General features: G+C 37.1%; 63 protein-coding genes, 1 pseudogene and 1 riboswitch (1 of these 65 running past the window's edge). Of the genes and pseudogenes, 25 read left to right on the forward strand and 39 right to left on the reverse strand.

Annotation, left to right across the window (positions count from 1 at the left end):
• The first annotated feature begins 55 nt into the window (after positions 1–55).
• Positions 56–1,393, forward strand: coding sequence for a PLP-dependent aminotransferase family protein (locus MHI04_RS20960; protein ID WP_342535160.1), 1,338 nt, complete (start codon positions 56–58; stop codon positions 1,391–1,393).
• A 73-nt stretch (positions 1,394–1,466) separates the two neighbouring features.
• On the forward strand, positions 1,467–1,712 hold the full coding sequence (locus MHI04_RS20965) for a hypothetical protein (protein ID WP_036128699.1): 246 nt from the start codon (positions 1,467–1,469) through the stop codon (positions 1,710–1,712).
• Positions 1,713–1,760: 48 nt separating this feature from the next.
• Here the strand turns inward: MHI04_RS20965 and MHI04_RS20970 are convergent, their stop codons facing one another.
• The 9 genes from MHI04_RS20970 to MHI04_RS21010 form a co-directional block, all read right to left on the reverse strand.
• Positions 1,761–1,919: a DUF1540 domain-containing protein gene (locus MHI04_RS20970; protein ID WP_004231699.1), complete on the reverse strand. Its 159-nt coding sequence runs from the start codon at positions 1,917–1,919 to the stop codon at positions 1,761–1,763.
• A 90-nt stretch (positions 1,920–2,009) separates the two neighbouring features.
• Positions 2,010–2,894, reverse strand: coding sequence for an AraC family transcriptional regulator (locus MHI04_RS20975; protein WP_342535161.1), 885 nt, complete (start codon positions 2,892–2,894; stop codon positions 2,010–2,012).
• 69 nt (positions 2,895–2,963) lie between these two features.
• The gene (locus MHI04_RS20980; protein ID WP_231745009.1) at positions 2,964–4,226 is read right to left on the reverse strand and encodes an erythromycin esterase family protein; all 1,263 of its coding nucleotides are present in this window, start codon (positions 4,224–4,226) and stop codon (positions 2,964–2,966) included.
• Positions 4,227–4,246: 20 nt separating this feature from the next.
• Complete coding sequence (locus MHI04_RS20985) at positions 4,247–4,984, reverse strand: ABC transporter permease (RefSeq protein ID WP_342535162.1); 738 nt, start codon at positions 4,982–4,984, stop codon at positions 4,247–4,249.
• The gene (locus MHI04_RS20990) at positions 4,984–5,694 is read right to left on the reverse strand and encodes an ABC transporter permease (protein ID WP_036128706.1); all 711 of its coding nucleotides are present in this window, start codon (positions 5,692–5,694) and stop codon (positions 4,984–4,986) included. Before MHI04_RS20990 ends, MHI04_RS20985 begins: the two co-directional genes overlap by 1 nt.
• Entirely contained in the window at positions 5,691–6,602 is a 912-nt protein-coding gene (locus MHI04_RS20995) for an ABC transporter ATP-binding protein (RefSeq protein ID WP_141904205.1), read from the reverse strand. Before MHI04_RS20995 ends, MHI04_RS20990 begins: the two co-directional genes overlap by 4 nt.
• A 170-nt stretch (positions 6,603–6,772) precedes the next feature.
• The gene (locus MHI04_RS21000; protein WP_342535164.1) at positions 6,773–8,155 is read right to left on the reverse strand and encodes a HAMP domain-containing sensor histidine kinase; all 1,383 of its coding nucleotides are present in this window, start codon (positions 8,153–8,155) and stop codon (positions 6,773–6,775) included.
• On the reverse strand, positions 8,152–8,820 hold the full coding sequence (locus MHI04_RS21005) for a response regulator transcription factor (protein ID WP_036128711.1): 669 nt from the start codon (positions 8,818–8,820) through the stop codon (positions 8,152–8,154). Before MHI04_RS21005 ends, MHI04_RS21000 begins: the two co-directional genes overlap by 4 nt.
• 279 nt (positions 8,821–9,099) lie before the next feature.
• Positions 9,100–9,540, reverse strand: a complete 441-nt coding sequence (locus MHI04_RS21010) for a VOC family protein (protein WP_058843868.1) — start codon at positions 9,538–9,540, stop codon at positions 9,100–9,102.
• Between the two features lie 350 nt (positions 9,541–9,890).
• Between MHI04_RS21010 and MHI04_RS21015 the strand changes: the two genes are divergently transcribed.
• Positions 9,891–10,736: an aldo/keto reductase gene (locus tag MHI04_RS21015; protein WP_058843867.1), complete on the forward strand. Its 846-nt coding sequence runs from the start codon at positions 9,891–9,893 to the stop codon at positions 10,734–10,736.
• 55 nt (positions 10,737–10,791) lie between these two features.
• Here MHI04_RS21015 and MHI04_RS21020 read toward each other — a convergent pair whose 3' ends face one another.
• Positions 10,792–11,175, reverse strand: coding sequence for a helix-turn-helix domain-containing protein (locus MHI04_RS21020; RefSeq protein ID WP_036128717.1), 384 nt, complete (start codon positions 11,173–11,175; stop codon positions 10,792–10,794).
• A gap of 109 nt (positions 11,176–11,284) precedes the next feature.
• Here MHI04_RS21020 and MHI04_RS21025 point away from each other — a divergent pair, with 109 nt between their 5' ends.
• Both MHI04_RS21025 and MHI04_RS21030 read left to right on the forward strand, forming a co-directional pair.
• Complete coding sequence (locus tag MHI04_RS21025) at positions 11,285–12,469, forward strand: MFS transporter (protein ID WP_342535165.1); 1,185 nt, start codon at positions 11,285–11,287, stop codon at positions 12,467–12,469.
• Between the two features lie 159 nt (positions 12,470–12,628).
• Positions 12,629–13,579 carry an ABC transporter substrate-binding protein gene (locus tag MHI04_RS21030; protein ID WP_330493685.1) on the forward strand — a complete coding sequence of 317 codons (951 nt, stop codon included), beginning with the start codon at positions 12,629–12,631 and terminating at the stop codon, positions 13,577–13,579.
• Between the two features lie 464 nt (positions 13,580–14,043).
• Here the strand turns inward: MHI04_RS21030 and MHI04_RS21035 are convergent, their stop codons facing one another.
• Entirely contained in the window at positions 14,044–14,898 is an 855-nt protein-coding gene (locus MHI04_RS21035) for an IS3 family transposase (protein WP_145991300.1), read from the reverse strand.
• Positions 14,883–15,389, reverse strand: coding sequence for a helix-turn-helix domain-containing protein (locus MHI04_RS21040; protein ID WP_180957783.1), 507 nt, complete (start codon positions 15,387–15,389; stop codon positions 14,883–14,885). Before MHI04_RS21040 ends, MHI04_RS21035 begins: the two co-directional genes overlap by 16 nt.
• 275 nt (positions 15,390–15,664) lie before the next feature.
• On the opposite strand from MHI04_RS21040, the gene MHI04_RS21045 reads away from it, so the two are divergent.
• The 3 genes from MHI04_RS21045 (at position 15,665) to MHI04_RS21055 (ending at position 18,786) form a co-directional block, all read left to right on the forward strand.
• Positions 15,665–17,236 carry a helix-turn-helix domain-containing protein gene (locus MHI04_RS21045; protein ID WP_330493684.1) on the forward strand — a complete coding sequence of 524 codons (1,572 nt, stop codon included), beginning with the start codon at positions 15,665–15,667 and terminating at the stop codon, positions 17,234–17,236.
• A 123-nt stretch (positions 17,237–17,359) separates the two neighbouring features.
• A complete protein-coding gene (locus MHI04_RS21050; protein WP_036128728.1) occupies positions 17,360–17,758 on the forward strand; it encodes a hypothetical protein in 399 nt (132 codons plus the stop codon).
• 95 nt (positions 17,759–17,853) lie between these two features.
• Positions 17,854–17,960: riboswitch (SAM riboswitch) on the forward strand.
• 88 nt (positions 17,961–18,048) lie between these two features.
• Complete coding sequence (locus tag MHI04_RS21055) at positions 18,049–18,786, forward strand: cyclase family protein (RefSeq protein ID WP_036128730.1); 738 nt, start codon at positions 18,049–18,051, stop codon at positions 18,784–18,786.
• 42 nt (positions 18,787–18,828) lie between these two features.
• On the opposite strand, the gene MHI04_RS21060 is transcribed toward MHI04_RS21055, so the two are convergent.
• Together MHI04_RS21060 and MHI04_RS21065 are read right to left on the reverse strand one after the other, a co-directional pair.
• Entirely contained in the window at positions 18,829–19,425 is a 597-nt protein-coding gene (locus tag MHI04_RS21060; RefSeq protein WP_036128732.1) for a DedA family protein, read from the reverse strand.
• 100 nt (positions 19,426–19,525) lie between these two features.
• Complete coding sequence (locus tag MHI04_RS21065; protein WP_340809592.1) at positions 19,526–20,299, reverse strand: Cof-type HAD-IIB family hydrolase; 774 nt, start codon at positions 20,297–20,299, stop codon at positions 19,526–19,528.
• 336 nt (positions 20,300–20,635) lie between these two features.
• Between MHI04_RS21065 and MHI04_RS21070 the strand changes: the two genes are divergently transcribed.
• The 3 genes from MHI04_RS21070 to MHI04_RS21080 all read left to right on the forward strand — a co-directional run bounded on the left by MHI04_RS21070 (position 20,636) and on the right by MHI04_RS21080 (position 23,361).
• Positions 20,636–21,319 (forward strand): DUF2225 domain-containing protein, encoded by a 684-nt coding sequence (locus MHI04_RS21070; protein WP_036128736.1) that lies wholly within the window; start codon positions 20,636–20,638, stop codon positions 21,317–21,319.
• Positions 21,320–21,341: 22 nt separating this feature from the next.
• Positions 21,342–21,695 (forward strand): hypothetical protein, encoded by a 354-nt coding sequence (locus tag MHI04_RS21075; RefSeq protein ID WP_036128737.1) that lies wholly within the window; start codon positions 21,342–21,344, stop codon positions 21,693–21,695.
• Positions 21,696–21,942: 247 nt separating this feature from the next.
• On the forward strand, positions 21,943–23,361 hold the full coding sequence (locus MHI04_RS21080; protein ID WP_058845252.1) for an erythromycin esterase family protein: 1,419 nt from the start codon (positions 21,943–21,945) through the stop codon (positions 23,359–23,361).
• A 49-nt stretch (positions 23,362–23,410) separates the two neighbouring features.
• On the opposite strand, the gene MHI04_RS21085 is transcribed toward MHI04_RS21080, so the two are convergent.
• The 3 genes from MHI04_RS21085 to MHI04_RS21095 form a co-directional block, all read right to left on the reverse strand.
• The gene (locus tag MHI04_RS21085) at positions 23,411–24,586 is read right to left on the reverse strand and encodes a DUF4272 domain-containing protein (protein WP_141904199.1); all 1,176 of its coding nucleotides are present in this window, start codon (positions 24,584–24,586) and stop codon (positions 23,411–23,413) included.
• Position 24,587: 1 nt separating this feature from the next.
• Positions 24,588–25,889: an SMI1/KNR4 family protein gene (locus tag MHI04_RS21090; protein ID WP_271911331.1), complete on the reverse strand. Its 1,302-nt coding sequence runs from the start codon at positions 25,887–25,889 to the stop codon at positions 24,588–24,590.
• A gap of 184 nt (positions 25,890–26,073) precedes the next feature.
• Complete coding sequence (locus MHI04_RS21095) at positions 26,074–26,904, reverse strand: MerR family transcriptional regulator (protein ID WP_036128745.1); 831 nt, start codon at positions 26,902–26,904, stop codon at positions 26,074–26,076.
• A gap of 86 nt (positions 26,905–26,990) precedes the next feature.
• On the opposite strand from MHI04_RS21095, the gene MHI04_RS21100 reads away from it, so the two are divergent.
• Positions 26,991–27,458 (forward strand): GNAT family N-acetyltransferase, encoded by a 468-nt coding sequence (locus MHI04_RS21100; RefSeq protein WP_342535166.1) that lies wholly within the window; start codon positions 26,991–26,993, stop codon positions 27,456–27,458.
• On the forward strand, positions 27,445–28,788 hold the full coding sequence (locus MHI04_RS21105; RefSeq protein WP_342535167.1) for an MATE family efflux transporter: 1,344 nt from the start codon (positions 27,445–27,447) through the stop codon (positions 28,786–28,788). Before MHI04_RS21100 ends, MHI04_RS21105 begins: the two co-directional genes overlap by 14 nt.
• Positions 28,789–28,840: 52 nt before the next feature.
• Here the strand turns inward: MHI04_RS21105 and MHI04_RS21110 are convergent, their stop codons facing one another.
• From MHI04_RS21110 to MHI04_RS21120, 3 genes are all read right to left on the reverse strand, one after another.
• Positions 28,841–29,104 (reverse strand): GNAT family protein, encoded by a 264-nt coding sequence (locus MHI04_RS21110; protein ID WP_329808708.1) that lies wholly within the window; start codon positions 29,102–29,104, stop codon positions 28,841–28,843.
• The gene (locus MHI04_RS21115) at positions 29,104–29,343 is read right to left on the reverse strand and encodes a GNAT family N-acetyltransferase (protein ID WP_268987996.1); all 240 of its coding nucleotides are present in this window, start codon (positions 29,341–29,343) and stop codon (positions 29,104–29,106) included. Before MHI04_RS21115 ends, MHI04_RS21110 begins: the two co-directional genes overlap by 1 nt.
• 73 nt (positions 29,344–29,416) lie before the next feature.
• Positions 29,417–30,460: an AI-2E family transporter gene (locus MHI04_RS21120; protein ID WP_058845249.1), complete on the reverse strand. Its 1,044-nt coding sequence runs from the start codon at positions 30,458–30,460 to the stop codon at positions 29,417–29,419.
• Between the two features lie 442 nt (positions 30,461–30,902).
• Here MHI04_RS21120 and MHI04_RS21125 point away from each other — a divergent pair.
• Positions 30,903–31,291, forward strand: a pseudogene (locus tag MHI04_RS21125) (RidA family protein).
• Positions 31,292–31,405: 114 nt separating this feature from the next.
• Here MHI04_RS21125 and MHI04_RS21130 read toward each other — a convergent pair.
• Positions 31,406–31,987 (reverse strand): TetR/AcrR family transcriptional regulator, encoded by a 582-nt coding sequence (locus tag MHI04_RS21130; RefSeq protein ID WP_036128759.1) that lies wholly within the window; start codon positions 31,985–31,987, stop codon positions 31,406–31,408.
• Positions 31,988–32,207: 220 nt separating this feature from the next.
• On the opposite strand from MHI04_RS21130, the gene MHI04_RS21135 reads away from it, so the two are divergent.
• The 4 genes from MHI04_RS21135 (at position 32,208) to MHI04_RS21150 (ending at position 36,817) form a co-directional block, all read left to right on the forward strand.
• Positions 32,208–33,443 carry an MFS transporter gene (locus MHI04_RS21135; RefSeq protein WP_342535168.1) on the forward strand — a complete coding sequence of 412 codons (1,236 nt, stop codon included), beginning with the start codon at positions 32,208–32,210 and terminating at the stop codon, positions 33,441–33,443.
• Positions 33,444–33,465: 22 nt separating this feature from the next.
• Complete coding sequence (locus MHI04_RS21140) at positions 33,466–34,539, forward strand: LLM class flavin-dependent oxidoreductase (RefSeq protein WP_342535169.1); 1,074 nt, start codon at positions 33,466–33,468, stop codon at positions 34,537–34,539.
• A gap of 29 nt (positions 34,540–34,568) precedes the next feature.
• A complete protein-coding gene (locus MHI04_RS21145) occupies positions 34,569–35,510 on the forward strand; it encodes an alpha/beta hydrolase (protein WP_342535170.1) in 942 nt (313 codons plus the stop codon).
• 344 nt (positions 35,511–35,854) lie between these two features.
• Entirely contained in the window at positions 35,855–36,817 is a 963-nt protein-coding gene (locus MHI04_RS21150) for a MerR family transcriptional regulator (RefSeq protein ID WP_271911344.1), read from the forward strand.
• Positions 36,818–36,855: 38 nt separating this feature from the next.
• Here the strand turns inward: MHI04_RS21150 and MHI04_RS21155 are convergent, their stop codons facing one another.
• Positions 36,856–38,289: an acetylhydrolase gene (locus tag MHI04_RS21155; protein ID WP_342535171.1), complete on the reverse strand. Its 1,434-nt coding sequence runs from the start codon at positions 38,287–38,289 to the stop codon at positions 36,856–36,858.
• A gap of 257 nt (positions 38,290–38,546) precedes the next feature.
• Between MHI04_RS21155 and MHI04_RS21160 the strand changes: the two genes are divergently transcribed.
• A complete protein-coding gene (locus tag MHI04_RS21160) occupies positions 38,547–39,299 on the forward strand; it encodes an IclR family transcriptional regulator (RefSeq protein WP_058845241.1) in 753 nt (250 codons plus the stop codon).
• Positions 39,300–39,441: 142 nt separating this feature from the next.
• Entirely contained in the window at positions 39,442–40,374 is a 933-nt protein-coding gene (locus MHI04_RS21165) for an aldo/keto reductase (RefSeq protein WP_036128769.1), read from the forward strand.
• Positions 40,375–40,536: 162 nt separating this feature from the next.
• Here MHI04_RS21165 and MHI04_RS21170 read toward each other — a convergent pair whose 3' ends face one another.
• The 6 genes from MHI04_RS21170 to MHI04_RS21195 form a co-directional block, all read right to left on the reverse strand.
• Positions 40,537–41,475 (reverse strand): ring-cleaving dioxygenase, encoded by a 939-nt coding sequence (locus MHI04_RS21170; RefSeq protein ID WP_342535172.1) that lies wholly within the window; start codon positions 41,473–41,475, stop codon positions 40,537–40,539.
• 73 nt (positions 41,476–41,548) lie between these two features.
• Positions 41,549–42,142, reverse strand: a complete 594-nt coding sequence (locus MHI04_RS21175) for an NADPH-dependent FMN reductase (protein ID WP_036128773.1) — start codon at positions 42,140–42,142, stop codon at positions 41,549–41,551.
• Between the two features lie 138 nt (positions 42,143–42,280).
• A complete protein-coding gene (locus tag MHI04_RS21180; protein ID WP_342535173.1) occupies positions 42,281–42,625 on the reverse strand; it encodes a hypothetical protein in 345 nt (114 codons plus the stop codon).
• A 22-nt stretch (positions 42,626–42,647) separates the two neighbouring features.
• Positions 42,648–42,899, reverse strand: coding sequence for a GNAT family protein (locus MHI04_RS21185; RefSeq protein WP_230593984.1), 252 nt, complete (start codon positions 42,897–42,899; stop codon positions 42,648–42,650).
• Positions 42,890–43,111 (reverse strand): hypothetical protein, encoded by a 222-nt coding sequence (locus MHI04_RS21190; protein WP_230593986.1) that lies wholly within the window; start codon positions 43,109–43,111, stop codon positions 42,890–42,892. Before MHI04_RS21190 ends, MHI04_RS21185 begins: the two co-directional genes overlap by 10 nt.
• A 14-nt stretch (positions 43,112–43,125) precedes the next feature.
• Entirely contained in the window at positions 43,126–43,545 is a 420-nt protein-coding gene (locus MHI04_RS21195) for an Lrp/AsnC family transcriptional regulator (RefSeq protein WP_036128778.1), read from the reverse strand.
• 106 nt (positions 43,546–43,651) lie between these two features.
• Here MHI04_RS21195 and MHI04_RS21200 point away from each other — a divergent pair, with 106 nt between their 5' ends.
• Entirely contained in the window at positions 43,652–44,056 is a 405-nt protein-coding gene (locus tag MHI04_RS21200; RefSeq protein ID WP_036128779.1) for a carboxymuconolactone decarboxylase family protein, read from the forward strand.
• An 88-nt stretch (positions 44,057–44,144) separates the two neighbouring features.
• Here MHI04_RS21200 and MHI04_RS21205 read toward each other — a convergent pair whose 3' ends face one another.
• Positions 44,145–44,564: an Rrf2 family transcriptional regulator gene (locus MHI04_RS21205; RefSeq protein ID WP_036128781.1), complete on the reverse strand. Its 420-nt coding sequence runs from the start codon at positions 44,562–44,564 to the stop codon at positions 44,145–44,147.
• Between the two features lie 102 nt (positions 44,565–44,666).
• Positions 44,667–45,212, reverse strand: a complete 546-nt coding sequence (locus MHI04_RS21210) for a cupin domain-containing protein (protein ID WP_170829871.1) — start codon at positions 45,210–45,212, stop codon at positions 44,667–44,669.
• A 103-nt stretch (positions 45,213–45,315) separates the two neighbouring features.
• Here MHI04_RS21210 and MHI04_RS21215 point away from each other — a divergent pair, with 103 nt between their 5' ends.
• A complete protein-coding gene (locus MHI04_RS21215; RefSeq protein WP_036128784.1) occupies positions 45,316–45,774 on the forward strand; it encodes an SMI1/KNR4 family protein in 459 nt (152 codons plus the stop codon).
• A gap of 31 nt (positions 45,775–45,805) precedes the next feature.
• Here MHI04_RS21215 and MHI04_RS21220 read toward each other — a convergent pair whose 3' ends face one another.
• The 7 genes from MHI04_RS21220 to MHI04_RS21250 all read right to left on the reverse strand — a co-directional run bounded on the left by MHI04_RS21220 (position 45,806) and on the right by MHI04_RS21250 (position 52,630).
• Positions 45,806–46,927: a serine hydrolase gene (locus MHI04_RS21220; protein WP_036128786.1), complete on the reverse strand. Its 1,122-nt coding sequence runs from the start codon at positions 46,925–46,927 to the stop codon at positions 45,806–45,808.
• Positions 46,928–46,940: 13 nt separating this feature from the next.
• Entirely contained in the window at positions 46,941–47,459 is a 519-nt protein-coding gene (locus tag MHI04_RS21225; protein WP_271913643.1) for a DUF4303 domain-containing protein, read from the reverse strand.
• 538 nt (positions 47,460–47,997) lie between these two features.
• Complete coding sequence (locus tag MHI04_RS21230; protein ID WP_080717176.1) at positions 47,998–48,441, reverse strand: SRPBCC family protein; 444 nt, start codon at positions 48,439–48,441, stop codon at positions 47,998–48,000.
• A gap of 120 nt (positions 48,442–48,561) precedes the next feature.
• Positions 48,562–49,710, reverse strand: coding sequence for an ATP-binding protein (locus tag MHI04_RS21235; protein WP_342535174.1), 1,149 nt, complete (start codon positions 49,708–49,710; stop codon positions 48,562–48,564).
• On the reverse strand, positions 49,703–50,395 hold the full coding sequence (locus tag MHI04_RS21240) for a response regulator transcription factor (RefSeq protein ID WP_342535175.1): 693 nt from the start codon (positions 50,393–50,395) through the stop codon (positions 49,703–49,705). The genes MHI04_RS21235 and MHI04_RS21240 overlap by 8 nt, the downstream gene beginning before the upstream one ends.
• Positions 50,396–50,599: 204 nt before the next feature.
• A complete protein-coding gene (locus MHI04_RS21245) occupies positions 50,600–50,917 on the reverse strand; it encodes a hypothetical protein (protein WP_089933690.1) in 318 nt (105 codons plus the stop codon).
• A 264-nt stretch (positions 50,918–51,181) separates the two neighbouring features.
• Positions 51,182–52,630, reverse strand: coding sequence for an Msr family ABC-F type ribosomal protection protein (locus MHI04_RS21250; RefSeq protein WP_058845236.1), 1,449 nt, complete (start codon positions 52,628–52,630; stop codon positions 51,182–51,184).
• A 537-nt stretch (positions 52,631–53,167) separates the two neighbouring features.
• On the opposite strand from MHI04_RS21250, the gene MHI04_RS21255 reads away from it, so the two are divergent.
• Positions 53,168–54,007: a YitT family protein gene (locus tag MHI04_RS21255; protein ID WP_036128798.1), complete on the forward strand. Its 840-nt coding sequence runs from the start codon at positions 53,168–53,170 to the stop codon at positions 54,005–54,007.
• 50 nt (positions 54,008–54,057) lie between these two features.
• Here the strand turns inward: MHI04_RS21255 and MHI04_RS21260 are convergent, their stop codons facing one another.
• Together MHI04_RS21260 and MHI04_RS21265 are read right to left on the reverse strand one after the other, a co-directional pair.
• Positions 54,058–54,966, reverse strand: coding sequence for a D-alanine--D-alanine ligase (locus MHI04_RS21260; protein WP_089933688.1), 909 nt, complete (start codon positions 54,964–54,966; stop codon positions 54,058–54,060).
• Between the two features lie 4 nt (positions 54,967–54,970).
• Positions 54,971–56,419, reverse strand: a complete 1,449-nt coding sequence (locus MHI04_RS21265) for a PLP-dependent aminotransferase family protein (RefSeq protein WP_342535176.1) — start codon at positions 56,417–56,419, stop codon at positions 54,971–54,973.
• Between the two features lie 298 nt (positions 56,420–56,717).
• Between MHI04_RS21265 and MHI04_RS21270 the strand changes: the two genes are divergently transcribed.
• Both MHI04_RS21270 and MHI04_RS21275 read left to right on the forward strand, forming a co-directional pair.
• Complete coding sequence (locus MHI04_RS21270; RefSeq protein WP_036128805.1) at positions 56,718–57,500, forward strand: ABC transporter ATP-binding protein; 783 nt, start codon at positions 56,718–56,720, stop codon at positions 57,498–57,500.
• Positions 57,497–57,671 carry the 5' portion of a hypothetical protein gene (locus MHI04_RS21275; protein ID WP_089933685.1) on the forward strand. 1,448 nt of this gene lie beyond the right edge of the window, so only the first 175 of its 1,623 coding nucleotides appear in the window; the start codon lies at positions 57,497–57,499; the stop codon falls past the right edge of the window. Before MHI04_RS21270 ends, MHI04_RS21275 begins: the two co-directional genes overlap by 4 nt.

The following is a 57,671-nucleotide window of genomic DNA, read 5'->3' on the forward strand; positions in this document are numbered from 1 at the left end:
TAGACGATATGAAAAAAACACATCTGTACCGATACAGATGTGCTGGAGGCTGTCTATGCTTAAATATGAATGGATTTATTCTCAGCTGCTGACTCAAATACAAGCAGGTACTCTTCAATCAGGGGCAAAACTACCTTCTATCCGCCAGTTATCACAGCAATTTTCCTGTAGTAAAAGTACTATTTTAACTGCTTTAAAAAAACTTGAGGATCAGCATCTTATCTATGTATTACCGAAAAGCGGCTACTATGTTGTTGACCATCAGTTACCCTTACAACCACAGGAAAGAGATCACATAGATTTTGCTACATCTTCACCCAGTTGGAATGCTTTCCCATATCAGGATTTTCAACATTGTATAAACAAAGCTATTGATACATACCAAACAGATCTATTTAGATATGGAACACCAAAAGGCTTACCATCTTTAATAACAGAAGCGAAAAAATTATTAGCAAACTATCAAGTATTCGCAAAAGAAGAAAATATTTTTATTACTTCTGGCGTCCAGCAATCCCTGACTTTGCTAAGTATTATGCCATTTCCAAATGGTCGTTCAACCATTTTAGTGGAACAACCTAGTTACCATTTATATATGGATTATTTAAAAACCTATGGAGTTTCGGCAATCGGCATCAAAAGAACAACGGATGGCATTGATTTACATGAATTAGAAAGCATTTTTAGTAAACATGACATAAAGTTTTTTTACACGATGCCACGTCTGCACAATCCTCTAGGTACTTCTTATAGTAAAAAGACAAAAGATCTAATCCGTAAACTTGCTTATCAATATAATGTTTACATTGTTGAAGATGATTATTTGGCAGATTTCGAGCAAAATTCGAAAATAGATCCCATTTATACAGATGATACACAGCAATATGTTATCTATTTAAAAAGCTTTTCTAAAATCATGTTTCCTGGCTTACGTATTGGACTTGCCGTTTTACCAGATGTCTTTACTGACACATTTCAGCAGTACAAAAATACCACTGATATTGATAGCTCCATGATTTCACAGGCTGCCTTAGAGCTTTACTTGAAAAGTGGTATGTTTGAACGTTATCAAAAGAAAGTCACCGAAGCTTATGCAAGCCGAGCGAATAGCCTTCAGCAATCCATAGCAACGCATTTAGCCCAATATCAGGCATCAATAGAAGTCTGTATGCATAGCCATATCGTTCTACCAAGACAGGTCAATACTCAAAAGCTTATTCAGCATTTGATGCAACACAAAATTTATCTAGATACGATTAACCGCAATTATTTAGATGCATTTGATCATGAGCGAATATTAAAGCTAAATGTGTCCAATGTGGAGGAATCTAAAATCAACGTTGGCATAAGGGAAATTGCATCAGCCCTTCAAAGTCCTAGCAATTACTTCTAAAGAAAAAAATTCATGAAACCTTATTGTAGCTCATATAATGAGACATCTTAAATTGCTTAATAAGGAGGATTCAATGCAATCTGAAAAATTGCGATTAAGGAAAATTCAGCGTCTTGCATATGAAATCATGGATGAGATGCACAAAGACAAAGACCGTACTGAATTACACAAACTCATTCCAATTATCGATAATTTATCTCGGGCCATTGGTGATTTAACAGATTCCGTTGGTAAATACTCGTTAGATTATGTGGAAGAAAAAGTGAGCAATGCACATGCACTTTTATTTAGTAAAGAAAAGGTGGATATTTTTTATTAATAAAGACAGGGAAAAAGGGTAACCATATACATGGCTACCCTTTTGGCATTAATGCGTTTCAGGTTCGAATGTTTTACAGTCTGTTTCCTCGCTGTTGGAAGCATGTTGTCCCTTTTGGCTGACAACATAAATTTTTTCGGCTGTACATTTGTTACCAGAATCCCAAAATGTGCAGTTATTGACTTCACAAAGAATTTCTTGTGCCATTGTCTCACACCTCCTCTTTGTTAGTTTTAACAAATTAGAGGTAAACAATACGTTGTTAAACAAAGTCAATCGATGATTACATTGCCTCCATTAAGCCATACTAAAGTCTAGATTAGCTGGATGGGTTGGTAAATGCTCCTGTGAAAGCATATTCGTTGTTGGAACTTTGTCATCTACCTCTTCAAATCGGAAACCATCTGCCCATACTTTCCCAGAACCAATTAATAACACACCAAAATAAATGGAGTCACCTTCTTCAGGTACGTCTAAGACAATAGAATAATGATTCCATTCAGTAGAACCTGTCACAGAACGCTGATCCATATTATCAAATTGAATAGTATCACCCGTACCATTGTCAATACGCATCCATGCACCACACTTTGTGGCATCTGCCGTCTTTAAATAGCAAGACATTTTCAAGCGCTTTCCTTTATAGTCAGTAGCCTGAAAGCCCTGCATCATCGTAGCAAATTGTCCCTGATTTGCTGATGCAGCTGTGGAATACAATACGCCTGAACGCTTCCCTGAATGAAATACCTTGTCATCTGTATGAAATTTATATAATTCTGGATTCGCTCCACTCAACATCCAACCTTTAACCTGTTCAACTGTTTCCATGTAATTTTCCTCCTCCAACATATTAAGTGATTGCATCAATTTTCGATACTTCCCTGGTGGTAATGCATAAACTTCTTTAAAGGCTCTTGTAAAAGCTTCTTGTGATTGAAACTGAAGTGTAAATGCAATGGTTAATATCGATACATTAGAGTACATCAAATAACTCGCAGCCATGGCTAGTCGACGTATACGAATATATTCACCAATCGTAATCCCCGTTTCCTGCTTAAAAATACGACTTAGATGGAACTTCGAGTAGCCAGCATTATTAGGAAGACGTTCAAGTGAAATTTCTTCCATCAATTGCTCCTCGATATAGGCAATCGTTTTTTGTGTTGCCTGACTATACTCCATGTTACTCACCTCATCTTTATTATATTGAAGAAGGAAAGAGATTTTTTGATGGAAGTTGCTAAATTTAACTTAATCAATTATTTTTGTTGGTGTTGCTTCTTGCACAACAATGAGACCATCATAAGCCTCTTCAGGTGTCATTTTAATGGTATACAGCATTTGTGTTAGCTTATACCACGGACGGAAATCATCACCGATATTGCCCATTCTTTGCTTTTGGGAAAGGATATCTGCCAGCTCCTTCGATTGTTTGGCAGTTTCAAAATCCACATAAAAGATGTTGCTATCGATGTCACTAAAAGCATCCACTAACACATTATGATGTTCAATTGAATATTCCTTTCGTTCACCAGAGCCGTTTTGTGCTTGAAATGTATTATTGACAAAGTCTGTGCCAATCGCAAAATAGTGTTCTTTATATTGCTCATTTAAGTATTGTCCCATTGATTGATAGCCTGCCATCGAAGCAGAGGTTTTCTCAATATGACCGTTATGAGCAGACATTAACACTTTATCATGCCCTTGCGTTGCTTCGTACTCCACAATCCATTGTAAATTTTCAGCCAAATATTCATCCCGTAAATTCATATAGTTCCCATCATTTACAAATAATTGCGTACGTTGCTTCATAATTTGTGCATATTGAGCAGCAAAGGAGAAGGCATCCTTTGATGATTTTTTCTCATATATCGCCTTGTTTGATTGTAAATCGTTGATGATTGTATCAATCGTTTTATCAAGCTCTATTAGCTGATTATTCGATAAATCTCTCATCGTTTTGTTGGAAACATGCTCTAGCTCAGTCGTAAATTTCTTAGCATTGTCAGCATGTACCTGTGCATAATAATCAAGCAATCCCTTTTTGCTATAATCATAGCGTTGCATATCATTTCCGTAAAAATAAATTTTATCTTGTTCATCGACTGTTAAGTTATAATCATGCATCCATTGAACAAGTTCAATCATTTGTTCTGTTTTATAAATGCCATAATCAAGAGCCTTTATAGCTTCCTCCGCCGTTCCAACACCGTTTAAAATAAATTGATTAATCTGCTGGGCTCCACCAAAATCTCCTTCTAAGACAAAAACATGGACATTTTCATTCTTAATCATCGCTTTAAATAGGTCTTTTTTTAATGTTTGAAATTCGATATTGCCATGTGTTGCTTCTCCAAACCCAATAATTTTTACATCATCAGGGATATTGATATCTTTTATTTCACTAGTATACTGCGAGACATCTTTTATAGACTCCCCCTGCCCACATCCAGCTAAAGCTACTAATAGCATAGAGGCAGTTAAAAATCGGAAGCTTCGTTTCATTATTCTCATGTCAATTCTCCTTTAAGGTGTTAAATGGCTTTTCGTTGGAAATAGTAATATCCTCCGAGGAAAAATAGGATGAACCCACCACCTACTACTGTTAACAATTGCTCCCATGGCACAAAGAATATATCGTCTGTATTGCCACCTATGTACATCATTGAAAAAGGCTGTGCCCAGGGATAATATGGACCAATTCGTTCAGAGTTCACCGCTAAAATTGATGGCAGCGTAAATATGACATTGACAGCAAATGGAGCAGCAAAGCTTTTAAACATTATGGATAACCATAATTGAAGGGCCACTAAAGGCAATGTTGCTACCCATCCTCCAACAATACTTTTCCATACGATTCCCATTGGAAAAGGATCTGTATAGCCCTTCAGCATACCTACAGCAAAGATGGAGCCTAAATACAAGAGCTGCATCGCTAGAACAAGCAGCATAATTAACACATATTTTGCTACAAATACTTTCCCTCTCGTTACCGGTAATGCTAAAAGCTGCTTCCATCCGCCAGACTGATGTTCATATCTACAGATGAGACTCGCAAAAACGCCCGTAATAAGAGGTAAAAATAATAATGCGTATGTTAAATTCATTGAAAATAAGGCAATATACCATTCATTTATTTCCAGTCCCTGCATATTGTCCTCTAAATTTGCTGATAGTCCAATGAAAAGCCCAATCATGGGCCCCGCCAAAATAATAGGTACCATTTTTGATTTACGCAATTTAAACCATTCAGCTTGCAGTAAAGCGTTCATTATTTCACGTCCCTTCTTGCAAAATCGACCATGCCAGCAATATAGAGTAAAATACCAATCCCTACACCTAGCATGACATTGATTATCGGCTCATCCCAGTGGTTCATCAATGATGGCCATTTCCATATCATCCAGTCAGGTAGAACATAGGAGGAATAAGCAAATATCACCCCAAAAATGCCTACTGTAATAGGAATTCCTTGATTATGGCTTACACTCGCAATCCACAATTGAAGTGCCAAAATAGGCAATGCTGCAAGCGCAGGGAAGTAACTAAATTTAACTAACTCCATATAAGGAATAGATTCACCTAGATTTAAAAACAGCCCATAACTCAGCGTAAAAATCATGAGTAGTGTTGAAGACAAAAATAGTAGAATAGCTAACACAGTATATTTAGATAAATACACGGTTAATTTGGATACAGGTAATGCGATAAGCTGCTTCCAAGCGTTAGTCTCGTTTTCAATACTCGCCATGAAGGACGTTAAAATGGCAATGCCCAACACAATGGCAAGCGGTGTAAATGAATGAACATTTAGTAAATAATAGCCCCAATCATCTTCACTTTGCTGTAAGAGGTAATCCTTTCTTACTCCATAATTGACCATTTGTAGAGCGACAACACCTAAGGGACCTAAGAGCGTTAAAAACCATAATCCTTTGCGTTTGATTTTTAAAAAATCAGCAGTTAACAGCTTGCCCATCATATCGCCTGCTCTCCCATCGTCATTTGCAGGAATATATCCTCCAATGAGCGTTTCTCTTCCTCCACTCGGAATACTGAAATACCCTCCTGAACAAGAACATGGACAATATGAGCAATTTTTTCATCTGAGCAATCCTCTAAGAAAATAACCCCATCTTGATAATCTGCTTTAATGCCATGGGCTAATAGAGAGCGCCATCCTTTTTCACCATTGTTCACTTTAAATAGAATCTTTGGTTGAGCAAATCTACGCATCGCCTCAATAGAATCTTGGAAAATCAATTTCCCCTTAGAAACAATCCCTACTTGAGTCGCCATTTGATCGATCTCTGATAATAAATGGCTGGAAATAATAATAGTCATGCCGTATTCCTTTGGTAGCCTTTTAATTAAATTACGAATTTCAATAATTCCTGAAGGATCCAGACCATTCGTTGGTTCATCTAAAATAAGTAATTCAGGATTATGCAGTAGAGAAGCAGCAATACCTAGACGTTGCTTCATCCCTAACGAAAAGCCCTTTACCTTTTTATTAGCAGCTTCCTTCAAACGGACAATTTCGAGAACTTCATCGATTCGAGATTTCGGTACACCTACTATTTTTCTTAGTGCCTCCAAATTCTCATATGCTGTTAAATGTGGGTAGTAGGAAGGATTCTCTACTAATGAACCTACATTGGCTAAGATTTGAATACGCTCCTTCGTAATGTCTTTTTGAAAAATTTTAATGGTACCTGTGGAAGGCTTCATTAAACCAAGAAGCATACGAATCGTAGTCGTTTTCCCTGCTCCATTTGGCCCTAAAAATCCGTATATTTCACCTTTTTGTATTTGTAAATTCATATTTGATACAGCTTGCTCTTTCCCAAAGTGTTTTGATAAGTTTTGTGTTTGTACGATATATTCCAATGTTCTCACCTCATTTACTATCATAAGAAGAAAAGGTTAAAAACAGGTATGGACCAAGTTTAAATTTTGTTTAAAAAACTTCTACTCTTTTTATAAGAGCCTTTCTTTTTCTGCTGCTATGCTTTCGATACAAAAAATTGTTGCATCAACATAAAAAAATCTGCGAGCTTTTACTTCCCAAGCTTCGCAGATTGAATCACATTTTTTATACTAATTTTTGTGCCCGAGTGATTGGAGTTTATGTCCCATTCTAAACCCATACCCTTTACCATTACATCAACAATGGATAAACCAATTCCTGCCCCCTTAGCATTCGATTCATTTTTCATCCCTTGACCATGGTCCTCAATCAGAAATGCTCTGTAGCTCTCCGTTGATTCCGTTGTCACCTTTATATATTTCCCACTGTTAGCGTGACGCAATACATTTTGGAATATATTATCAAATATTCGTCCTAACCATAATGGATCAACACGCCATTCATTAGGTTCAAATGCTTGCAGTTCAATGTCGATCGTAAAACCTTCTCGCTCAAAAACTGGATACCAGGTTGTTAGATGTTCCCGCACAAACCGAATAACATTGATGTTTTTCGGTTCGAAATTATATTTACTTGCCATTAACAATGTATAGGACATTAGATTTTCGATTAAAGCATCAATATTCACTATCGATGTTTCCATTGCCTTCAAAGCTTGTTTGCCTTCCTCTGACAAGGTTTCTTTGCTAATCGTATAGGACTGGGCTCTTACTTTTGTTAACGGTGTCCGTAAATCATGTGATAAATTGGCAATCAGTTCCCGTCTTAGCTGTTCTTCCTTCTGTTGACGCTGTTTACTATCTCTCAGCTCGCAAACCATTCTGTTAAAGCTATGCTCTAATTGCCCAATTTCATCCCGCTTTTTCACATGAATCTCAATAGGTAGACCGTCTACATCACGTATCTCCATGGCCTCTTGGAGATGTAATAATCTTTTTCGGATTCCTTTGAAAAATAAAAGCGAAACGACAATAAAAAATAAAATAACGGCAATTACACCAAAAAGTAAGAAGCTACCATAGTTATCATAGACCTTAATAAGCGGTGGATTAAAGGCTTCCCTTGAAATCTCTAATACAATAAAGCCATTTGATACATCACCGCCTACGAAAGCCATAACAGTAAATGGATTACCTCCATAGCGTTCCTTTATAAATTGAGTTGTATAGGCTGGTGTCCATTTTGTTGGTAACTGCTCCTTCACATTGACAGAAGTCAGGAGATTGCCCTCTTCACTTACCCAAAACATAGAGGCTGTAGGATATTGCTCTTGCCATTTTTGAAAAAACTCGGCAACAGTATGATCTGAAGCTTGTTTTATGCTGTTGGCCTCTGTATGCCATTGCTCCTCGATTTCACTTTCCAGAAGAACATCACTTGAAAATTCTCCAGACGCTGTTTTTGTAATGCCTAACACGAAAATCGCAACACCCAGATAGGATATTTGCACAATTGATATGGCTAATAAAATAATTAGCATATATTTTGCTAATAGTGATCGGAAAAATTTCATAGTTTCACCCTATAGCCTATACCTCGAATTGTTTCGATAATCAGAGGCTTTGCAGGATTTACTTCAATCTTTTCTCTTAAGTAACGGATATGTACCATCAATGTTTTATCACCTTCTATATAACTCTCACCCCAAACACCCTCATAGAGTTGTTCCTTCGTTAAAATTTGATTGAGGTGACGTATAAAATACTGCAATAAATAAAATTGTTTACCAGTCAAAAGAATTTCTTCTTCATCCAATGTATTGATAATTCGCATATCTTTCGTATAAATTTTTAGGTGCTTCAATGCTAGGACATCATCATTTTTTTGATATCTTCTCAGTAATACTTCAAGCCTTGCTACTAGTTCATCGGGGTGGAATGGCTTTGTTACATAATCATCAGCGAAGTGGAGCCCTTCAATTTTATCCTCAATAGCCGTTCGAGCTGATAACATTAATATTGGTAAGTCCTTATTTTCTCGTTTAATTCTTTTGCCAATGGAGAAACCATCTAAGCCAGGTAGCATCACATCCAATATAGCAATATCCTTTGAGGCAATATGTTGCTCAAGATCTTCTCCAGACTCTAACCAGGTTACTTCATAGCCTCTTTCAGTTAATTCCTTACTGACCCATTGCCCTATTTCTTTTTCATCTTCTATGTACAATATACGAATCAATGGTCACCCTCCTTATTACTAATTAAAAATTATATTAAAATACCATATTTTGCATTATACATTTAATTAGAAATTAAAAACAATATAAATCCCATACATGGTTATTATAGGGTAAAATCTTATTAATTGTGGGAATAGGCAGGTATACATACAAAATCCTACTGCCCTGTGGATGAAAAGATTCTTTACTTGTCTAAAGCTGCTCAAAACTTAGGATATTTAACAGTTCATGCAAAAGAGAGCAAACTAATGTTTCTAGTTTGCTCTCTTTTTGGATTATTATTGAATAATCAGCATATCATTTTCATCAAACTGCCACATGTCACCATAGGCTACTTCCCAGTAGTAGCCATTTGGATCTTGGAAATAGCCACTATAGCCTCCCCAAAACACAGTTTCTGGCTCTTTCACAATTGTCGCTCCAGCCTCTTTTGCTAATGCAAATACACGATCCACTTCTTCTTTTGTTTTACCATTATAGGCAAGTGTAATTCCGCCAAAGCCACGGCCAATTTCTGGTGGGTTGGCTTCATTGATGTCTTTGACTAAGCGTTCAATTGGAAAAAGCGATATTTTCGTTCCTCCATTATTAAAGAACATCACATCTGGATTCGTTTCATCCCCGTACACGACTATCTCAAAGCCAAGCCCCTCTCGATAAAATGCTAGTGATTCCACCATATCTATAACACCTAATGTGATTAAATTTAACCGATTCATCTTCCAATTCCCCTTTATAAAGTTTTACTATTTTTAATTTAAATTCGCTATCCAACAAAAATTCCCTTTATTACAGAAAAAAGTCATTCGTTTACTTCAGTCCAAATACTCTTTATACAGGCAATTGTCATTCCATAGCGCCCCATATTTTTCTGATTAGAAGATGCGTGACCAATTAGGGGCTTACCATTTTGTTTAATAGCAAAATTTTTTATTCCTCTAACCATTGTCAGCTCACAAAAGTTACCTCGACGTTTCTATGAAACAAAAATGTGCGTACTTTTTTTCACCTTATCGAAACATCATAATGAAAAAGCAATCAAGCAAACTCACATATTGGAGGAATAAAAATGATTACTCATTTACAAGATACAATCACATTAAATAATGGCTTACAAATGCCTGGTATGGGTTTAGGTGTTTTCCAAGTAGCGAATGGCGCTACTGCAGAAATGGTCAAAAACGCCATCGAGGTCGGCTATCGAAGCATCGATACAGCTGCTATTTATGGCAATGAAGAAGGTGTAGGAGAAGGTATTAAACAGGCACTAACATCCACTAGTTTACAACGTGAAGACCTGTTTATTACATCAAAAGTGTGGAACGATGGATTAAGCTATGAGGAAACTATTACAGCCTATGAAAAGAGTTTAGAAAAACTGGGTTTAGATTATCTAGATCTTTATCTTATTCATTGGCCAGGTAAAGATAAATATACTGACTCTTGGAAGGCTCTAGAAGACTTATATGATCAAGGTAAGATAAAAGCAATTGGCGTATGTAATTTCACAGCCTCACACTTGCAAAACTTACTATCATTTGCTCGCATTAAGCCTGTTATCAATCAAGTGGAATTTCATCCACGCTTACAGCAAGCTGAGCTTCATTCATTCTGTAATAACCACCAAATTCAACTGGAGGCTTGGGCACCTTTAATGCAAGGTGGGCTTCTTGAAGATGAAACGATTTCGAAAATCGCAATAAAATATGGAAAATCTAATGCTCAAGTTATTTTGCGCTGGGATGTACAAAACGGCATTATTGCGATTCCAAAATCTGTGCGTCGAGAACGCATGCTACAAAATGCTGATATCTTCGACTTCCTTCTAACAGACGAAGAAATGGCTACAATCAATGCGATGAATCTTGAACAGCGTGTCGGACCGAATCCAAATGAATTCGACTTTGCTCTATAAGCATAAAAAGAGGAAAAGAGACTGTCTTACATGTGACAGTCTCTTTCTCCCCTCATTACGATGTTTGCTGCATTGCGATATCTTCATCACGTTGTTTTAACAGTACATCTTCACCTTTATCCTGTAATAATTCAACATGCTTTTCGCCCCAAGTGCAAAGCATGTTCAGAATAGGTTCCATCCCTTGTCCATAGGTCGTTAATGAATATTCGACTTTTGGTGGTACTTGATTGAAGACCTTTCGATGAATTAATCCAGCCTGCTCTAACTCTCTTAATTGACTTGTAAGCATTTTTTGAGAAATACCCGGAATTAATCGGCGAAACTCATTTGTTCGAATTTTACCATGGTGGTTTAAATGACAAAGAATGACTGGTTTCCATTTACCGCCGATAACTTCAAGCGTAGCTTCAACACCAATATTATAAACTTTTTGCATTGTGACCCCCTGTAATATTCAAAAGTAACTAAAAGTACCGTACATATCTTTTAGGTATGTATGAATAGTACTACACACAATAAAAAAAATCAAAGGAGATTTTAATAGTATGTCAAAATCAAAAGAGTCAAGTGCTAAATTAACCTTACTAGCTCTTGCAATCAGTGCATTCGGTATAGGTTCCACTGAATTTATCAGCGTTGGACTTCTACCATTAATTACAGATGACTTTGGTATCTCTCTAAGCACAGCTGGCTTAACCGTTTCTATATATGCACTAGGGGTAACTGTTGGAGCTCCATTATTAACAGCCTTAACATCACGCCTTAGTCGAAAAACCGTATTATTGCTTGTCATGACCATCTTTATAGTAGGTAACTTAGCAGTCGCTTTAGCACCTAATTTCTCTTTATTATTAATCGGACGTATTATTTCAGCATTAGCACACGGTGTGTTTATGTCCATCGCTTCCGTTATAGCGGCTGATGTAGTGGAACCAAATAAACGAGCCAGTGCTATTGCCTTTATGTTTACAGGCTTAACTTTGGCTACTGTAACAGGTGTTCCACTTGGTACATTTATTGGTCAAGTAACAGACTGGCGGATGTCGTTCATCTTTATCGTCGTCATTGGGATTATCGGTTTAATTAGTAATGCGATCTTAGTACCTAACCAATTGTCGAAAGGCAATCCTATCTCTATTCGTGATATTGGCAAAGTATTAGGCAATATTCGCATGATTTTAATATTGTTCATTACCGCAATTGGATACGGTGGTGCCTTTGTTGTCTACACATATATTTCACCTATTTTAGAGAAATATATGGGGTATTCTCCTCATGCAGTAGTCATTATTTTAGTGGTCTATGGTATTTGCGTTGCGATCGGTAATACATTAGGTGGTCATTTTGCTAATCATAATCCGCTACGTTCTATCTTTATTATTTTTGTAGGACTTGCCTTGGCGTTGCTCGGCATTGGCTTCATGCTCGAATCACCTATTATCGGATTAATCATGGTATTAGTAATGGGCTTATTTATGTTTATGAATGTCCCAGGATTGCAGCTATATGCTGTTCTACTGTCTGAAAAATATGTACCATCAGCTATTTCTATGGCCTCAGCATTAAATATTTCTGCCTTCAACATTGGTATATTTTTAGGGTCCTATATTGGGGGCTTTATTATTCACCATCAATCATTAGCGCATACTCCCTTGTATGGATTTTTAATGGTTATGCTGGCAGCAATTGTTACATTAGTCTGGTACATTTTCGATAATAAAAAACAATAGGAAGTCAAATTTCATTTTGTATAAAAAAGAAGTAGAGAATGTGTATTGTTTGTTGATATGTTGTGTCCTATAATTTACTTGAATCAAACGAGAATGATTATCATTCTAGGTTAAGATGACATTCTTACTGTTTTAGTAAATTAATAGGAGTGAATAGCAATGCGTAGAGGTCGATATTTTTCATTTGTCCTTTTACTTGCACTAATGTTCGTGTTAGGTGCCTGTGGCTCAAATGAAGTAAAAGAGGATACAGCGAAAGAAGATCAATCAACTAAAGATACAAGAATTGTAGAAGATGAGTTTGGAAAAGTAGAAATTCCTACAAACCCACAGCGTGTAGCTGCTATCTATATGGAAGATTATTTAACTGCCTTGGATGTAAAACCTGTTGTGCAATGGTATCACCCATCATGGGGTAAACAGGACTATTTAGGATTAGATGTTCCTGAGTTCGACATTACTGGTAGTATGGAAACATTACTACAAGCTAAGCCTGATTTAATCATTGTGGATGGCGCCGCGGATAAGGCAAAATATGAAGAATACTCAAAGATTGCACCTACTTACCGCTTAAAAGAAGATATTCTACAAAATCCACGTGAAATTGTAAAAACAATAGCTGATGTTTTAAATATTCCTGATAAAGCAAAGGAAATCGTTGACAAATATGAGCAACGTGTATCCGATTTAAAAGCAAAATTAGATGAATCAATTGGAGACGAAACAGTTGCTGTTGTACGTCTAAATGTCGCAGATAATACATTAGCTTTATTTGGCATTCAAAATCGCTACACTGGCTATATTTACACAGAAACGGGCTTGACACCACATCCGTTAGCACGTGATATGACAGAGTTTCATGAAGTCTTATCTGAAGAGGCTATTCCAGAGCTAGATGCAGATCATATCATCCTTTTCCCTTCAAATGGCACTTGGGATTCGAAAGAAAATCAAGAAGCGATTAAATGGTTAGATAGTACACTATGGAAAACAGTACCTGCTGTTAAAAATGGGCATGTCTATATTGCGGATCGAACATATTGGCAGTCTGGAGCTATCACAGCTAACCTGCTGAAATATGATGATCTTGAAAAATGGTTCGTGAAATAATTTTCAAAAGAAAGCTCTTTATGAGGGCTTTCTTTGCATAGCGTTGAAAAACAAAACCATCCATAAAATTTTTGTGAAAGATGAAAATGGATTTCCGTTGCAGGCTACTTGCTTTCCTGTGGGCGAGCGCTGAGCCGCTTCCTCCGTGCAGGGGCTCGCCTGTCTCGCTATCCCATGGGAGTCAAGTAGCCTTCCACTCCAACCCACAAAAATGGTACCTTTTTAGCAAAGGTTTTCAAATAAAGTGAAGGTGTTTGCTACTTATTTTATGGAGGATGATTGTCATTCATCACTTCTCCATATTGAAAATAAGAGCCTATCCCCTCTAAGAATACAGATAATGGGCTATTTGATCGCTATACTACTATGAAAAAAAGTAAAGACACTTTGCAGAATGGTTGATTGGAGTGGAGCCAGCGTCACTCCTAGGGGATTTAGTGAACTGACCCCAAAAATTTGAACTTTTAAGAAACTCTTCGAAACTCAACTGGACTTTTTCCGTTGAGTTTTATTTTTATCCGTTCATGATTGTAGTAGTGGATATAGTCTACTAACGCTTTTTTGAATGCTTCGTAGTTCTTAAACGTTGTTGCGTATAGAAATTCTGATTTCATAATGCCAAAAAAGCTTTCTATCACGGCATTATCTAAACAATTTCCTTTCCGTGACATGCTTTGCTTGATTTCATGTGTTGCCAATAACGCTTTAAAACGTGGTATTTGATATAACCATCCTTGATCAGAATGGACGATTAAGCCACTCTTTTTCGATAACTTTGTATACGTAAACGCCTTCTTAAAAGACTGTTGAACTAACTCAAAATTAGGTGATTTTGATACCTCATACCCAACGATTTCTCGATTGAATAAATCTAATACAGCGGATATATAGATTTTTTGACCGTTTATTTTAAACTCCGTTACATCGGTTACCCATTTCTGATTGGGTGCAGTGGCTTCAAAATCACGTTGGATGACATTCTCTGCGACATAGCCGACTGTCCCTTTATACGAACGGTATTTTTTAGGGCGTACCGTCCCTTTTAAGCCCAATTCTTGCATCAATCGTTGGACCGTTTTATGGTTGATGAAAAACCCTTCATTTCGGAGGGCTAAACAAATACGACGATAGCCATAACGCCCCTTATGGTAATGAAAAAGCGTCTGAATTCGTTCTTTGATCGCCTGATATTTATCTGGTTTTACCCATTTTTGGAGATGATAATAATACGTACTTTTCTTAAGTTTCGCGACTTTTAATAGAGCTTGAAGAGGAAAATCCAACCTTAGCTCATAGACAGCTCTTACTTTTTCTTGGATTTGAAGGCATCCTTTTCTTGAACTAAGGCTTTCAACTTTTTTAAATAGGCATTTTCCATCCGTAAATACTCAATTTCGGCTTTTAACTCATCCGTTGTTTTTCCATTTAAATCGGACGAAGGTGGTTGTTTTTTTGGCATTGATTGGCGCTCCTTTTCTACTTGATAGAGCACCTCACCAGCCGTTGACATCCATTGTTTTTTCCATCTCCGAACGGTTTCACGGGAAGGAATATTAAACTTCGCAGCAGTCTGAAGGAGCGAATCGCCCGTCTCTATCAGGTGTTGAATTACTTTTATTTTAAAAGAATCTTCGTAATTCGTGAACCCTTGAGGACGAATAATTCCTTCGATGCCATGATAGCGATATAATTCAATCCATAATCGAATGTACTGTCGATCCCTCTGTAATCGATTGGCAATCTGATACGTACTTTCTTTTTCTTCAAAGTAAGCTAGAACTGCGGCTAATTTTTGTTCATCAGAAATCACTACCTGCACCCCCTATAGTAGATTTTTAAGTCCAATATTTTGGGTGCAGCTCATTAGCGTCACAGATGAGACCCTGGAGCGAGCGTAAGTGAGTGAAGCGGCTCATCGGACGCCCCCTGGAAAGGGCGCTGGCGGAACGGAAATCAACCTTTCACCTTGCAAATTTGCTTTTTCTGCCGTTGACATCATCTTTTTTCAACAACATGAAAGAAAGCTCTTCAGAGAGCTTTCTTTGTATTGTTCTCCAAATTCAATTATAAAGGGGTGAATCATCAATGGGTAACTTAACACATGTCTATACGTTACAAACTATTTCTTATGTGATTCAATCAACGAACAAGCAGCAGTTTAATAGTGATTTCTATACACTTTTCATCGTAATGAGTGGCAGCGGAAAGCTAGAAATAGATCATAACACCATTCATCTTAGTGAAGAAAAGTGCATATCGATTCCTCCTAATAACACGGCTAATATACGCATTCAAAACGAGCACCTTTGTTTTTATCAATTACAGTTCAACATTGTCCATCTTAGCAATAAACAGACTACTACTAGCCCTTTTACGCGTGTCAAAGAGCAACGTCTTCTCCCCTTTTCGCAATGTCGTAGACTGCTAGAAGCCATTTATCAGAACCGTCTAGCGGAGGATGAGCACACCATCTTTGAGCAGCATGTACACTTTCAAGAGCTGATGTTATTGCTCTTACATCAAACAATACCCAAGCTGGTGCAAAAAAATGATCGTCAATCTGTTGAGCAATCCATTAACTATTTGCATAAACATTTTGAAAAAGAGTGGACTGTCGAGCAGTTGGCAGAGCTAGCTGATGTTCCAAGATGGAATTATACCCGTATGTTCAAAGAGATTACAGGGCAAATCCCTCTTCACTATTTAAATAACATTCGCATTGAAAAAGCCAAGCAATTATTAATGACAACAAATGATCGGGTATTTGAAATTAGTCAGTCTATCGGATTTAATAATGAGTATTATTTCAATCGTCGTTTTAAAGAACATGTCGGCATCTCTCCAGGACAATATCGAAGAAACCAAAGCAGCAATCTACGTGTATTTGCACCATTCTTAGAAGATTTCTTTGTCGCCCTTGGGATTACACCAATTGCTCAATTCAGTCATCCAAAATGGGGAAAACAAGACTATTTAGGTCTACAAGAAGTGCCTGATATCGATGTACAAAATGGAGAAATGGATCGACTCCTTCACTATAAACCAACATTAATTATGCTAGATGCAGGTATAGAGCGATGGGAATCCTGTCATCATTTAAATGAAGTAGCTCCCATCTGTCATATCTCACATCCTGGAGAGAACTGGCAGTCTACTTTGTTTAAGATTGCTGATTTAACAGGAAAAACCGCCTTGATGCAAGACGTGATCCTACAATATGAGGATAAGGTACAGCAAGCAAAAGGAATTCTTAGTAAATCCGTTTATGGGCAAAGTGTGGCATTTCTTCGCATTTCAGCCATTGGCATTACTCTATATGCGGGTCCTGAATGTGGCTATACGGGGCCAATTTTATATCGTGACCTCGGTTTAATGCCACATCCACTTGTCTGGAGTATTCCGCACAATCAACGTAAAGCACCACTGACATTTGATCAATTGCTGCAATTAGATGCGGATCATTTATTTATTACTTTTGATAAACAACATTCCATTTACGAGAACGAGGAGCGTACGATTTTAAAAACTTCTATGTGGAAAAATCTAGCTGCAGTTAAAACCAACTGTGTATATGAAGTGGATTTTTTAACATGGATGAATTACGGTATTCTGTCTCATAGTAAAAAAATTGATGATGTCTTACATGTTCTCGGCTAAAAGAGGAAGCTCACTTTGGCTTCCTTTTTAAATGATTAGGACAGACATTGCACTGCAAAATAACACCTAAAGACGTTTAGCTACATAAGATAAGATATCAGCTATAGGATAGGAGGAATTACATTGTATTACAATCCTTATCCGTACTTTGTTCATCCTTATCATTACCCAACGTCGCCACTTGCCCAGCAGCTTGCCGTTAGACCTATTCCTCAACATTTGGCAATGCCGAACACTACCCCCTTTCCACCTGTCGACACACATAAATTAAAAATGTCAGCTACACGGATAAAGGCGATCATGCAACAGGCTCAATTGCTTACGGATAAAATTGATAGCTCTCAACAATTTGCACATGATCTAATGAATGCTGCACAGCTTTCAAATAAAACAGAGGTTGATAAATTAATCACATCAACAGGCATTACGATGAAATTTGATGCAAATTATACACCAGACAATTTCAGAATACGTCTTATGGATAATGGTTGTTGTGGCATAACCATAAATTTAAGTTGGTAAAAAAATTTACCCTTATATCTCTATCGAACTTGTAAACTATAAAATTCTATGCTAAAGTGTTTTTATTATTATTTCTGAAAATTCTTATATCACTTTTCTTATCGAGAGAGACGGAGGGATTGGCCCGATGAAGTCTCAGCAACCAGCTCAACAGTATGGTGCTAATTCCAATTGGCAAAATTTTAAGCCTGAAAGATGAGAAGAAGAACTACCGTTGCTTATTCTGGAGTCCTCTTCTAAGGGGACTCTTTTTTATGTTCTACTAATTTTAACAGAAAGCAGTGAAATCAATGTCAAACCAACTTTTACAAGCATTACAATTATTAAAATCAAAACAATGGGTTGATTTAACACATACATTCGGCCCTAATTCCCCACATTTTTTTATGTTTGAAGATGCTAAATTTGAAACATTATTCTCTCATGATGACGGGTTCTTCGCACAACAATTCACGTTCCCAGGACAATATGGCACACATATCGACCCACCCATTCATTTTGTGCGAGACTCCCGCTATCTAGAAGAATTAGAACTAAAAGAACTAGTTCTTCCTCTTGTCGTTATTGATAAATCACGAGAAGCTGCTAGCAATCATGACTTCTCGCTAAGTGTGCAAGATATTTTTGATTTTGAAGCACAACATGGAGTAATTGAAGCAGGTACCTTTGTAGCGCTACGTACGGATTGGAGTAAGCGCTGGCCAGATAAAGAGGCATTTAGTAACCAAGATATGGATGGACATAACCATATACCAGGCTGGGGCTTAGAGGCTTTACAATTTTTATTGAAGGAACGTCAAATAAGTGCACTTGGCCATGAAACATTTGATACTGATTCAGCCGCTGATTTTCACAAAAATGGTAAGCTAGATGGCGAATACTTCGTGCTTGAACAAAACATCTATCAAATTGAGTTGATGACTAACTTGGACAAGCTACCTGCGAAGGGGGCAATTATCTTCAATATCGTCCCTAAGCCTGAAAAGGCATCTGGATTCCCTGTACGCTCATTTGCTATTTTGCCATAACACAAAGGTCTGTACGATTCATGTGTTGAATCATACAGACCTTTATTTTCGTATATTTCTTTTTTTGAATAGATAGTAAACGATGAGCATTACGAGGCCAAACAATAGGATAAGATAAATACTATAATGAGATAAATAATAACCAACAAACCGCCACTTCTCCCCAAGCATCCTCCCTAACGTTATAAATGTGAAAGTCCAGATAAATGCCCCTGTATAGGCAAAAAAAGCAAACTTTCTATATGGATAATTATTAATTGCCGCAATATAGGCTGTCAGATGCCGTACACCAGGTATAAAATAGCCTATTAATAATAAAGTTGGCCCAATTTTAGTAAACAGTTGTTTTGTAAAATCAATTTTTTGCTCCGTAATATGAATTTTGGGTCCATATTTCTGCAATAATGGTAAGCCAAAACGATAGCCGATATAGTAGCTTAAGGTAATACCGCCAACTGCACCAATCATTGCACTTACTAAAGCGGGAATGTGTTCAAGGCTTTCTATATAAACACTGTAGCCAACATATGTTAGAAAGACCTCATCAGGTAGTGGCAACCCAACAATGCCTCCAATTAGGATCACGATAATACCCAAATACCCGTAATGTTCAATTAGAGATTGCACATGATGTGCCATATAACACCCCACCCAAAATTTATTAAAACTCATTGATTAACAAGTTCCTTCAATAGATCTAAGAGAACCTGAAGCATCGACTTTAAGACCTTCAGCAGCTTTATATCATTTGAAACTGCCGTAAAGCAAAGTCAATACCACCTTCAGTGGAACTCTTTGTAACAAAATTCGCAACTGCTTTTAGAGCTGCGCTACCATTTCCCATCGCGATACCTAGCCCTACATGCTCTAACATATCAATATCATTATCCCCATCTCCAAAAGCAATAGCATTCTCAGGACCAATGTTAAAATGGTCTAGTACCGCTTCAACAGCTATCGATTTGGCAACATCCTGCTGTAATACATTTACAATATAAGGATGCCATCGCTGCCAAAATATATGCGGAAATTGGCTAGCATATCTTTTTTCAGCCTCCTCATCTGCATATAGACACATGAGAAAAACTTCTTCATCCACAATTTTTTCATTCACAACCGGAAAATTTCGTAAAGATAGAGTTGCCTGCATCGCATTGAAAGCAGCTGGATGCTGAATGCCATTCATCGATAGTTGCTCTGTAAAAAATGTGAGGCTATGCTGCTGTTCACGTGCAAAAGCTTGTACATTTTGAACAATATCTTTAGCAATAGGTGTTTTATGTATGATTAAATCCTTATGTTTCACATATGCCCCATTTGCTGTAATAAAGGTTTCAATCCCTAGCGCTTGTATCTCCTGACACATCGATAAAGGTCTTCCTGTAGCCGCTACAAGGTGAATTCCTCTCTCCTGCAAAAGTTGAATGGCCTTCTTTGTGCTTTCTTCCACACAGCCATCCTCGTAATTAATCAGTGTTCCATCCATATCAAAAAATATGATATTATAATTCATCTTAAGCCGCCTTTATAAAACAGTACTTTAGAATCACAAACATTTAATTCATTCCTTATACTTAATGAAAAGTATGAAAGTATTTTGACAAACTTTCAGCAAACTCTATAACTTACATTAACAGCACCGATAAATACTATTACAAGCATAGATTTAATGACAATTAACTATAAAACAGATGAATATTTTTATTTTAATAATTCTAAAGGAGTATACCAAAGAACACAGAATTGTTAAAATAAAAGATATCTACTTAAATACATTGAACGATAAACATTTACGTATAAATAGAGCAAAAGAAACAAAATTTTAGAGCCTGCAAAGGAGTTGATTCTTATGGCATTTAACATTTACTACTATGAAAGTAGTGTAGATTGTAAATTTTGCAAAAAGCATTTTACAACTTATAAAGTACGCCCTAATCGATATAAAATCATCGAGGAGCAAACAGATTTCATGCCTGTTTATGATGGCTTAAATCCTTTGCTGTATGAGGTTGCTGTTTGTCCCCATTGCGGCTATGCCTACCATAAGTCTATGACACGGACATATGGACCTTTCATGCAACTCATTGATGAAATTTACATTAAAGAGCTCCAGAAGCCGATGGATATTTGTCAGGAACGTACAATCGATGATGCCATTGTCAGTTTTAAGCTTGCTTATTTGGTATCACGTGCTTCCATGGAGGAATCCCTTTTAATGGCGAATTTCGCCTTGAAAATTGCTTGGCTTTATCGTTTAAAAACCGATGAGGAATCCGAAAAGCGTTACCTTTTTGCAGCTAGAGACTTTTATAGTAAATCCTTTGCATCCAATCAGGAGGGTGGAGAAAGAATCCAGTTTTTACATGCTGAATTAAGCCTTCGACTCGGTGATATTGTAGAAGCTAAAAAAGGATTCTCACGTTTAATTGCCGATCGAAATGTATCACCAAAATATCGAAAGCTTGCGCGTAATCGTTGGGAAAATTATAAATATGACGAACAACCTATAACAGTTAATGAAATCATTAATTGATTTGACGAGGAGAGGACTAGTTATGTTGCTATTCCATAAAAGAATTGATGTGAGAGAAGAGGACATATTTTCAGAGTTACATCATTTTTTATTAAGAAAAAATAATCGCTACTTAACAAACGATGAGATAGTCGCTTTAACAGGAGTGTCACCTGAACTCCTTTACAAATGGGTAAAAGCAGGAAAGTTAAAAAAGTCCATTTTCCCTAATTTAGGAGCGCCCTGTGAACGATGTGGACAAATTACACAAGCTAAAATTTGTGTGAGCTGCTCCTCCTCCATTGTTGGTACATTAAAGCAAGAAGAAAAGGATCGTGCATGGTTCAATCAAATTCAACGTAACCATGTTAGAGCAAGCACCTATCACTATAAATAATGATAAACATCTCCACTTTACAAATGGAGATGTTTTATGTTGTTGAAAAAAGGTGATTCACTAGCAGAAAAAGAACCCTTGGCAAGGTAGTTTTGTTTCCAACGCTATGGAGCAACTCCACTTTACAAACGGGGATGTTTTTTTGCCAATATAGGCAAATTTAAACAAAATTTAAACAAACTCTTCCTAAGCTTTAAACTTCGTTCCTTATAATAAGTATCAATATAAGAAGAAGGGCTGATTATTAATGAAAAAAGATAGGAAACGTAAGGTTTTATTAAGTATTGCACTGACAAGTTTAATGGCACTAAACGGAGTAACTAGTGTCTCTGCGGCTGTCACTGCAAATGAAGAACAGCTCAATATTGAACTTAATTCAACAGTCAAACAGGTTAGGTCTTCTAATGAAACGTTATTAGATTGGAAAAAATGGGTAAACGATCATGCCTATAGCCTGTCCTCCATTCAACCTGAAACATTTAATGGACAAAAAATTCCATCTAGTGAATTTGAGGATTTAGAGATGCTAAAGCCATTATTACATGATAAGCGCATTGTCTTTTTAGGAGAGAGCTCTCATGGTGTTGCACAATTTAATCTAGCTAAAACACGTTTAATACAATTTTTACATCAAGAAATGGGCTATAATGTTCTCGCTTTTGAAAGTGGCATGGGAAATGTGATGAACGCCCAAGGAAAAATTGACAAACAAGCGGCTCTACAAACAATGAAGGATGGTATTTTCGGTGTATGGTGGACAAAAGAAACCCTTCCTCTGTTTGAATACGCCAAAACAACTTATACAACAAAGCAACCCCTTGTTCTCACGGGCTTTGATATTCAACAACAAGGGGCATTCACGAATGGAGATTGGCTGCACAATCCTCAATTAGCTCAACAATTCAGTGAAGCAGAGAAACAACTCGCTGAATGGAGCTCAGGAAAAGATTTAAAGGGCTATCAAAAAGAAAAGGCAACAATTATCAATGTGTATAAACAAGTAAAGGCACAAGTACAGTTAAAAGAAAAAGAGTTGCAAGCAGCATATCCAAATGAACCCCACATTGTAAAACTGATGGAGCGTACTTTAGCAGATCGTATTCGTTTAGCAAATGAATATGTTGAACTAACTATTCAGGCCAATATTGACCTTGAACAAAATAATATAGAGTCATTTTTACAAACAATGGAATGGCGAGATCAGGCAATGGGTGAAAACTTACTTTGGTTAGCTGAAAAGGTTTATCCAACAGAAAAGTTTATCGTGTGGGCACATAATGACCATATTCGTAAAGCACAATCGGATGTAATGGGTTCCCCTTATCCAGTCAAATTAATGGGCGAACGTTTACCAGACATCTACAAGAAATATAGCTATGTACTAGGCCTATACATGGGAAGTGGCGAGACAGCAAATAATATGGGTGAACCGATGGCTGTATTACCACCTATCAAGGGATCTATTGAGGATATTCTGTCTACAAAAAATAAACCATATACATTCATCGATATGCGCAATCGTCAAAATGAGCGAGGCAACTCATGGATGTTTGAGCCTCGCATAGGCTATAGCTGGGGCGTTATGCAGGAAAGCTTTGTTCCACGCGATCAATACGATGGTATTCTCTTGATCGATAAAGTAAGTAAACCCCATTATGTAAAATAACCTCTCTTATAAAATAATCGCAAACTAGATTCCCTAGTTTGCGATTACTTTATGTATCCATGGATATCGTATCCCATTCCTCGTCTTGATACCCAATCATCCAAAATAAGCCTCTACGCCTTTCCATCACAACACTTTCATTTAACGCTAAAGGAGCTGTCTGTCCATTAATTCGACTATCTACACAAGCCCAATGCAATCTATAAATTTTATCAGCCTCGTCTAAAATTTCTTCCTTACTGCGCATAATTGTTTGTTGGTAAAACTGTTCAAACGTTTCGCAGCTTGAAACAGCTTGAATCGCATATTCACAATCACAAACATCTTCCGGAAAATCTAACTCTTCCACCATACCTAATGCCCAAATGAGTGTCCAATAGGCTTCATATTGCCATGAAATATTGACAGCCTCTTGCGTACTAGGATGCTGCGCCCCCAGAAAGAGCCTTTCTTGCTCCGTTAAGAATGGTTGTACTTTATATTTATGTAGCATATCGGTAAAGAATTCCCTAGACCCTTCAATATCGCCATTTTGTGCTACGTCACAGGCGAATTGAATAACAATCAATAGGGCAACTGCTCTTCTTGCGATATCCTCTTGACTTTTAAAGTGGAGATTTTCTAATGGTGATAGCTGAGGAAGAGAAGCAGCGTAAGGAATCTCTCGTTCTGTTAAAAAAGCGATCGTTTTATTTTTTCGCACTTCTCCCTGTGCTGATGCTACCTCATGCGTATTTATTTTTCTTGTACAAGCATGGGGTCTAAAGTCAGATGGACCTGATTCCCCGTTAGGATAAACAATCACGCTACCGTTTTGATCCAGCAAAGTACCGTCTGGTAGAAAACCAATACCGCCTATCCTTGTTAGTAGTCTTGTAAATAGCTGCATATGCTCGTCTGTCATAGCCCTATCCATCTCGATTGCAATGACTGTATTGAGCACAGCTATTTGAATCATTACTCGTTCTTTTAGCTGTTCATCTTTAAAGGGAATAGTATCGTAATAGCCCATCATCCCAGGGATATTTTTTGCAAAATAATCAGGGTTCATATCTTCAGTTAAAATGTTCATCGAGCATCTACATTTTTTAAAAAGCCCTTTAGATTTCAATAAATATCCGCTATCTTGTTTTTCAATAGCAAAGCCTTTGGCAAATACGTCGGCTATTTTAGCATGCATATCATCTAGATCATTTTTGGAAGCAAATATCGTAAAATGATTCAAACTACTCTCTCCTTTGTAACATATAGCATTTCAGTATCCAATTTTCCAAACCATTCAGTACTTGGCTAAATAATTGTTTATTTTTTCGTAATACCTCATGTTCCATCCAATAAGCCAGCAAAGAGCGCCATTCTTCCTCATTTATCATTGTTGTTGGTGTGATTCCCTGCTGCATCATATAGCAAACAGCTCGGATAGCTGTCAGTCTCTCTACTTCACTACCATCTAACCACTCAAATAGTGTCCCTGCACTTGGCTGTGATACTGCTAAAAGCGAGTCCCAGCCATCGATCGGAAATGCAACATAGGGCTTCATCCATGTAATAATGTTTGGGTGCTGGAAATGGCGTAATCGATGTAATGCCGTATAGGCATCCATGTTATCTTTTTCAATATCCTGTAGGATAAGGGCCAGCCCTTCGTCTACTGGTAAACAATGCGCCGTTAAATAATCACGTAGCCAGGCTGGAAGTTCAGCATTCCCTTGCCAAAGTTCCTTTACCCATCTTTCAGCCTCGTCAGCACACACCGTTACTAGAACTTCACCCCAAGCTTTTTGTTGTGCTGGAGTCTGTGCTTGTTCAACTCTTTGTTGAAGTGCCTCATATATCCTTACCTTATCAAATTGCCAAAAAGCCTCTTGAATGCTTGTTTCTCTTACGCCATGCATGGAAACATAATGAAGTAAAGATTCTAAGCTTGATTTAGCCTGCTGTAAATTAGAGCTTAAATATTGTTCCAGCCACGTTAACCATATTTGTGACCTAGTCAGATTAACATCCAATCCCTCCCCACTACAAAATTGTTGATGCTGTCCACAGTCTACACTAATACAGCCTAGCGTGGTCGCAATGTCGACATACGCAGGAAAGCTTAAGGCAAGCAAATTAAATTCATCTTCTTCATGACTCCAATACCAAATCGATTCGTCCTCAAGCTTGAGGAGAAGGGCATCTCCGTTACCTGCCGTAAAAAATTGTAAGTATTGCTGTTCATGCAATTCATCATCCCCTCCAAAATAGGGGAAATCCAAATCATTTAAGCTCCAGCCAAAATCTCCAGAAGGCTTATCCAGCAATTCTGTAGGCAAGATAGCTTCGTCAGGGAGAGACCAATAAATAGTTACTTGCTGCGAGCAATTTAGTAAGAGATGACGGAACTCATTAGGGATTTGTACGCCAAGTCGTGCCTCTACCTGCTGTAAATCATGTTCAGTAGCGACTGCTCGTATTTCAATCGGATGTACATAAGCTCCTTGCCACTTCAATCGCTTTATTAAATGTTGCCAACGCTCAATCCACATTGCAGCTCACCTCCACATAGGCTAAAATGATTTCTTTCGTCTTATTTTTATCGTCAGAAAATCATCTACTGATTAGGTTCATTTCCAACACAATAAAAAATGCTATTATTTTACTGATATATAAGCCTTCAAATATGCTAAATTACTTAACTCTATACGGTCTTTTTTAGTAAGTAACAGTGAATTATTTGACTTTCTTTACTTCCATCATAATTTTTGTCACATACTCTTCTTCTCGATTTTTTATAACAGCATCATAAACGTATTCCTCATAAACGTATTGACCAAGCTCATAGCCTTTTTCATGCATGACATTAAATAAACGTGTATAGGTCTCTCCAAGCTTCGCAGAGGGCCCAACATGATAACCAATAACGAATTCCCCCTCTATTGCTTTAAAGTAAGGATGACCTTCTCTTGGATTAGGCTGCTCAATATATAAATAGCTGTAATTATCGTAATTGCCAGCTAATACTTGTTCTCTCCTCGTAATCCCTCCGATTGGATAACCTGTATCTAATTGAGAGCGATCTAATTCCTCGATAAAATCCGATACAGCCTTCACAAACTGCTCTTCAGTAGAATCTTCGATATTTTTACTTAGGTATAATGTATCTTCAGGAAAGTACTCAATCGTGATGTCATCAAAATGTAGATGTAGAGCTTCCTCAGTCGTTTTGATTTTGACATCAATAATATTTTCAATCATTTCGAGCTCTCGACGTTTCTTCGCAACAATTTCTTTTTGTTGATGCATCAATTCTAAAAAATTCTCTGGTGATTTCTCTGCCATATACTGCTGAATATCCTTCAAGGACATTCCAACTGCTTTTAATAACTCAATAACACTAAAAAAATCATATTGAGCAAGTGAATAATACCGATAATCTTTACTATCCTTCATGATGGGAGATAATAATCCAATTTGATCGTAATAAATGAGTGTTTGCTTATTAACCTTACAAATTTTAGCAAATTCCCCAGTTGTAAAATATTTTACATTTTTATTAAGCATTTTTTGAGCTTCCTCCCTTGACTATATAGTAACTATATACTTTAAATTGTACCTATTCACAATAAAAATAGAAAGGTTTTGACATTATGTTCACGGAGATTCGTGACATTACAGCTTTCAACAAGAAAGAAATTTTAGCTTTACGCATCGCAGACAATCAGCAACATTTTATTGAAACGACAGACCAATGCTTAACAGAGGCAGAAATGGATCGACGCTTTACTCCTTTAGGTCTGTATAAAGATAACACCGTTATAGGCTTCGCTATGTATGGATTATTCCCTCATGAAGATTACAGTCAACGCGTTTGGCTCGATCGCTATCTAATTGATGAACAATACCAAGGGCAAGGTTTAGGTAAACATTTTTTACAGCAACTTATTCATTACTTAACAGTAAAGTTCAACAGTTCACAAATATATTTAAGTGTTTATGACAATAACGCAGTAGCTATTCAGCTGTATAAACGATTTGGTTTTATATTTAATGGTGAACTAGATGACAAAGGGGAAAAAGTAATGGTGTTGGAGGTGCATGGACATGACAACCATTAATCCTATTGAAACAAGACCACTGAAACCATTATTTCTTTCATACTTATTCCCCGCAATGATCGGTATGCTTTTGATGTCCGTCAATATTTTGGTAGATGGTATTTTCGTTAGTCATGGCGTGGGTCCTACAGCGTTAGCTGGGGTTAATATAGCCGTTCCCATTTTCTCTATTTTGCTTTCTATTTCTCTATGGATTGGTATGGGAGGAGCTACGCTTTTCTCAATTTCTCTTGGGGAGGGCAATAGGCAACGAGCCCATCAGCTCTTTACATTAGCATTTATAATGATGTTACTAGTCGTGCTAACGATTATCGGATTCCTTGCATTCAATTTAAAAGATATTTCTTATATATTTGGGGCAAGCGATGATACGTATCCCTATGTACAGGAATACCTACATGTTATTTTACTGTTTGGCGTGTTTTACACAATAGAAAATCTACTAAGTATTTTCATTCGAAATGATGGTAACCCAAAGCTTGCTATGCTGGGCTTAATTACAACATCAGTATTGAATATACTCTTAAATTATATCTTTATCTTCGTACTAGATTATGGTGTGACTGGCTGTGCCTTAGCAACAGCAATCGCCACTATTATAGGTACGTCTGTACTTTGTCTTCATTTTTTCCGTCCACAATCTGAGTTAAAGTTTGTCTCTTCATTTTTTAATCTATCAGATCTCAGAAAAATATTTGCTATTGGACTACCTAGCTTTATCGTTGAAGCTTCCGTAGCAGTTATCGTTATTTTGTATAATGTTACCTTCTTGCACTACTTAGGGGCAAATGGCGTAACAGCCTATGCAATGGTCAACTATATCCATACTGTATTGTTAACGATTTTCCTTGGCATCGGTATGGCACTACAACCATTAGTGAGCTATCACCATGGGGCGAGATTACTAGAACGATTAACAGCATTATTAAAAATAGGGCTAGCTACTGCATTTATTTTAGGGTTAACGACGGCACTTATCGCAATGCTTTTCCCTTCTCAATTAATGGCATTATTTGGAGATAGCTCCTTTGAAATTCGTAGTTTGGCAGCACAGGGCTTTGTTCACTTTGCCATTGGCTATGTATTTTTAGGAATCAATATGGTGTTCGCAGAATTTTTTCAATCCATTGAAAAAATTCGTATTGCCACAACCATTATGTTACTACGCAGTATTATTTTATTTATCCCTACCCTCATCGTACTACCCAAACTACTTGGCTCTCAGGCCATTTGGTGGACCTTCCCGGTAGCAGAGGGCATTACAGCATTGCTCATTTACTTGTATATTAAAAAAAATCCAAGAACCATTTCCTCTCTAAAAAATGCTTAAATAGAAAGGGGCCTCATCATGGCCCCTTTCTTACTTTTTATTCAAATATTCATCACGCAACATACTCATAATAATCCCATCCGAAAATGCATTGTTCATAAACAAAGCCTGTCTTAAAATAACTTCTGTATTTGAAACCGACCTTCTCATAGGATTTAATGGCTCTACTATTATGGAAATACACCTGTAATTCTAAGCGGTTCAGGTTTAGCTCCTCAAATATAAATTTTTGAGCAAGTTGTACGGCTTCAGAGCCATATCCTCTACCGCACTCCTCGATACTATGTAAGGCTATAATGAAACATTGCTTTTTTATTAGTTAAGTCGATCTCGATAATCGCCAATTACTTGATCGTTGTCAATTGAACAAATAGCAAAATCATAGCGCGAGGCATCTTCTTTAAAACGTTGAATCGCCTCTTTAATGTGTTCTTTTGTAAATATGTTACGCGTTCCTGTCATATACATGATTTCTTCATTTTGAAAGCACCTTGCAATACGATCGATATCATCCTCACGAATGGCTCTTAAATAGACTCTTTGACCTTTTATCATGATAGACTCCTCTTTCACATGAAATAAGGAACCATCTTGTACGTAGATGATTCCTTTGTCAAAACTATTCCATTTACTTTTCATTGGGTATTGGTACCGATTTCTTTACAGGCTCTTCCGAGGAGGTTACACCTAGAATATCGAGCAGGAACATAAACAGCGGAATACCAATGATTAACCCCCATACACCAAGGAAATGCTCTGAGAAGAGGATGACCATAAACGTATAGAAAATCGGTAAATCTGTCTTTGCGGACATCAGCTTTGGATTTAAGAAATAAGCTTCAATGGCATGTAATACCATGACAATGACTAAAATATAGACAATGTACATTAAGCCACCGATACTATATGCGATAATACTTAGTGGAATTAGTGAAATAATAACTCCTGCGACTGGCACTAAACCTAAAATAAAGAGCATAATCCCAAGAGCAATCAGATGTGGAAAGCCCATTATAGAAAGGGCAATCACTGATAACACACAGTTGACAGCAGCAATAATAAATTGAGCCTCAATTACTTTACCAAATGAGCGGATGAAAATTCTTGAAAAATAATGAAGTTCATCATAAAGTGGTCCAACTTTACTATCCTTAAACTTGGCTGTAAACTCAATAATGCGTTTCTTTTCCAACAAGATGAACAAGCTCAATATTAGAGAAATCAAAATTTGCATAATGATTTTACCAATATTCGTAATATTTTTAAGAGTTAAATCCACACCCTGCTCTAAATATTTTCCAAGTTCGATTTTCTCAAAAGTTGGCGCTAAATATCTGGCAATCTCATTGTCATCTGGATCGAGATTAAAGCTGGCAATAAGATCGAAAAGCTGGGTAATTTGCTGGGTTACAATCGGCAAATACTTGTAAATTACCGCAACAATACCTGCGACAAGTAAAAGGTACAATGTTACTGTAACAGCCTTTTCATTCATCGGTGTATATTTTCTTATGCTTTTCGTTGTCTTCGTAGTAAGCTGATTCATCAAATAGGTAATAATAAACGTCAGCAAAATTAAGTTGATCATACTACGCATTAAATACAATGCAACTGCAATCCCAACTAGAAGAATAATACGTTTAAATCCATTACTCCGAAAGAAATTACTCATTTATTCACTCCTTCTACAAAACGGCCTCGCTGCCTCTGCTACCTAGGGCTACACTATCAACTAAACATAAGCAGTATAAAATTGATTTACAACAATACGCATCATTCTTATGTAAAAATTTCCCTCTCATTTAATGAGTATAGCCATCTACCTTCAAAATAAGACGAAATTCATGTTTCTTTAGAAGTGTCTGTATAAAACCTTAGGCGTGGGTGAAGTGAATTGTATGTCTTGTCAAATTAAAAAATCAATACTTTTATCCTTTTTGAAAGCTTTATCAGCGTATAAGCCTAAATTCTATGAATCTATTATAACCCTATAAAACCAGCATATCCAATTTGAAAGTTCTTTTATAATGGTATTTGCATAGAACTTTTATCAGATGGTACATTATGCTATTTTGATTACAGAAACAAATTAAAAATAGACAAGGACTGATTCTATGAAAATTGCGAGGAATCCTGAGAACATTCACCCACCTGTTGCTCCTTATGTACATCAAATTGAAGTCACTGGCCCCCATAGGTGGTTAACCCTATCAGGTCAAATCGGTATGATGGCAGATGGGACTATCCCTGAAGATGCAGCAGTACAATTGAATGTAGCACTAGAAAATATAAAAAAAATTTAGAAAGCGCCAATATGGAGGTTCAAGATCTGACGAAGATCGTTTTCTATTTGGTAGGAGAAATGGATGCAAGTCAACGACAGCAAATCATCAATAACTTTTTTGGGGGACATCTTCCATGCACAACATTGATATATGTGGTTGCACTCGCTACTCCTGCCTTAAAAGTTGAGATAGACGCATGGGCTTGTAAGAAATTATAAATCATACTATGTTATATATAATCAAGATGTGCTGTAATTATGTATTTTTCTAGTACCCCTTTAACCCTTCTAAAGGGGTACAGTTTCATCTACTTTTACATAGATAGTAAAGTATTATTTAAGTAATGTGAGCGTTGTTGCAATTGCATTATCAACAAAGGCTTGTTGCGGCTGTGATTTCAGCATGACCGTTAATCCGATTAGTGCCACAAGTAGTGCTTGTGCTAAAGATTTCGCATCCGTGTCAGCATCTAACTCGCCTGATTGGATTCCTCGCTCAATCGTCTCCTGAAAAATAACAGCTAAATAAAGTTGATGCTCTCTCGTTAAAATTTCAAATCTCTCGTCATGAGGAGCTAATTCAACCATTGTATTGATACAAAAACAGCCGTTACTAAGATCTTTCGTATATTCAGCTGCAATCACTTCTTCAAAAAAAGTAGCAAATGCCTGCTTTACAGACGTATGACTTTGGAGTCTTGCTCGTATATCAGCTGCACGAGATGTCGTATATCTTCGAAGTGCTGCTTCGAAAAGCTCTTTTTTGTCACCAAAGGTTGAATAAATACTAGGACGTTGAATGCCCATTCTAGCAGTGAGATCACTTAAAGAAGTAGCTTCATATCCCTTCTCCCAAAATAACTGCATGGCAGCCTCTAATACTTTTTCTTCATCAAATTCACGGGTTCTTGCCATAAAAAACCCACCTCCTTTATGTAAGGATTAATAAGCTGGTCACTACAATTTAAATACCAAACAGTATGTAATAATTGTATAACCTGCTCTTTATATTGTCAATTTCCGTTTTATTTATAAAAATAAATTCAAAAAATACATTGACACAGTAAATAAAACTAAGATATATTTACCAATAATTATTTCATACCGAACGGTAAGTTATAATGACAATTCAATTATGAATGGAGGATATCGTGTGGACAATGATCTGAAGCGAGAAAACGATGCGCCTACTATAAATCAACAGTCTTCCATGTCTCGAGCTATAACATTATTATTCGCAACAGCCTGTGGAATGTCTGTAGCCAATATTTATTTTGCACAGCCGCTGCTCGATCAATTGTCAAATGAGTTTACTATTGATCACTCGATTATTGGTGTTGTTATTACCATCACGCAAATCTTTTATGGCTTAGGTTTATTACTCTTAGTGCCTCTAGGGGATTTACTCAATCAGCGCCGATTGATTATTGGACAGATGCTACTGTCCATAACGGCTTTGGTTATAGTAGGCACTGCCTCCTATAGCGCAGTACTTTTCACAGGTATGGCTTTGGTAGGTCTACTTGCAGTTGTGACGCAGACACTTGTGGCATTTGCGGCTACTATGGCTTCCCCTACAGAACGAGGTCGTGTTGTTGGCATTGTCACGAGCGGAATCGTCATTGGCATACTGCTCGCTCGGACCTTCGCTGGTCTCTTAACTGATCTTGCTGGCTGGCGGTCCGTTTATCTAGTCTCTGCCACTCTTATGTTTTTAATGGTCTGTATATTTCTAAAAGTGTTACCTAAAGTGGAGCGTGAAGTAAAAGCCCTATCCTACTTTCAGCTAATTAAATCCGTATTTATGTTGTTCATTCAAGAAAGAACTTTACGTATCCGCTCGGTTTTAGCCATGCTAATTTTTGCTAATTTCAGTATTTTATGGACGCCACTTGTTCTGCCACTTAGTGCCCCACCGTTAACACTGTCACACAGTGTCATTGGTGCTTTTGGTCTTATTGGAGTGGCTGGTGCATTAGCTGCCGCACAGGCAGGGAAATTTGCTGACCAGGGTTATGGACAAAAAACAACAGGGATTGCTTTAGTGCTACTACTCATTTCATGGTTGTTTATAAATTATCTAGAAAAGTCGTTATTTGCATTAGTTGTTGGTATTATCTTGCTGGATTTGGCCGTACAGGCAATTCATGTCACTAATCAGACGATGATTCTTCCATTGCGTGCAGAAGCGCGAAGTCGACTTACCGCTGGTTACATGGTGTTCTACTCCATCGGCAGCGCTGGCGGTTCAATCGCTTCTACACAGACATATGCACACTTTGGCTGGGAAGGGGTTTGCTTACTTGGAGCTTCTATCAGTACAATTGCCCTTATTTTTTGGGTAATGACTAGACGATTCACAAAATATTGATTTAACTTAGGAGAGATAACAAATGGAAATAGGAATTACTTCTTTCGTAGAAACAAAACCAGATGTTCATAGTGGCGAGGTAATTAGTCATGCACAGCGTTTACGTGAAGTAGTGGAGGAAATCATTCTTGCAGATCAAGTAGGATTGGATGTGTTTGGCGTTGGCGAGCACCATCGAGAAGATTATGCTGCTTCCTCCCCAGCAATGGTGTTATCAGCTGCCGCTCCACAAACGAAAAAAATTCGATTAACAAGTGCCGTGACAGTTCTTTCTTCTGCCGATCCCGTACGTGTCTTTCAGGATTTTTCTACTTTAGACGGACTATCAAATGGGCGTGCGGAGATTATGGCTGGCCGTGGATCCTTTATCGAATCTTTCCCCCTATTTGGCTACAATTTAAATGATTATGATGAACTGTTTGAAGAACATTTGGACTTATTACTCAAAATTCGCGAGTCAGAAAAAGTAGTATGGGAAGGGAAGCATCGACCAGCGATCAATAATTTAGGTGTGTATCCAAGACCTGTTCAAAAGTCTTTACCCATTTGGGTTGGTAGTGGAGGAAATCAACAATCAGCCATTCGGGCAGGAATTTTAGGATTACCCCTTATGCTAGCAATCATTGGTGGCAGTCCTATGCAGTTTGCTCCAATCGTACAACTTTATAAAAAAGCTGCTGCTCATGCAGGTCATGATTTATCTAAGCTTCGGGTAGGCTCCCATTCGATAGGTTTCGTTGGCCCGAATAACGAGTGGGCAGCAGATACATTTTTCCCATCTACACAGGCGGGCATGAATAAACTGGGCAAAGAACGTGGTTGGTCGTATTATGATCGTTCTAGCTATGATGCTGCACGTAGTTTTGAAGGGGCATTATATGTCGGTGATTCAGAGACAGTTGCTCAGAAAATCATTCATCTTCGTAAACATGTAGGGATCACACGATTTATGTTATACGTACCTTTAAGTACAATGCCACATGATCAAGTCATGCAAGCGATAGAACTTCTTGGAACAGAAGTGGCACCCCGTGTGCGTGAGGAAGTTGCTAAATGGGAGGCGGAAATGGCACTAGAAGGACATCCATTTATTTAAAAATTCATTACTTTACAGGGAGAATTTATATGACAATCAATGACCGAATCTTACCCGAATTAAGGCAGGCTTACTCGCAATTTCCAGGCTTTCGCCTAGACGAAGATTTAGAATGGAGTCGTCGTCTCTTAGCCCAATCACCATTAGAGGAGTCAGAACTTGTATTTACAACTAATCGTACAATTCCTAGAGGTGATGGAGGTGAAATGCTAGTTAAAATATATGAACCCGTTAAACGGAGCAACGATAAACTTCCAGCTATGCTTTGGATTCATGGTGGTGGTTTCGTTATGGGACACCCCGATATGGATGATCTTCTATGTGAACGTTTTGTTCAGACCGCTAACTGCGTTGTCGTTTCTGTTGATTATCGACTTGCTCCTGAGCATCCTTATCCAGCCGCGATTGAAGATTGTTATGCAGGGTTAGTATGGATGACAGCTGAGGCTCCATCACTAGGCATTGATGTTAAACGAGTGGCAATTGCTGGTGCAAGTGGTGGCGGAGGGCTAACAGCAGCACTAGCATTAATGGCTCGCGATAAGGGAGGGCCTTCAATTATATTTCAAATGCCATTATATCCAATGCTTGATAACCGAAATGAAACGCCATCTAGCTATGAGATTACCGATGCTCATGCAACATGGAGTAGATCAAATAATTTGACCGCTTGGCGTATGTACTTAGGAGAAGAAAAGGACACCAACGAACTTTCTCCGTATGCGGTTCCTTCAAGAGCAGATAATTTAGCAGGATTACCACCAACCTATACATGTATAGGTCAACTTGATTTATTTCGAGATGAAACCTTTGATTATGTAACACGTCTTGCCCAAGCAGGAGTAGATGTTGAAATGAATCTCTACCCTGGTAGCTTTCATTGCTTTGAAGTCTTTGTACCTGAAGCCGAGGTAAGTCAGCGTGCAAGTCAGAACTATTTAGATGCAATGGCTCGCGCTCTTCACCCTTAGTCTACCTTACTGAAAATGTGAAATAGCCCTTATCATAGTCGTTAAGTAGTTCAGTTGCAATCATAATTGGCAGGAGCATAATTTTCTAAATGAAAGTTGCTGCTCTTGGAATGTTTGAATATGAAAATTTAAAATGCGAAAATGCTTTGACGATATTTTCGCATTTTATAATTATAACAATTTAGTTATGATGACCTTGTTGATAAAAACTTCACAGCTATGCAAGTCCAATTCCTCAATTTATGGCAAGTTTATCGTAAAATAAAATAATGACTTTTTTTATCATCAAATGAACTATGATGTTAAAATTACTATAAAGTGATCCAATCAGGAGGTGTAATCATTTGGAAGAAAAATATACTATAGGTGAAACAGCTAAAATAATAGGTTCTACTATAAAAACAGTTCGTTACTATGATGAAATTGGGTTGCTAAAACCTACAAGTTATACTGATGGTGGACATCGATTATACACAGTGAAAGATATATGGCGTCTTGAAATGATTACAAACCTGCGTTATTTGGATTTTGGAATTGATGATATAAGCAAAATGATATCTGAGGAGCTATCAGTCACTAGAATACTTGATTGGCAGATTGAATCGATGGAAACACAGGTTAATACGCTTATGGATATGATATCAATTTTGCGTCAAGCAAAGGAACATAATGGGGATTCATTGCAGTGTATTCATGATTTAGTGAATGCACGAACAATTAAAGCTGAAAATAAAAAACAATTTATCGATAAAAAAGTGCAAGAAATACAATTCTTAAATGGCATTCCAAAAGAGTGGAAAGATTCGTTTTTTTATTATTTTGACAAATACATTATTAATCAGGTGAAAGGCTCCGCCAAACAAACCGCTGCTTGGCATGAGTTGCAGGAGCTCATAAATGATCCGCAGTTTATAAAAGACCTGAAAAATACTGAATTTCTGTACATGAATATTGTTCATCAGCCAAAATACAATGCTACAACACTGGTCAGAAAGCTCGAAAACATCCATGATCGATTGAATAAGGCGTTGAAACAAAAATCGCCTGCCAGCAGTCCGGTTGTACAGGCCATTGTCGATGATACTGCTAGGCTGTATGCGAACTCAGAGCATTTGGACAATAAAGAAGATTACTTCCATTACTTTGTAAAATATATTCAAAGAACCAAAACCAAACGACTCGAACGATGCGAAATATTATGTGCCATTCTAAGTCCACAATACTACCAACTCTCAAAAGCTAATCAATTACTATTTCAAGGAATAGAATGGCGACTTGAACATATGGAAAATTCAGAAGGCGAATAATTGAGGGGCTAAACACCCTCAACTATTCACCTTAGCTGTCAACCTTTCTGTAACGTAAATTCTGGATAATCCCCAATATTTTGCTCTAATAGTTTAAATGGCTGTTGCTTTAAATAATGATTAAAGAAATCCAATGAATAGTCGTTAATCAGATGATAAGCCTTTTGGATGTCGACCCCTTCCATCCGTTCATAAAGTGGTGAAAACAGGTATAAATCAGAGAAGCCCATATGCTTCATATTTTTAATCTTCATCCAATAGTTCCCACCCACAGTTACATACTCATACCGTGGCAAAGTTTCTTTTACAAACTCGATGAACTCCTCACTATCCGTTTCCTTCGCTTCTCTGATTGAGTCATCAGCACTCATCATCATAAATGGCTTCTTCAGCCCCTCCGTAGGAACTCGGAGTTTTCCATATAGAACGCCGTCCATATTAAGAGCTGCTTTTATTCTTGAATCTGTCATTAGCATTTGGGTGCTCGTTGCCCCACCAAAGGAATGGCCAAACATACCTATATTCTCCATATCCATTCGACCTGTAAAACGGTTTTCAGAATCATTTTGGGCCAGCTGCTCTACTTGATCCAGCACAAATTTAGCATCTTCAACCCAACCTTCATTTGCTTTATCTAAATATGCAATTGATTCCGTTTTTTGTGGGACGTAATTTGCTATACGACCATCAGAAAAAACTGAGGCCGTGCTACTGTAGGTGTGATCTATACCTACCACGATATAGCCTTGACTGACTAATTGCTCAATTTGAAAAGTGTTCTGATTTTTATGCCCACTAAAGCCATGAGAGAAAAGGAGTACCGGATAGGTTGTTTCCTGATTAGAAATCTCAGCGTTCTCAATAGCATGTGTTTTGACATAACCAAAATTTGCGAATAAAAACTTCGGTAAATTTAGAATTTTACTATACCCCTCTGCAAAAACAGCAGAATCGGAAATATAAGGAGCCGTATTACCTTTAGCATTCGTATCAGCAGGATACCAGATTTGTACCATTAATTCGCGTTTGTCGCCAAGCTCTGGTGTGAGAGTCTCTTCCCTCTTAGTATCTTCCCAATCGTAGGTGACTGTTCCAATTTGGTACGGACCCGCTGGCTTTTCAAAGGTAAATACCGGAAGAACGATAGGCAGACTAACTGCTATGGCAGAATAAAGTACAGCTAATGTTGAATTCAGAACAACGCGTAATCGGCGCATACTTGATTGTTGTTCTTTTTGAACTTTTGGGTTAAAAAAGTGCCTTATCACAACAACAACGAGAAAAAATAATGTCATCAAATAAGTCGGTATCATTTGCCACCGCATCCCTTCAATGATTCCATGGACAAGTAGAAATAGCATAGACATACCACCAGCTATCAGTATTCCTCGCTGTGACTTGTTTCTACCAAAAACTAACCAACCTAGTAAAACAATATTAAAGATGACATAAAACAATTCAATAGACCTCATAATAAAAACCTCCTTGTTTTTTGATCTTGCTGATTCAAATCAAAGTGTATTACCTCCAGTAAGAGGAGAATCAACAATCAATACAAAAAAACACTGACATTTTTTATAATTGTCCACCATTTTACAAATTTAAGGTTGTATATTATTAAAATAAAAATTGAGCAGTTATAAAAAATTGTCTTTATAATATCAATAAAGAACTATGAATATTTCACAGGTACAGGTTAAATTATTTTAGAAGTTAGGAGAGGACAGAAATGGATTCCTATGAAGTATCGACATTAAAAAAGGGCCTTTTGATATTGGATGTATTACGACAAAAGCATGCTCTTACATTGACTGAAATTATGGAAGAGTTATCACTGAATAAGACATCGGTTTTTCGCATGCTTTATACTTTGGAAAAAATGAATTATGTTAATAAATATAATAAATACTATCAATTAAATCCTCATATTTTTAGAGATGAACATCTATATTGGCATCAAGATATTGAATGGACTTCCCTTGTAGCACCCTATCAATTAGCCCGACAAGAAGAAATAACTACTTATATTGGTATTTTAGAAGATTGTGAAATGGTGATAAAAAATGTCATCAGGGAGCCATTTGAACAACCTTTTTTTCAAGCAATCGATACTCGAACACCCATGCATTCAAGTGCACTTGGAAAAGTAGTCTTAGCTCACCTCCCCATAGAAACGCAACATGACATGTTAAATAGTATAAGACTTCATCCACTTACATCAAAAACCTTCTATGATTATGGTTTATTAATTCCTCACTTACAGGTTATTAAAGCACAAGGATACGCTGTTGATAATGAAGAAACCAATCTAGGTAAATGTTGTATTGCAGTACCTATCTATGTCAATAAAGAAGTAATAGGTGCCATTGCCCTACACGGTTCGACGGAGCAAATAAAGAAAGCGGCCATTCGTTCTTTTGTAAAAAAATTAGTCGAGGCAAGTAAAAAATTAACAGCGGAAATTGATTATCTTTTAACATAGTTTTGTATCTTAGAAGATTAATAAGCTATGCTCCTTTGCAATAAAAATGCTTTTGTTTCTATATATGAAACTATTAGTATAGATGTTTGTAAAAATAGGTTTTTATCCTATTCTTGTTATAGAAAAACGAGGAGGTAAGAAGATGAAATTCCATACATTAAAGAAAACTAATATCCGTATTTCAGAAATTGGTCTTGGAACAAATGCTGTTGGTGGTCATAATTTATTTGAAAGCTTAAATGAACAAGATGGAAAGGAGCTAGTGACAACAGCCCTAGATCTTGGAATAACTTTTATTGATACAGCAGACATTTATGGTAAAGGGCGTTCAGAGGAAATCGTTGGGGATGTTTTGAAAAACTATCGTAGGGAAGATTTCGTTTTGGCAACAAAGGCAGCTAAACGTTGGTTTGAAGATGGTACAGTAACAGTAGATAATCATCCAAAATATCTACGACAAGCTTTTGAAAATAGCTTAAATCGCCTCCAATTGGATTATGTAGATCTATACTATTTGCACTTCCCTGATAACGAAACACCTCTTGTTGAATCGATTGGAGAATTATCGCGCTTAAAAGAAGAAGGTAAAATCGGAGCAATAGGAATTTCTAACGTAACATTAGATCAATTAATCGAAGCAAATATGCATAATGATATTTCAGTCTTACAATCTCCTTATAATATGTTAAACCGTTCAGCCGAACAAGATTTACTGCCATACTGTATAAAAAATGATATTTCATTTATTCCTTATGGACCACTCTCATATGGTCTACTTGGTGGCAAGTATACAAAAGATTTTAAACTAGGCGCAGGGGACTGGCGAGTTTCAAACCCTTTATTCCACGGTGAACTGTTTGAACAAACATTAGTTAAAGTAGAGGCGTTAAAGGAAGTAGCAGCAGAAAAACAAACAACATTACCAAATCTGGCTCTTGCTTGGTTATTAGCCCAAGACGGTGTTGATGCCGTTATCCCAGGAGGAAAGCATAAAAGCCAAGTAGCTATCAATGTGGAAGCAACGGATGTCCTGTTAACAAATGAAGATTTAATGAAAATAGAAGGAATTTTATAATAAAAAATGAGAAAAGAGAGGATTTTTGCAAATTCGCTCTTTTCTCATTTTTATTATATTTTAGCTTTGTGCTCTATCGCAATTTTAGCGTAGTTTGACTGTGCAATTCTGCTAACAGCCTGTCATTTTCTTGGATTATTGGAAATTAAGCGACTCCTCTTCTTAATCCAGTTTACGCACTTTAATCGGGATTAATGTTCTTTCTAATTGTTCACGATGCTGTTCGTACTGAAGTGGCAACATTAATTGGCTACCCATTGTCTCAGGTGTTTCGTCATGAGCAAATCCAGGAGGATCTGTAGCGATTTCAAATAGAATTTCGCCAGGCTCACGGAAATAAATCGCATTGAAATAATTACGATCTTTGACTTCCGTTACATGCTGTCCATGGTTCATCACATACTCTTGCCATTCTAAATGATCCGTATTATCTTGAGCTCTCCACGCAATATGGTGAACCGTTCCTACACCCATTTGACCACGTACACCTGCTACTGTTTTTAAATCTACAGTATTACCAATAGCTGCACTTGATTTATAACGAGTATAGTCACCCTCTGTCCCTACCTGTTCAAGGCCCATCACTTCTGTTAAAACTTTTGCCGTTTCTTCAGGATGACTTGAGTATAGTGTAGCTCCACCAAAACCTTTAATAGCAACCTCGGGTGTTACCTCACCAAATGTCCATTCATTGAGCTCGCCTTCCGCACGTGCAACAAGTTCAATATGCAAACCATGTGGGTCGTCCAATTGAATGACTTGCTCACCAAAGCGTTCAGCTTTTTGGAAGGGAATCGAGAATTTTGCTAAGCGATTAATCCAAAATGGAAGTGCCCCTTCTGGTACAACATACGTTGTAACGCCAACTTGGCCATCACCAATACGTCCTTGATAAGCATCTGCCCAAGGGAAGAAGGTAATGATTGTGCCTGGTTTTCCACCTTTATCGCCAAAATATAAATGATATGTGCCAGGATCATCAAAGTTTACAGTTTGCTTCACTAAACGTAAGCCCAACACACCTGCGTAAAAATCAATATTCTCTTGTGGATGCCCTACGATGGCTGTGATATGGTGAATACCTGCTGTATGTTTTTTCATGTTAACAAGCCCTTTCGACTATTTTTCTCACCTTTACTGTGCCCAACTACGTCCTACCTCAAACTGGATAAGCTTAGCGAATTGTATATAAAGCTTTAGACCATGGGATTAATTGATCTAACATTTGGTTCACTGAATCTGATTGTACTTCCTTTGGTTTAAAGTCTGTTCCATTTTCAAAATCTGTGAATAAGGATAATGCTGGGTGAACACGTACATCTGCAATTAATAGCTCTCCCATAATGCCACGTAGATGTTCTGCTGCACGAGCTCCACCTACAGAACCATATGACACGATTCCTGCTGCCTTGTTATTCCACTCAACACGTAAATAGTCTAGTGCATTTTTTAAGGCCCCTGTAATAGAGTGATTATATTCTTGTACGATAAACACAAATCCATCTTGTTTAGCAATAATTTCTGACCAAGCCTGTGCACCCGAAGCATCTTGCCCTGGTTCGCCTAATAATGGCAATTTATAATCAGCAATATCGATCACTGTATAGTTTGCGTCACCACGTAGATCTGCAATTTCCTTTACCCATTGTGCTACTTGAGGGCTTACACGTCCCTCACGTGTCGATCCAATAATAATGCCGATATTTAATTCTGCCATTGTTTGTTCCTCCTCTTTTTTTGAACTAAATAATTTATTCAAAAAACCCATAATTGTACCTCCTGACGAAAGCTAAAGGTTCGAATTCATTTATCTTGAAATTATTTATCTTTAATTCGAGATAATAATAACACGATATTTTTATCAACGTCAACAACTTTGTTTTTAAATTTAAAAAGGCAGAGAAAACTAACTCTCTACCTTCCCTAAAAGCTTATAAACCTGTGATTTTAAATAGCTATATTGCGCATCATTGGTATCATGTAAAGCCTCTGTCCTATTTGAATCAATATCCTGATAGTCGATTATGTATGAAAATTGCTCCTCCGTAAAATCCATTTTTACGCCATTAATGACATTATAAAAGTACCAGCCCTCCTTGAGAAATGTCTTTCTAATTTCTCCGCCAAGAATATCCTGCACCACTAATGAAGTAACGCCACATTGCCCTTTTGCAAGGTTATCCAAGCTCCATTTAGAACTTGATTGGCTTGACCATAATTTTCTTAAAGCGTTTAAAATGTCTTTTTTCATGCTATAACTCCTCTCAAACACTTTAAAATGGGACTTCATCCATTTTTATTGGTGTTGAGTTCCCTGTAATCCAATCATCTTTAATAGCACTATAGACAATACTATCTGTCACGGTACCGTCCTCATTTTCCCAAGCATTTCTTAAATAGCCCTCGTTCACAAAGCCAGCCTTACTAAAGCATTTTCGCATCCCCATATTATCGGCTCTAGTATAGCCCTCAATACGAATCTTACCTTTTTCGCCAAATAGATCAATGAAGTGCTTTAACACCATATCCTTACTTCCACATGAATAAAAAGAATCCCGACTTTTTCCCCTTCCTCAAGTAGCCAATGTGTTTCACGATCGTTCTTATAGTAACCCTCCACATATGCAGCTCGAATGGACTCTTCTTTTACCAGTGGATTCGTGTGATACAACCATTTATTTTGAGTGAGTAATTGTACTAAATCATCAATTTCTTCTTCAAATAATTTGAATTCCATTAATAGCTCCTTTCTTAAATGTCCTCACATATATCAGAAAAAATAAAATTGGTTTTTGTATGTGCATATGGCTGTAATACATCAATAAACTGCTCAACATCAGAAAAAGTTTGAAAATGCCCTTTTAATAAAAAACATGCCTCACCTGATATTCGATAACAAAAATCTATCGTTGTATACGTCTTAATAAGATCTTTAAAATCTGCATAGCGGTTGTTTTTTATTGTCGCCTCAATGATAGCCTCAACTGGATAGCCTAATGCCTTTTTATTAATAGCCAAAGTATATTTTTTTATGACTTCCTGTTCCTCTAATTGCCGTACTCTTTCACGAACAGCTGGTGCCGATAAATGTACTCGTCTCCCTAATTCACTCATAGAAATACGACTATCCTCCTTTAATTCTTTCAGTATCCTTTCATTAATGAAATCCATTATGGCAATACCCCTTCTTTTTAAAAGGAAACGATTATAATTTCCTTCGAATTCGCATGTTAACTTCGTTATTCATATTTTACACTAATGAAAGGAGGGATGTTTGATGACACTTATTCATTTACACGACAAGGGCTTAACGCCATTTCAACAACTATTAGGCTATAACGAGGGAATTCAGCTGCACTGGCAACAGTTGGGGGAGGTACTCGAAAAAGACGGGCATCTATCCGCTTCATTAAAAGAAGAGGTTCGAAAAACATTAGCTCAAAAAAATGGCTGTCAGTATTGTAAGGCAAAAGGCAAACCAGATCCACAATACTATGATGAGAAAACAGCCGTATGTACAGGTTTTGCAGAAGCATTCTTAGCTTCAAAAGGTCACACTGCGGCCAATGTCACAGCTGTATTAAAGGATTATTTAACAGCAGCCGAGATTAGCGAGCTACTAGCATTTATTTGCTTCGCGACAGCACAGCAATATTTTGGTGCTCTTATGCAATTAAAATAACGGAACTAGGGGTCTTCCCTAGTTCCTATCCACCAATTTGAACGTTCTATCCATCACATTTAGTGCTGTATCCACCGCTTTATGCATGCTATCCATCTAAATCGATTTTATTAGCTATATCTATAATAAATTGCTTACTAAGCTCCTCTTTCATATTATTCTCAGCATCCACCATCACTTGTTCAATGAGACAGCCTTGATGATGAAAGACATCTTCATGATCTGAAGCACAACTAAATAATGAGGTTTGTCCTTCAATCGCATAAATCACATCTAAGAAAGAAATTTCTTGTGGACGCTTAGAAATACGGTAACCACCGTTGACACCTGGATTCGACTCAATTAAACCTGCCTTCACAAGCTTTGTTAATATTTTCGAAAGATAGGTTGGTGATAATTTCTGCATTTCTGCTAGAGACTCTACGCTCATTGATTTCCCTTTAGGATTGAGCGTTAAAAACACCATCGTATGTAACGCATAATTTGTTGCTTTTGAATATTTCATCATTAATCACCTCCATTCAGGACTATTACTATCTGTAATTAAAACACATTCTACCATATATCAAGAAAAAAGCATGTTTTGCAGAAAAACACGCTTTATGATTTCTTATTCACGCTGCCCATAGCCTTCTTCTTCAGCCATGGCATCAGCCTTTGTCGTATGAACAGTTCCAAATGGATGGTTTGGTGGTGCATAAATTGTGTAAAGCTTTAGCGGTTTATTGCCTATATTCGTAACATTATGCCATGTCCCTGCTGGCACCATAATGGCCATATCTTCAGACACGTGTCTTTGGAAGTTTAAATAATCTTTACTTGGTCCCATCTGTGTAACGCCATGCCCTTCCTCAATACAAATAAATTGATCGACGTGAGGGTGTACTTCTAAGCCAATATCTTCCCCAACGTTAAGGCTCATCACAGTTACTTGTAAGTGTGGCCCTGTCCATAGTACTGTTCGATAATTTTTGTTGTGCTTTGTAGTCTCTTCAATGTTGACAACGAATGGTCCTGATCCAAAATCATTCTGGACATTACTTCTTGGCACTCGTTCTTCCTGATTTGGATAGGCCCAATAAACAGGTTGATAACCGTAATTATACAGTAAATAATTACCGTAATAAGGGTGGTACATGTAACTCAATCCTCTCATACATGATAACGCTATATTATGCAGTTGAATGAAAGAAGGTACTCCGTTTGCACGTTGAATTATTAATGGAGTGCTATTTATAAACAGATTGGAGGTAGCTGCCATGTACGCTAGATTAGCAGAAATGCTAGCAAGTACTACGGCGATTAAATGGTTTCCTGGACATGATGTTGAAGATGATTGGATTGTAGAAGCTGAAGTTGAATTAGGGTTCAGCTTACCACCATCCTATTGCTGGTGGTTAAAAAATTATGGCAATGGGCAACTGAATGGTGGATCTATTCTCACAATCGGTCAACCAGCATACAGAGACATCGATCATACAGATATTCTTTATATACATCGTCTTAACTTGGCTGACAAGGATTGGTGTAAACAATATCCGAATAGGTTAGATTTATTTGTTCCAGACGCAGACGAACTATATTTTTTTAATACATCATCAAAAGATGAACATGGTGAGTTTTCAGTTATGTGCTTTGACTTATTGAATGACATGATTTATGAATATGCTTCTACTTTCTCAAAGTTTCTCGAAAAACTAATGGATGAACGGAGCTAATAGTGTGAGTTGCCATATCTATAGAGGCAACTCACAACTCAGAAAACTCCCTTTTAAGACGCTTGCGAAACTTATCATCTGTCAGAAATTTCAATTGAAAACTATTCATACTATTAGATAGTTTAATTTGTTCCATTGTATTTAAGTCGTTAGCAAAAAGGGCAATTTCCGTTTGATTCCCTTCTTTATCTTCCGCATAGGCTGCTAGTGTTAAGACAAATGCAGTCGATCCACCCTTTTGACCTGCATGTGTTAGCCATTCTTGATTTTTAGGATTCTGCATCAACTGTTCCATTACGGGATCTAAGTATTTATGTACCTCTGCACTGAAGAAATTTTTATTATTCAATTTTTCTAAAATAGAGATGTAATCGTTTGTAGTGGCCCTTATTAAACGGTCAGACCATATCTTTTGAAAATCCATATTGAGCAGTTTTTGTGCCTCTGCTTTCTCCTCGTAAGTCAAAGGTTGCTCTATCCAACTGGCGTGAATAGACGATGCACGCTCACGATATTCAGCCATATCCATTTCTTGCAAAGCCGCTAATGTTTCTTTTTTCGTTAAATTTTTTTCTTTCAAGACTTGAACCGGGATATGGAGTGCACTGACGATTGGATATAATGGTTCATGATCCTCTACATGTAGCTGTGTAAGCACATCATTAATCGCTTGAAAACCTAATACATGCATTAAATATTCCGTATTCGCATTGGAACTATAAGCAATCATACCACTTGCGACTTCACTTAAAGGTACATGATCCACACCCTGAAGGTTTAACTGCGCTAACCATGCTTCATGTGCACCTCCATCCGTTTTAGGAATATAAAATACCTCTAACTCCTTTAGATCGACCTGTTGCTGAGGATTAATGCGACCCTCTGCTGCTTGCTGTGCATAGGCTATAGCGACGATGATTTTAACTGTACTTGCTAATGGCAGCTGTTCCTTAGTGTTTAATTCCACCCAATATTGTTGATTGCGTTGAATGGCTACGGAAACATTTTTATCAGCTCTATGTTCCTTTATAAATTGAACAATATATTCTGGGTCGTCCTTCTTAATCTCTTTTTGAAACTTCCAAAAGACAATACCTATTACTAACCCTGCACAAATTAAAATGCCACCCATCATCCAATATAATTTTTTCACTTTCATCCCTCCATCACTCGTCTGCTTCCACCAACCATTGCTGCAATGCTGTAGACGACTGGTTTAATTGCAACGCTATTTCTATGTTTACTTCATCTGGGGGCATCACTTCCACGAGTATACAAATAGCGTCTCTTGTTTGATTCAAGGCAAATAGTCCCTCCTCATCAAGCTTTTTCATGGCTAATTCCATTGCTGTTAGCCGGAATGTCAATTCTTGCTGCCATTTTTCACCCCCAAGGACATTGATATTAGGTCGCTCATTCAAGTACTGACATACATTTGTAAAATACTCTTCACCGAAGCAACAATAAGGAGAATCTGCATAAGACCATTTGATAAGAGCAGCCATTTCAGATTGAGAGTTGTTGCTATTTCTTGCCTGTTTAGTAGCTTCCCGCTCCAATGCTTCCCACGACCAAGCTGAAACGTTCGGAGCATGCCCTTCGCCAGTTGTATATAGCGTACAGTAATAGTCCCGCTCACCATTTTTAAATAAATTCAGAAATGATTTTCTTGCAGCATTAACAATTTCCTCTACTAAAGTCTCCGGTAGGCATCATAACTATGAATATCTCCTTTAACTTGCTTTAGGTATATAGAACGTGTTATCGACGGATAGCACCTTTTTCAATTTGATAGTAAGACACAAAAACCATCTATAATCTCCATTTAGGTGGGTTTTGAATGTTTCAATTTAGTCATCGATCCTTCTTGAGAAATAAGACTAATGCTAATGAAGCCAAAAAGAATAAACTTAGATGGAAACTAACCAAATTAACAATGTATTGAATGTAATAATGAGTATTAAGTATTGTACTTTGTTGTCGCATTAAAGTAGAAATAATTGTTGGACTAAATAACGAAATAACAGCGATAACAATTATACAACTTGAAAACATTTTCTTATCCAAAAAATCACCTACCAATTCTGTTCAGAAGTATCTATAGGTTTTTGAATAAGATGCTCCCACTAGTTTTCCTGCAACTCCACTCCCAAGACTCATCTCTCCTATAGTGGTAGCAGCATTTAATAAAGTTTAAGGTCATTGCATTGTAAGCTACATACACTAATGAATTAACGAAGCTCTTAAACTGCTGATGCCATTTTCTAAATATCCTTTGAGGCATGTTAACATATAAACCCAACCCTCTTTTTGCCCCATCATTTTTGCCATAATCTCTGGGTCATGGGCATTAAACCCTGACTCTACTACAGTAATAATGGTTTCGCCTTGTAATTCTTCAAGAGTGATGGTAACCATCGTCACTTCACCATGCTCTTCACCCCATACAAACATAATTTTTTCATTAGCCTCCATTTCCAGCACAGTGATTACACCCTCAGCATGATACTCATCATATCTAAGCGTAATCCTTTTACCCGCTCCCCATCTTTCAGAGCTATCAGAGAACCAATAATGCCCAATTTCAGTAGGAGAAATAATGGCTTCAAAAACTTTATGGACTGGCTGCCTGATTTTTAATTTCGTCGTCACATCCGTATTCATCATCGATCATCATCCTTTTTGTAATATTTATCTACACATTCTTCGCCAAATTTTCCCTTTTACCTCTCTAATAATAAAAATTAACTAAAAAAGTGTGATTCCCCTAATGGTAAAATCACACTTTTATATTGGTAAAATGATCTCAAATGTTGTACCGACATTTAATGTACTTTGGACGTTTACTTTCCCATGATGCTTTTCAACGATGGTTCTGACAATAGATAAACCTAACCCAGAGCCACCCAACTCACGGGCTCGGGAGTGATCGACACGGTAAAACGGCTCAAAAATATAGTGTAGCTGATCATTTGGTATCCCAATTCCTGAATCTGTAATTGTAATATGAGTAGCTCCATTCTTAACCTGTCCACGAACTTCAACCATTCCATTCTTGTGGTTGTACTTAATCGCATTTTCAATCATATTAGAAAAAACTCTATAGAGTAATGTTTGATTTCCCGTTATCGTTTTCACGTCAATATCTACAGAAATAGCGATATTTTTTTCTATACATAAAGGCTGTAATTCTTGTGTAATCGTGTCTAACATTGCTTTGAGCTCAATATCATCAGAAAAATGTTCCGTTTGCTCATAAGCTAATGTTAACAGATCGTTCACAACCTGGATGAGCCTTTGTGTACCTTGCTCTGTCACCTCTAAATTTTCCTTATAATCTTCTACTGTTGGTGATTTTTCCAGTTTTAAAACCTGGATACCTGCCTTCATGGTTGTTAGTGGTGTTTTCAATTCATGTGCTGCATTTGCGGCAAAGCTCTTTTGGTACAGAAACGATTTTTCTAGTCGATCTAGCATGTGATTAAATGAAGCTGTAAGATCCCCTATTTCATCTTTTGTAGAAATATGTTCGATACGTTGAGCTAAATTATGTTCGCTTATATTTCCGATTTTTTGACTAAGATCATGAACTGGCTTTAAAGCTCGACCAGCCACTACATAAATGGTAGCTATCCCTGCTACAATAATAATTAACATCCATATGACACTCTGATTGATAAATTTCTTTTTCGCTTCTCTTACATCCGTAATCTTTATCTGAGCAACAATATCATGATTCATCTTGGTTTCTACTGTCGTCTCATCTATGATTTCTTTGTGAAGCCTATTTTCTTGATTGAGTATCGTTGTCGTAATAGGTTGAACAATTTTTTCCTCGGCACTATAAATCGATAGGAACGTTAACAAAATTGTAACCACTACAAAAATACAGCCAGTTAAAAGGGTCAGCCTCATTCTTAATGTTAAGTTATTCATATGAACCTCTATCATTTTCTGCAATGATATAACCTTGTCCTCGGATTGTCTGAATCACTTCTATTTCCCCCAAAACATCTGCCATTTTTTTTCGTAATGAATGGATATGGAACTTGAGTGAATTTGAAAATAAATCCGTTTCACTGTCCCATACATGCTCTATCAACTCCTCTGAGCTAATGACTTTATTTTGATGTAGCATGAGATATGCTAGAATAGCATATTCCTTTTTGGTAACATGTATCATCTCACCATCCACTAAAACTATTTTCTTTGAGCTATCAAGTGTTATATTTTCAAAAGATATAATGGCGCTTTTTTGACTAAAAGACCGCCTTAATAAGTTGCGTATACGCGCATCCAACTCTTGAAAATCAAAGGGCTTTATTAAATAATCATTGGCTCCACAATCAAGACCCAATATTTTATCATGAATAGCTGAACGTGCTGAAAGGATAAGTATTTTCACATCCTCGCTCTGAACTCGAATCTGCTCTAACACCTCTATGCCATCCATTTTGGGTAGGTTTAAGTCCAATATAATAAGGTCATATTCATTGATTTCGAATAATTCTAATGCTTCCTTACCATCAAAAGCTGTATCAACGGCATAGCCAGATTTCTTTAACCCTTTAGAGATGATCCTGGATAAGACAGCCTCATCTTCGACCAATAAAAGTTTCATTCGTTCTATCCACCTTTAAAAATCAGACTTTTTTAACGACCCGTTAGTTTCATAAATTTTGCTAACAAACAAGTCCTACCCCTTTGTACTAGAATAGCCTACTTGAATTAGCTTTTAAAATAATTTAAGTCAACTAACACTTGTCTCTTTTACCTTTACATAGTAAGAAGCTTGTTTTGAAAGATCAAAACAAGCTTCCTTTCATTACTTTTCCTTTTCCCCGCCATCAACTATTGTAGTTGTCATCATCACAGCACCCTCAGGAATAGCTGGCATTTCACCAGGTTCAAAGGTTTTTACGCTCACTTTTACTGATTCTTTTTCATCTACTTTTGTTTTTTTCATTAACAAGCCTTTAGGAACCTCCTTTTTCTCTCCAGGCTTAAGTATCTTCATATCAGCCTTGATTGATTGTGCCCCTTTTTCATTCTCATCATTTGAAGAAGCTAATGCAGAAAATGAAAAACCACCTGTTAATAAACCTAATGCTAGTGTTCCTACCCCTAATGCTCTTAATTTCATAAATATCCCTCCAAGAAAATGATTTGTAACAATGGTTACAGACCAAGTATATCGATTGCTAGGTTAGAGGAAGGTTAGATTTTATAATAATCGATGATTTCTTTTACATTCCTATAATGTTCAAAATTTCGCTGACACATTTGTTTTGAATATCGATCATCATTCCTTTTTATAGTGTATTGACGTTTTATATACTCTTCTTATGAATATAAATTCAATAAAAAAAGGTGCGATTCTCCTGCTGATAGAATCGCACCTTCCCATTTAAAATATTTTATTACTTTCTATAGTAAACTGTAAATCTGCTACATTTGCGATAAAATTCTTATCATGTGTCACGAAGATGATTGTTCCCTCATAAGCCATTATAAATTGCTCTAGCGCCTCTAATGCTTGAATATCTAAGAAGTTGGTTGGCTCATCCAGTAACAGTATATTAAAGTTCCCCAAAAACAGATAACAAAGCTGGAGTCGTATCGCTTCACCACCGCTTAATAACTTCACACTTTTTTGTATATCATTTCCTACAAACTGCATGGAATTTAGAACACTTCGTAGAAAACCCTCATCGTAATCAGAGCGATTTTTTAAAAATTGGAGGACCGTTTCCTCACTTTTAAATTGGTAGCTCATCTGATGAAAATAGCCTATTTTGGCCTTAGGGGAAATGGTTAACCCATCCCCATAGTTTGCAATATGTTGTAGTAATGTACTTTTTCCACAACCGTTACTACCTGCAAGCGCAATCTTTTTACCTAATGGTATTTGGAAGTTCACTTTATTCAATAGTAGTTTCCCTGGTACGTGTAAAGTGAATTGCTCTGCCATAATCGGAAATTTATTGTGTAGTTCCAAAGCTTTCGATTGTCGAAAAACTATTTTTCTCTCTACCTGTACCGCATCTACTTTCTGAAGCTTCTCTATTCGATGTTCTATCGCTTTGGCTGCACGTTGTACGCTTTTTTGACTCGTACCTTTGGACTTTGTCATAAACATACGATTCGGTTTTGCATGAGCTTCTCTTTTTGACATGCTCCCTGCTTGGGTAATTTTTTCAGCTTTTCTCATTTTTTTATCAACAGCTTGTTCAAGACGACTTCTTTCCTTCAAGTATAAGTCATGCGCCTGACTTTGTTGATCTCGCTCTACCTGCTTTTGCTGAGCATAATTACTATAATTTCCAGAATAAATATTTATTCTGCCCCCATCAACCTCCCAGATCGTTGTGACCAATTCATCTAGTACAGCACGATCATGGCTAATTAGTACAAGCGCTCCATAATAATAACGCAATTCATCCAGTAAAAACGAAATACCCTCTTGATCTAAATGTGTTGTTGGTTCATCAATGAGCAGTGCTTCCTCATAAGAAGAAAGTAATTGTGCTAACTTCAATCTCGTTTGCTCCCCACCACTTAGTCCTTCAGAATATGGAGGAACAGCTAATTTTCCTAATAACTGTGCCTCTACCTCTACGAACGTTGGTGCTTCCATTTGTTCAAAATATCCAAAATGAACATGACTCTTTAACATCCCACTCGTCGGCTGAATTTTGCTAGCAAGTAACTTCATTAATGTACTTTTTCCAGCACCATTTTTCCCAACGATGCCGATCCGATCGAATTGGTGAATAGCTAATTTTTCAATGTTTAAAATTTCTTTATCTAAATAATTTACGATTACATGCTCTAATTCAAAGCAAATTTTCTCCATATTGCTACCTCCCGAAAATAAATCATTTCGTATCGATAGCTATGGTATCGATACGAGCTTTTAGTTAAAGCCCGTATCAAAAGAATAATAGCATATGCATTCTACCTTCCCCCTTATTAGGTAAATAAAAAACACAGACAATGTGCCTGTGATCTAAGTAACTGAGATATATTAGGAAAGTTGTCTCACTAAATAAAGGCGTGAGCTCCCTTTGTTGTGTTATGAAAGATGATTAAAAAAGGACAGACTATCCCGTATACTCTGGTTTCACAAACAGAGTTATTGACCCTATTCAGTTATTGGTTCAAAACGGTAAAACGTAGTCTCATTGAATAGCCCATTTTTTTAATCCTCCTTAAAAGTGTTATGATTATTATAAATATTTTTCCCAATTAGTCAAGGTCTCCCAGACTAAAGACATACAAAAAAAGGTCGATATATCATAAATGAACATTACAAAAAGTATATCATTTGGTGAAAACCTGATATAGTATGGATTTAAGAAAAAATCTAAATTGATATGGTGGTGTTATGTGAATGAAAAAATACGTAATGGATATTTTAATGATTATGCTTGGATCACTGCTCTTTGCCCTTGCAGTTAACTTATTTGTCATTCCGAATGATTTGGGTGAAGGCGGCGTAACAGGCTTAACAATTATTGCCTATTATCTTTTCGGATGGTCTCCGAGTATTGTCAGCTTTATCATGAATGCAGCTTTACTAATGGTTGGCTATAAATTCCTAAATAGACAAACAACAATCTATACTATCATTGCGGTCTCTTTCCATTCTTTATTCTTACATTTAACAGAATCTTGGTCTATTTCCTCAGATGAGATTATCGTAAATACGATTTTTGGTGGCGTATTTGCCGGGGTTGGTATCGGCTTAATTATTAGAGTTGGTGGTACAACAGCAGGTTCTACGATTTTAGCTAGAATTACCAACAAATATCTTGGTTGGAGTATTAGCTATGGACTTTTATTCTTTGATTTAATTGTTGCTTTTTCATCTTATTTTATCATCGGTGCAGAGGCTTTAATGCTAACGATTATTATGCTCTATGTTGGTACAAAGGTGATGGAATTTGTGATTGAGGGCGTTAACCCTAAAAAAGCTGTTACCATTATCTCAAAGAAACCAGAAGACATTGCTGGACAGGTGACTGCTTATATGAACCGTGGAGTTACAGTTCTTTCAGGTCATGGCTATTATACAAAGGAACAAAAAGAAATTCTGTATATCGTCATTAGTAAACAAGAAGTTGTGAAGCTCAAAAAAATTGTCAAAGAAGTCGATAAAGATGCCTTTATTGCCATTCATGATGTAAGGGACGTTTTTGGAGAAGGCTTTATTGAACTAGCAAAATCTTAAGACAGTCAAAACACCTTTTGTAAGTTACAACAAAAAGGTGTTTTTTCTATTTACCTATTTCTATCGATCTGTAAGGAGCTTTCAATAATACTGTCCAATAGTGCTGGATAACTGATGCCAGCAGCCAGTGCACTTTTTGGTAGAAGGCTATTTTGCGTCATCCCAGGCAATGTATTAACCTCTAACACATAAGGGACGCCATCCTTAATTAACATATCTACTCTAGCATAAACACTGCATCTTAAAGTCTTGTAGCTTAGCATCGCAGCTTTTGCCACACGATCATGAATCGCAAGTGGGAGTTCCACAGGCTCCTCTATTGTAGAAGCATCATCATATTTCGCCTGGTAGTCAAAAAATACTGCCGTATGTTTGATTGAAAGGACTGGCAAAAGCTTCTCATTGAGGATTGGGCATGTAATTTCGTCACCAATCAAGTACTGCTCAATAATGATTTCGTTATCCCACCTAAATACCTCTGCTACAGCAGTCAATAAGGCACTCTGATTATGGACAATTTGAACACCTACACTAGAGCCACCAGCATTTGGTTTCACTACAAGCGGATAACCAATAAGTTCTATATCCTGTAAGGGCAGCTCCTCTCCTTTGATGAGATGTATCCAATCTGGTGTTGCGACACCTTCATATCGCAATATTTTTTTAGCCATATTTTTATCCATGCACAAGCTACTTGCTAGAAGACCACTTCCTGTATAAGGAATACCCAATGTTTCTAGTACCCCTTGAATCGTACCATCCTCCCCAAACTTTCCATGCAGTGCTAACAAAGCGACATCAATGCCACGCACCTTATCAATTACCTCTTTGTTGTCATCTAAAGTAATGGCAACAACCTCATATTTTTGCTTATCTAATTGAGCGACCATTTCTTTACCTGTCATAATGGAAACCTCCTTTTCAGAGGAAGTACCTCCCATAATTACGCCAACCTTCATTTTCTCAACCCCTCATATCATTTTTCAATGTATCACCTATGATTTGAATACCACGAACAATATCGTCATCTGCTAAACGAGAAAAACCTAAACGAAATGTATTACTGCCTTTCCCATTTGTGAAAAATACATCTCCTGGGTAAAACACTACGCCCTTGTCATAGCACTTCTCCAGTAGCAGACGTGCATCAATTCCCTCTTCTAGCTCTATAAAAAGATGGAGCCCACCATCTCCTGTGATTCTACTAAACGGAATGAATTGCATACAGGCTTGACGAGCAAGCTCATATTTTTTTTTATAGACAGACCTTGCCTTCTTTAAATATTTTTCAAAATAGCCATCCTGCAAATATTGATATAATACCGCCTGATCGAGTGTTGACGTATGAATCGTTCGAGCTCTTTTCATGCTTTCTAAGCAGTCGATTAACGCCTTATCTGCTAAAATCCAGCCAACACGTAAGCCTGGGAAAAGTATTTTAGAAAAGCTGCCAATATAGACAATGTTATTACCTTTACCACTAAAAGCGATCAGCGGCGCCAAATGAGCGCTTAAATACCTTAATTCCTCATTAAAGCCATCCTCTACGACGGGAATTTGATATTTTGCAAAAAGCTGAAAAATAGCATTCCGTTTTTCTGAGGAAGTAACAATTCCAGTAGGATTATGATAAGACGGAATGAGATAGGCAAAATCAAATTCCTTTGCTGCTAAGGCTTTTTCCACCTGATCCATATCAATGCCATCATCTTTCATTTCAATGCCATGTATCTCTAACCCATGCAAACGGAAAAGTTTTAATGCTGCTTGGTGTGTAGGATTTTCACATAGTACACGCCCTGATTTTTTAGCTAAAGAGGACAATAAAATATCTAGCCCCTCTGTAAAACCATTTGTAATGACAATATCTTTATTAGAAATGTCTACACCCTTCAATTCCATATAACTGAGAAGATAGTCAATTAAAGGCTTATAGCCCTTTGCATAGCCATAGTTTAAGACAACATCTCCTTCAATCGACATTCTTGTAAGAAACGCCCTTTTGAAATTTTCAACATCAAAAAGCTTTTCTTCCGGGGCAATACTAGTGAAGGAGATCATTCCTTTTTGCCACTGTATATCTTGTCGTAATAAATCAATTTCATCTGCTAATAAAGTGGTTGCATTCAGCCTTTGCTTCCAGTCCATTTCAATAGACGCTGTTTTCAATGGCGTGACCTTCCCTACAAAATGCCCTATTCCCTTCTTTGCATAGATGATGCCATCTAGCTCTAATTCGGCATATGCGTTCAAGACCGTATTTCTACTGATTGATAATAGCTTACTAAGTTCACGGGTAGATGGAAGCTTTTGATGTTCTAACAGATGCCCTTTGACAATCATATCTTGAACATAATCCTTCAATTGCACATAAACCGGACGTTCATCCATAAGCTTAAAATCACTAAACACTTCCTAACCCCCTTGCTTCATTTTTTCATAACCCTTGCCAACCTAAAAGGTCCACCTCTTATGTAATTTCCAGTTAGAGTGGTTGCTTCTCTTTCTATCATATTTCAATAGTATGGTGTGTATATCAAGAAAACCCTACGCTATGTAGCATGAAATATAGGAGTTTAAAATTTATCATATACAGTTAGACAAAGCTAGAAACGAACTGTTTTCATTTTAACAAGAGGAATAACCTCCTGTTTATTATGCTATAGTGTATTTATGGGTAATTTTTCAAAAATTAGAAAGGAGCTATGAAATGGATGAAATTTTAACGATTACGAATTTAACGAAGAGTTATGGAAACAAGGAAATCTTGAAGGGGATTGACCTTCATGCAGCTAGAGGGGAAATCATCGGTTACATTGGTCCTAATGGCGCTGGTAAAAGTACGACTGTAAAACTTATTCTAGGGCTAGAAGGTGATTATGGCGGAGAAATTAAGCTCTTTGGAAAAAGCATAGGGCAAGATCATATTGATTATAAACGAAAAATTGGCTACGTTCCCGAAATCGCTGATGTTTATGACAATTTAACAGGCTATGAGTATTTAACCTTTATTGGACAGCTTTATGGTTTAGAGCTAGAAGAGGCGGCTGACAAATCCAAATCACTAATGGAATTATTCGGGGTTGGTGAAGCATACCATTCTAGAATTTCCTCCTATTCAAAGGGGATGCGCCAAAAACTACTCATCATTGCAAGCCTTATACATAATCCAGACCTACTATTTTTAGACGAACCTATCAATGGCTTAGATGCAAACAGTGTCATGATTTTTAAAGAAATTTTAACGCAGCTGGCTGCCAACGGAAAAACCATATTTTACTCATCTCATATTATGGATGTGGTTGAAAAAATCAGTAGCCGTATCATTCTTCTGTATGATGGAAAAATTGCAGCAGACGGAACATTTGCCCAACTACAAGCAGATAATACCGAAGGAACATTAGAAAGAATTTTTAACCAGTTAACTGGATTTCATGAGCATCAGGAAATCGGAGAGAAATTTGTGTCCATCGTCCGAGGAGTTCAATCATGACAGATTTCAAAACGCTACAATTGCTTGATAAATTCCGACTGCTCTTTGTAAAAATGGGCATTGATTATGACGTGATGAGAAAAATCCTTCATATTAAATTAACGATGGATGAACGTAAAGTACCAACAATATTTAATCAGAATAAAAAGAAAGAGAACCAAAAATACGGCT

Origin of the sequence: Lysinibacillus sp. FSL K6-1151, from assembly GCF_038630755.1 — a bacterium.
Taxonomy (GTDB): Bacteria; Bacillota; Bacilli; order Bacillales_A; family Planococcaceae; genus Lysinibacillus; species Lysinibacillus fusiformis_D.

Excerpts from the sequence above, each read along its gene's own strand:
- MHI04_RS21195 (WP_036128778.1), bottom strand. The coding sequence starts at position 43,545 with ATGGATTTCATTAATGAAAGGATACTGAAAGAATTAAAGGAGGATAGT.
- MHI04_RS21015 (WP_058843867.1), top strand. The coding sequence starts at position 9,891 with ATGATTACTCATTTACAAGATACAATCACATTAAATAATGGCTTACAA.
- MHI04_RS21240 (WP_342535175.1), bottom strand. The coding sequence starts at position 50,395 with ATGAAACTTTTATTGGTCGAAGATGAGGCTGTCTTATCCAGGATCATC.
- MHI04_RS21080 (WP_058845252.1), top strand. The coding sequence starts at position 21,943 with ATGAAAAAAGATAGGAAACGTAAGGTTTTATTAAGTATTGCACTGACA.
- MHI04_RS21135 (WP_342535168.1), top strand. The coding sequence starts at position 32,208 with ATGAATGGAGGATATCGTGTGGACAATGATCTGAAGCGAGAAAACGAT.
- MHI04_RS21075 (WP_036128737.1), top strand. The coding sequence starts at position 21,342 with ATGTTGCTATTCCATAAAAGAATTGATGTGAGAGAAGAGGACATATTT.
- MHI04_RS21000 (WP_342535164.1), bottom strand. The coding sequence starts at position 8,155 with ATGAAATTTTTCCGATCACTATTAGCAAAATATATGCTAATTATTTTA.
- MHI04_RS21090 (WP_271911331.1), bottom strand. The coding sequence starts at position 25,889 with ATGTGGATTGAGCGTTGGCAACATTTAATAAAGCGATTGAAGTGGCAA.
- MHI04_RS21160 (WP_058845241.1), top strand. The coding sequence starts at position 38,547 with ATGGATTCCTATGAAGTATCGACATTAAAAAAGGGCCTTTTGATATTG.
- MHI04_RS20990 (WP_036128706.1), bottom strand. The coding sequence starts at position 5,694 with ATGATGGGCAAGCTGTTAACTGCTGATTTTTTAAAAATCAAACGCAAA.
- MHI04_RS21020 (WP_036128717.1), bottom strand. The coding sequence starts at position 11,175 with ATGCAAAAAGTTTATAATATTGGTGTTGAAGCTACGCTTGAAGTTATC.
- MHI04_RS20980 (WP_231745009.1), bottom strand. The coding sequence starts at position 4,226 with ATGAGAATAATGAAACGAAGCTTCCGATTTTTAACTGCCTCTATGCTA.
- MHI04_RS21165 (WP_036128769.1), top strand. The coding sequence starts at position 39,442 with ATGAAATTCCATACATTAAAGAAAACTAATATCCGTATTTCAGAAATT.
- MHI04_RS20975 (WP_342535161.1), bottom strand. The coding sequence starts at position 2,894 with ATGGAGTATAGTCAGGCAACACAAAAAACGATTGCCTATATCGAGGAG.
- MHI04_RS21100 (WP_342535166.1), top strand. The coding sequence starts at position 26,991 with ATGTTCACGGAGATTCGTGACATTACAGCTTTCAACAAGAAAGAAATT.
- MHI04_RS21205 (WP_036128781.1), bottom strand. The coding sequence starts at position 44,564 with ATGATGAAATATTCAAAAGCAACAAATTATGCGTTACATACGATGGTG.
- MHI04_RS21185 (WP_230593984.1), bottom strand. The coding sequence starts at position 42,899 with ATGGTGTTAAAGCACTTCATTGATCTATTTGGCGAAAAAGGTAAGATT.
- MHI04_RS21070 (WP_036128736.1), top strand. The coding sequence starts at position 20,636 with ATGGCATTTAACATTTACTACTATGAAAGTAGTGTAGATTGTAAATTT.
- MHI04_RS21010 (WP_058843868.1), bottom strand. The coding sequence starts at position 9,540 with ATGAATCGGTTAAATTTAATCACATTAGGTGTTATAGATATGGTGGAA.
- MHI04_RS21115 (WP_268987996.1), bottom strand. The coding sequence starts at position 29,343 with ATGATAAAAGGTCAAAGAGTCTATTTAAGAGCCATTCGTGAGGATGAT.
- MHI04_RS21025 (WP_342535165.1), top strand. The coding sequence starts at position 11,285 with ATGTCAAAATCAAAAGAGTCAAGTGCTAAATTAACCTTACTAGCTCTT.
- MHI04_RS21260 (WP_089933688.1), bottom strand. The coding sequence starts at position 54,966 with ATGAAGGTTGGCGTAATTATGGGAGGTACTTCCTCTGAAAAGGAGGTT.
- MHI04_RS20965 (WP_036128699.1), top strand. The coding sequence starts at position 1,467 with ATGCAATCTGAAAAATTGCGATTAAGGAAAATTCAGCGTCTTGCATAT.
- MHI04_RS21270 (WP_036128805.1), top strand. The coding sequence starts at position 56,718 with ATGGATGAAATTTTAACGATTACGAATTTAACGAAGAGTTATGGAAAC.
- MHI04_RS20960 (WP_342535160.1), top strand. The coding sequence starts at position 56 with ATGCTTAAATATGAATGGATTTATTCTCAGCTGCTGACTCAAATACAA.
- MHI04_RS21255 (WP_036128798.1), top strand. The coding sequence starts at position 53,168 with ATGAAAAAATACGTAATGGATATTTTAATGATTATGCTTGGATCACTG.
- MHI04_RS20970 (WP_004231699.1), bottom strand. The coding sequence starts at position 1,919 with ATGGCACAAGAAATTCTTTGTGAAGTCAATAACTGCACATTTTGGGAT.
- MHI04_RS21235 (WP_342535174.1), bottom strand. The coding sequence starts at position 49,710 with ATGAATAACTTAACATTAAGAATGAGGCTGACCCTTTTAACTGGCTGT.
- MHI04_RS21060 (WP_036128732.1), bottom strand. The coding sequence starts at position 19,425 with ATGGCACATCATGTGCAATCTCTAATTGAACATTACGGGTATTTGGGT.
- MHI04_RS21200 (WP_036128779.1), top strand. The coding sequence starts at position 43,652 with ATGACACTTATTCATTTACACGACAAGGGCTTAACGCCATTTCAACAA.
- MHI04_RS21045 (WP_330493684.1), top strand. The coding sequence starts at position 15,665 with ATGGGTAACTTAACACATGTCTATACGTTACAAACTATTTCTTATGTG.
- MHI04_RS21175 (WP_036128773.1), bottom strand. The coding sequence starts at position 42,142 with ATGGGTTTTTTGAATAAATTATTTAGTTCAAAAAAAGAGGAGGAACAA.
- MHI04_RS21095 (WP_036128745.1), bottom strand. The coding sequence starts at position 26,904 with ATGCTTAATAAAAATGTAAAATATTTTACAACTGGGGAATTTGCTAAA.
- MHI04_RS21245 (WP_089933690.1), bottom strand. The coding sequence starts at position 50,917 with ATGAAATTAAGAGCATTAGGGGTAGGAACACTAGCATTAGGTTTATTA.
- MHI04_RS21030 (WP_330493685.1), top strand. The coding sequence starts at position 12,629 with ATGCGTAGAGGTCGATATTTTTCATTTGTCCTTTTACTTGCACTAATG.
- MHI04_RS21155 (WP_342535171.1), bottom strand. The coding sequence starts at position 38,289 with ATGAGGTCTATTGAATTGTTTTATGTCATCTTTAATATTGTTTTACTA.
- MHI04_RS21055 (WP_036128730.1), top strand. The coding sequence starts at position 18,049 with ATGTCAAACCAACTTTTACAAGCATTACAATTATTAAAATCAAAACAA.
- MHI04_RS21120 (WP_058845249.1), bottom strand. The coding sequence starts at position 30,460 with ATGAGTAATTTCTTTCGGAGTAATGGATTTAAACGTATTATTCTTCTA.
- MHI04_RS21230 (WP_080717176.1), bottom strand. The coding sequence starts at position 48,441 with ATGATGAATACGGATGTGACGACGAAATTAAAAATCAGGCAGCCAGTC.
- MHI04_RS21180 (WP_342535173.1), bottom strand. The coding sequence starts at position 42,625 with ATGAAAAAAGACATTTTAAACGCTTTAAGAAAATTATGGTCAAGCCAA.
- MHI04_RS20985 (WP_342535162.1), bottom strand. The coding sequence starts at position 4,984 with ATGAACGCTTTACTGCAAGCTGAATGGTTTAAATTGCGTAAATCAAAA.
- MHI04_RS21250 (WP_058845236.1), bottom strand. The coding sequence starts at position 52,630 with ATGGAGAAAATTTGCTTTGAATTAGAGCATGTAATCGTAAATTATTTA.
- MHI04_RS21065 (WP_340809592.1), bottom strand. The coding sequence starts at position 20,299 with ATGAATTATAATATCATATTTTTTGATATGGATGGAACACTGATTAAT.
- MHI04_RS21170 (WP_342535172.1), bottom strand. The coding sequence starts at position 41,475 with ATGAAAAAACATACAGCAGGTATTCACCATATCACAGCCATCGTAGGG.
- MHI04_RS21215 (WP_036128784.1), top strand. The coding sequence starts at position 45,316 with ATGTACGCTAGATTAGCAGAAATGCTAGCAAGTACTACGGCGATTAAA.
- MHI04_RS21210 (WP_170829871.1), bottom strand. The coding sequence starts at position 45,212 with ATGAGAGGATTGAGTTACATGTACCACCCTTATTACGGTAATTATTTA.
- MHI04_RS21140 (WP_342535169.1), top strand. The coding sequence starts at position 33,466 with ATGGAAATAGGAATTACTTCTTTCGTAGAAACAAAACCAGATGTTCAT.
- MHI04_RS21130 (WP_036128759.1), bottom strand. The coding sequence starts at position 31,987 with ATGGCAAGAACCCGTGAATTTGATGAAGAAAAAGTATTAGAGGCTGCC.
- MHI04_RS21145 (WP_342535170.1), top strand. The coding sequence starts at position 34,569 with ATGACAATCAATGACCGAATCTTACCCGAATTAAGGCAGGCTTACTCG.
- MHI04_RS21105 (WP_342535167.1), top strand. The coding sequence starts at position 27,445 with ATGACAACCATTAATCCTATTGAAACAAGACCACTGAAACCATTATTT.
- MHI04_RS21190 (WP_230593986.1), bottom strand. The coding sequence starts at position 43,111 with ATGGAATTCAAATTATTTGAAGAAGAAATTGATGATTTAGTACAATTA.